This window comes from Mesorhizobium waitakense (genome assembly GCF_056431085.1).
This window is the reverse complement of record NZ_JBWKME010000016.1, coordinates 172084-228306: the sequence shown is the minus strand read 5'-3', so window position 1 is coordinate 228306 and position 56223 is coordinate 172084. Positions and strand designations below refer to the sequence as shown.

The window sequence follows — 56223 nt, the reverse complement described above, 5'->3', positions numbered from 1 at the left end:
ACCGATGGCGATCGACCTGATGCGCCGGGTGAAGGCTGCCTTCGACCCAGCCGGCATCATGAATCCGGGTAAGGTTATCTGATCCTTTCGGCGTCTTGTGGCTGGTGGCATTCCGATAACCATCCCGCAGATCAGCAAAATTTAACCGACTTTCTTAAGCGGGGCGGTAAGGAGCCCGCGCTACTGTCTGCTCACAAACGAGGCTGGAAAAACCGGCCCGGAGAGAACCGGACACCGGCTCTCAGGAGACAGACAGGAAGGGACTCTATGAACACCGGACTGAAGCCAGTCTGGGCCGGACGCAACATGCGTCTCGACCCATTCCGCCTGCCGCAAGTGGTCAGCTACGCCACACGCGACGACTACGGCGACGTGACCTTTACCATCGACAAGCGGGGCGCAGTGATCCGCCGCATGCTCGAGATGAGCGGTTTGCCGGCGATCATCGCGCTGCCAGCCAATGCGTTTCGCGGCGTCGCCGCCCGTGCGATGGAGGATCCGGACGGCAATGTTACGGTGACGCTGGAGCTCCTGCACAACGATCCGATGCTGTCGGTGCCGTTGCTGGTGGCCGATGATCTCGAAGATGTCGCCGCCGACTGGCGCGCCTGGGCCGATGCCTACCGTCTGCCGATGCTTTTGATCGAATCGGACGGCGTCGCCCGTACCCTGGAAGAGTCGCTCGGCGCCGCCATCAAGACGCTGCCGCCGCAGGATCGGCGCAAGGGCCGCGTTTCGAACATGCGCCGCCCGCGCTTCCTCGCCCGCCGCAGAGCCGGCGATCTCGGTCTCAGGCTGGTCATCGACGGCCAGGAGATCATTTCGCGCGAATAGGAAGAGCTTGGCGCGTTCTTCCTTCTCCCACGGGGAGAAGGAAAAAGCCGCTAAACCAGCGGCTTCAGCGCCACCCACACAGCGCCGCCGATCAGGCCAAGGAAGATCAGCCAGCCGACCTGGTTGTTCGAACGGAACAGCCGCAGGCACTGGTCCGGATTGTCGATATCCAGCACGGCGATCTGCCGGGCCATATGCGCGCCGGCGGCGATCAGCCCGGCCAGCGCCACCACCGGAGCCTGTGCCGACGCGAAGGCGATGGCGAAGCAGACCAGCGTGCCGCCATAGAGCCCGACAAGCCATGATTTGGTGTTGTCGCCGAACAGGCGTGCCGTCGAGCGCACGCCGACAATCGCGTCATCTTCCTTGTCCTGATGCGCATAGATCGTGTCGTAGCCGATCACCCACAGGATCGAGCCGATATAGAGCATGATGGCAGGCCCATCGAGATCGCCGAACTCGACCGCCCATCCCATCAGTGCACCCCAGGAAAAGGCAAGGCCGAGAACCAGTTGCGGCCAGTTGGTTATCCGCTTCATGAACGGATAGACGGCCACGATGGCCAGCGAGCAGATGCCGAGCAGAATGGCGAAACTGTTGAACTGGGTGAGCACCACCAGGCCGACCAGCGCCTGCAGGACAAGAAACACCCATGCCCGCCGGCGCGTGGTCTTGCCCGACGGCAGCGGCCGCGACCGGGTCCGCTCGACCTTGTTGTCGATGTCCTCGTCGACGAGGTCGTTGTAGGTGCAGCCGGCGCCGCGCATGGCGATGGCGCCGATCAGGAAAAGCACGAGATACAATGGCGCCGGCAGCAGCGAGAGCAGCGGATCACCGGGACGCGGATAGGCGCTCGCCGCAAGTGCCGCCGACCACCAGCACGGCCACAAAAGCAATTGCCAGCCGATCGGCCTGTCCCACCGGGCAAGCTGCGCATAGGGCCATATCGAGCGCGGCAGCACGCGATAGACCCAATGGCCGTTCGGTGCATCGGCGACACGGCCCTGGGTCGCTTTCGACTGGATCGGTTCCATGCTGCTGGATTGGCAGCAGACTGGAAGGCCGTCAAGCAGTCTCGCTTGCGGACGCGAAGATGTCATGAGAGGCGAACCAATCCTTCGCGACCTCGATGAACGCCAGCGCCGCATTCGAGACGCGCTGGTGCGTGTCATAGGTGAGCAGGATCCGCTGCATGGGCAGCGGATCGGACAGCGGCTTGCAGATCAGCGGCAGGCCGTCATAGCTGCGGTCGCCATGCGGGCGGGTGTAACTGACGGCGACGCCGAAGCCATTGGCGACCATGCTGCGCTGGAGTTCGAACGAACTCGTCGTTGTGTCCGCGACCGGGGAGAGGCCACGGCTGCGGAACAGGTCGAGCATGTGCTGCCAGCTGTGCGGCTGGTCTGTCGTGATCAGCGGATAGGCGGCCAGATCCGCAAGGCTGACCTCGGAACGATCCGCCAGGGCATGGCGTGCCGGCAACAGCGCATGCGGCCGAAGCTCGCGTAGCAGGATGCGGGCAAAATGTGTCGGCAGGCTGAGATCATAGGTGAGACCGAGATCGATGGCTGCATCGCTAAGCCGCCGCCCGAGCGTCTCGAACGTCTCGTCGCCAACGACGATTTTCACGGCCGGATAGCGTTCGGAGAAGGCGCGGATAAGAGTCGGCGCGAAGAAAGGCGCCAGGTCCTCGAAACATCCCAGCACCAGTTCACCGCCGACGGCCGATTTGCCTGAACCAAGGCCGACGAGTTCGTCCGTTTCGGTGAGAACCTGTCTTGCCTTCGCCACGACAGCCCGACCGAACGATGTCGGCGAAACGCCGCTGCCCCGCTGGCGGACGAACAGCTTCTGGCCGAAATTCTTTTCGACGGCGTCGATGGCCACCGAAATCGAAGGCTGCGAAACGTTCAGCATTTTCGCGGCGCCGGTGACGCTGCCATGACGCGCAACGGCGACCAGATAACGCAGCTGCGTGAGGGTCACATTCATAGGTCTGTTCTATGTACCAAATGAGAAGTTATTATTTTACTGAATGAAAGCGGGTTGCGATAGTCGGTCATTCCAAGAGGAGAACGCCATGGCTTCCCAGACCCAGACAATCGACACACAGACGATCGACGCAAGGACAATTGCCGACTACCAGCGCGACGGTGCGGTTTGCATCCGCGGTGCTTTCAAGGGTTGGGTCGACACAATTGCCGCCGGCATAGAGCGCAACATGCAGAACCGCAGCGCCACCGCGTCCGATATCGCCAATGGCTGCGGCAGTTTCTTCGATGACTATTGCAACTGGGAGCGCATTCCCGAATTCGTCAGCGTGGTGCGGGATTCGCCCGCCGCCGAACTGGCAGCCGCGGTAATGCAGTCGCGCACCGCGCAGTTCTTCCACGATCACGTTCTGGTCAAGGAACCCGGCACGCAGAAGCCGACGCCCTGGCACCAGGACATCCCCTACTACTTCGTCGATGGCGGGCAGACGGTGAGCTTCTGGATTCCCATCGATCCGGTGAAGGAGGCGACGCTGCGCTTGATCGCCGGCTCGCACAAATGGGACAAGATGATCCTGCCGGTGCGCTGGCTCGACGACAGCAATTTCTATGCCGGCGAAGGCGACTATCTGCCGGTGCCGGACCCGGACAATGACCCGTCGATGAAGGTGCTCGAATGGGAAATGGAGCCGGGCGACGCCATCCTGTTCGACTTCAGGACCGCGCATGGCGCGCGTGGCAACATGACCTCGGCACGGCGCCGGGCGCTGTCGTTGCGCTGGGTCGGCGACGATGCGCGTTATGTCGAGCGGCCGGGACGCACCTCGCCCCCCTACCACGGCCATGGCATGCAGCCGGGACAGAGGCTGCGCGAGGACTGGTTCCCGGTCATCTTCCAGGGCTGAAGGGGATTGCCAGAAAATCGGCGGCGGTGTCCGCCGCTGATTTTCGGCAGGGGTAACGTTCCCGTGCGCAATTCCGATCAAAGCACCCTGATGCCTTGACCCATCGTGCAGAGAGCAATAGCGGGTGCTCTAAGAGACTGTTTCGAAATTCGCTCTGGCGAGTCATATGGTGGTGGTTTCGAGAACCGGAGCGCGGCGGACGTTTGGTCCGTGAGCAACGGAAGCGCAGAAAGCGCCATCAGATGGCCGCCAAAGTAGAATTTCCAAACAGTCTCTATGGGATTGTCGGCATCACGAGGTGGCCATGAACGTTCTTCTTCTCGGCTCCGGCGGCCGCGAACATGCGCTCGCCTGGAAGATCGCCGCGTCCCCGCTGCTGACAAAGCTCTACGCGGCTCCCGGCAATCCGGGCATCGGCGGCGAGGCCGAGTTGGTGAAGCTGGACATTTCCGATCACGCAGCCGTTGCCGCCTTCTGCAAGAACAAGAAGATCGACCTCGTCGTGGTTGGCCCGGAAGGGCCGTTGGTCGCCGGCATCGCCGACGATCTGCGTGCGCAAGGCATTCGCGTCTTCGGACCCTCCAAGGCCGCCGCTCGGCTGGAGGGCTCGAAGGGGTTCACCAAGGATCTCTGCGCCAGATACGACATCCCCACCGCCGCCTATGGCCGTTTTGGCGATCTGGCGTCCGCCAAGGCCTATGTCGAGAAGACCGGCGCACCGATCGTCATCAAGGCCGATGGCCTGGCGGCAGGCAAAGGCGTCACCGTCGCCATGACGCTGGGCGAAGCACTGGCGGCGCTCGATGCCTGTTTCGACGGGTCCTTCGGCGCCGCAGGCGCGGAAGTGGTGGTCGAGGAATTCATGACCGGCGAGGAGGCAAGTTTCTTCTGCCTCTGCGACGGCACCACAGCGCTGCCCTTCGGCACCGCGCAGGACCATAAGCGCGTCGGCGACGGCGATGTCGGCCCCAACACCGGCGGCATGGGAGCCTATTCACCGGCCCCGGTGATGACGCCGCAGATGATCGAACGCACCATGCGCGAGATCATCGAGCCAACAATGCGCGGCATGGCCGAACTGGGCGCGCCCTTCGCCGGCATTCTCTTCGCCGGGCTGATGATCACTGACAAGGGGCCGAAGCTGATCGAATACAACACCCGTTTCGGCGACCCGGAATGCCAGGTGCTGATGATGCGGCTGAAGGACGATCTGCTGGTCCTGCTCAATGCGGCAACCGACGGCCAGCTTGCACACACCTCGGTGCGCTGGCGTGACGGGGCCGCACTGACCGTGGTCATGGCGGCCAGGGGCTATCCAGGCACGCCGGAAAAGGGATCGGTCATCCGCGGCGTCGAAGACGCGGCGGCCGACGGCGTCCAGATATTCCACGCCGGCACGGCCATAAACGGCGGCGCGCTGGTTGCCAATGGCGGCCGCGTCCTCAACGTCACGGCATCAGGCGCAACGGTCGGCGAGGCGCAGAAACGCGCCTACGCCGCGCTCGACCGGATCGATTGGCCGGATGGATTCTGTCGCCGCGACATTGGCTGGCAGGCCGTGGCACGCGAGCAGGCAGACTAAAGTTCTGCGACGGTAGCTTATCGCAAACCGCGATCGATCTCGGTCGAGGCGGTGCTGAGCGGATCGGCGGCGGCAAAGGCGGCGTCGAGTTGCAACGGCGAACGCTGTTCGGTCCGCTTCCAGGCGACATATTGGACAATGCCGAAAGTCGGCCGCCGCGGCACGGTCTTCACGACAGGCATGCGGAATCCGTCGCGGAACTTCGTCCAGCGCGTGCCCAGCGCTGCGACCATATCCTCGAAGGTCGGCGGCGCCGCCACCGAGGCGTAGGTGATCGTGACATTACCGGCGAGGCCGGCTTCGCGTGACACCGGCAACGGTATCGAGGCGAGATAGTCAGGCGGCACGTCGATGAGACCACCGAAAGGCCATTGCGCGCGCAGCGTGGCCGCGTCCGTCGGCGCGACATTGACGTCGATGTCCTTAGGCGTGCCGGCGACCCTGTAAGGGCAGCGGAGCCGGCCGCAATTGGCTTGCGCCGAAAACTGCCACAGCGCGTAGCCCTGCCAGTTGCCCATCGGAAAATGCACGTCGATGTCGGGCTTGTAACGGGCATACCAGAGCGGCAGCCGCGACAAGAGCCGGTACCTGTAGCTGTTGTCGGCAATGTACTGGGCCGTCTTGCCATTGGAGTAGAGCACCGGGAAGCGGCCGATGCGCCGATGCACCTGGCGCACGAACTCCTCGGCATCTTCGAGCGACATCCACTGCGAAGGATCATTGCCCTCGATGTCGAGAGCCAGCAGGTCGTCAGGCGCGGGTTCGGCGAAATCGAGGAAATTATTGGCCTGTTCGACCGGATTGCCGGGGCGGGCGAGGTGATAGGCTCCCCATTTCAGGCCGAGCGCTTTGGCGACCACCTTGCGTGTCTGGAACAGTTCGCGCGTCACCGCGTGGCGTTTCCACAGCGCCTTGCAGAGCTTCACCTCGGTGTCGTCGCCGAAACAGAAATAGGGTGGTGGCATGCCGTCGGATGCCTTGTTGATGAAGCCGACGATCCGCTTGTCGGTGGCAAGTTGGGCCCAGTCAATGGAATTGTACTCGTAGGCGTCGACGACCAGGGCGCGGTCAGCGTTCTTCCACGGCTCGGAAAAATCCGAGGCTTTTGCCGCTGATATCAGCGCCATCATCGCCGCGAGAGCGATCGCTGAGCGGCGTAGAAGATGCGCCGGCGTTTTCAAACAGGGAATCCCCGTTAACCAAAGACAAATCCTGGACCGCTATGGTTAAGGAAATGCTTCCGCAGGGCTGGCGCCGGCAAAGCTATCGTCTGATGAGTGGCTGAAATTCAAACGGGTCTGGCGCCGGCTCTTGCGGCAGCGTGCCCTCGGCGGCGCGTTTGCGGTGGTGTGCGAGGGAGCATTGCGGCGAGCATAATATGCCGCGATCCGACCAGTAGGCGGCGCCGTTTTCCAGTCTGCCCTGATGGTACGAGAACCCTGCCGCGCGATAGGGCAGGCCGCATTCGATGCAGCGATAGGCATCAGGTCTGGCAAGCATGGGTGGTTCCGGTCTGTTGGTTCGGGTCTGTCGCCGGTCGACTTGATCCGGCGTCTATTGAACTTAATACGTGTCGGCGCGATTGCAAAATCCACGTGACAAAGTTTGACGTTTACGTAAAAAGAAGATGGGAGGCCGCCGCCCAAAGGCGGATGGTTTTGCGGCGGTGCGGGTCCTAGGATCGGCGGACCGATGGTTCAGGAGGAGGGAGCGGCATGTATCGGGCACCGGTCGAGGATATCGCTTTCACGCTCAAGCACGTGGCTGGTCTCAAGTCCGCCCTTGATGCCGGCATGTTCGGCGATCTCGGCGAGGATCTGGTCGATGCCGTTCTTGGCGAGGCCGGCCGCTTCGCCACCGACGAAGTCGCGCCACTCTACAAGATCGGCGATGAGCAAGGTGCGGTGCTGAAGGACGCTATCGTCACCACGCCGCGCGGCTGGAAGGAACTCTATCGCCGCTGGATCGACGGCGGCTGGAATGCGCTGTCCGGACCCGAGGAGTATGGCGGCCAGGCGTTGCCGACCATGCTTGGCGTCGCCGCGCTCGAAATGTGGAACTCAGCCGCCATGGCCTTCGGCATCGGCCCGACGCTGACCATGGGCGCGGTCGAGGCGCTCGACAAGCACGCCTCTGAGGCACTCAAGTCGAAATATCTCGAAAAGCTCGTCTCCGGCGAATGGATGGGCACGATGAACCTGACCGAGCCGCAGGCCGGCTCGGATCTCGCTGCCTTGCGCGCCCGCGCCGAGCCGGTGGGTGATGGCACCTACCGCATCTTCGGCCAGAAAATCTTCATCACCTATGGCGAGCACGACTTTACCGACAACATCATCCATCTGGTTTTGGCGCGGCTGCCCGATGCCCCGGCCGGCACGCGCGGCATATCGCTGTTCCTGGTGCCGAAATTCCTGGTCGGCGACGATGGATCGCTGGGCACGCGCAACGACGTCTTCTGCTCCGGCCTGGAGCACAAGCTCGGCATCCACGCCTCGCCGACCTGCACCATGATCTATGGCGATGGCTTCGGGGGCGCTGCGCCTGGCGCCATCGGCTGGCTGATCGGCGAGGAGAACAAGGGCCTGGCCTGCATGTTCACCATGATGAACAACGCTCGCCTTTCCGTCGGCATGCAGGGCGTCGCGGTCGCGGAAGCCGCCACGCAGAAGGCGATCGCCTATGCCAATGAGCGCCGGCAAGGCAAGGCGGCAAGCTACGCCGGCGCCGGCATGGCGCCGATCGTCCATCATCCCGATGTGCAGCGCACTCTCCTGACCATGAAGGCGCTGACGCAGACGGCCCGCGCCATCAGCTACTGCTGCGCCCATGCCATCGACCTGGCGCGCGTATCGGCCGGCGATGAGGCGGCGCATTGGCGCGACCGTGCCAATCTGTTGACCCCGCTGGCCAAGGCTTTTTCGACCGATGTCGGCGTCGAGGTCGCCTCGCTCGGCCTCCAGGTGCATGGCGGCATGGGCTTCATCGAGGAGACCGGCGCGGCAGCATTCTATCGCGATGCGCGCATCGCACCGATCTATGAGGGCACCAACGGCATCCAGGCGATCGATCTGGTCATGCGCAAGCTGCCGCTCGGCGGCGGCGAACACGTCCATGGCTTCATCGACGAACTGGCGGCGGTCGCCAATGCCGTGCGGACATCGAATCTCGAGGGTTTCGGCCGCACCGCCGAGGCTCTCGACAAGGCGCTCGGCGAACTCAGCGAAACGACTCGCTTCCTGCAAAGACTGTCGGCCGACGGCCGGGCGGACGAGGCGCTGGCGGGTGCTACACCCTATCTCAAGCTGATCTCGCTGGCTGCCGGCGGGGCCTATCTGGCGCAGGGCGCGCTTGCCGATCAGGGCCGTATCGCGCTTTGTCGCTTCTTCGCCGAAAACCTGCTCGGCGAGGTCAGTGCCCTGAAGGACCGCGTTGTCGATGGCGCCGAAAGCCTCGCCGCTGCCGGCAAGGCGCTCATCTCTGCCTAACGTTCACAAGGAAAAACCCGTGACAGACCATATCCTCGTCGAGCGCCAGGGCGCCATCCAGATCATCCGCATGAACCGCCCGGACAAGAAGAACGCACTGACGCGAGCCATGTATGCGAAAATGTCGGCTGCTCTGGCCGAAGGCGACGCCGACCCGGCGATCCGCGTCCATGTCTTCCTGGGCGTGCCCGGCGCCTTCTCCTCCGGCAACGATCTTGCCGATTTCATGGTCGTCGCCACCGGCGGCGACGGCGGCACCGAGGTCTGGGACTTCCTGATGGCGCTGGCCAGGGTCGAGAAACCCATTGTTTCCGGGGTCGACGGCATCGCGGTCGGCATCGGCACGACGCTCAACCTGCATTGCGACCTGACCTTCGCCACGCCGCGCACCGTGTTCAGGACCCCTTTCGTCGATCTCGGACTGGTGCCCGAGGCCGGCTCCAGCCTGTTGGCGCCGCGGATCCTGGGGCAGCAGGGTGCTTTCGCGCTGCTCGGCCTCGGCGAGGGCTTTTCGGCCGAACGCGCGAAAGCCGCCGGCCTGATCTACGATGTGGTCGAGGAAGACGCGCTGGAGGCCTCGGTGCTGGCGGCGGCCGGCCAGATCGCCGCCAAGCCACCGCAGGCCTTGCAAATTGCGCGCGACCTGATGCGCGGCTCGCGCGACGACCTCGTCGCCCGCATCAGCGAGGAAAGCGAACATTTTCGCACGCGGCTGAAATCGGACGAGGCGCGCGCCGCGCTCACGGCGTTCATGACCAGGAAGAACGCCTGAACCTCCCTTTTAGGGATAAAGCCGCGTCTTGTTCCAGCCGCCATTGGCGTCTCGGGAAAAGGCGACCCGGTCGTGCAGTCGGAACGGCCTATCATGCCAGAACTCGATGGCCTGCGGCACGATGCGGAAACCCGACCAATGCTTTGGCCGTGGGATTTCGCCGATCGGATAGCGCGCCGTGTATTCGGCCACCGCCTTTTCCAGTGCAAAGCGGCTTTCCAGCGGCCGCGACTGTTTCGAGGCCCAGGCGCCGATACGGCTGCCACGCGGTCGCGTCGCGTAGTAGGCGTCGGCTTCGGCGTCGCTGACGATCTCCACCGGACCGCGAATGCGCACCTGGCGGCGCAGCGATTTCCAATGGAAGCACATCGCCGCCTTCATGCTGCCAAGAATCTCCTGGCCCTTGGCGCTCTCGAAATTCGTGTAGAACACAAACCCGCCGTCATCGAACCCCTTGAGCAGAACCATTCGCACATCCGGCATGCCGTCGGCATCGACGGTCGCCAGCGCCACGCCGTTTGGATCGTTCATTTCGCTCTTCGTGGCGTCCTCCAGCCATGCGGCAAAGAGGCGAAACGGCTCCGCCGCCTCGGTAAAGTCACGGCTTGTTAACTCTGTGTCACTCATAGTTTTTCTCAAATCGTTACGAGGCGGGGGAGGTTGCCGATTGTTGCGTATCGCGCAAGCTTTTGACAGCAGGCAAAGCGGCCTAATTGCTTCAGCCAGCGCCAAAGCCGCGATCGTGATGATCGCTCTGCAGCTTGCCGCCTGCGGCGCGGGTGGCTTCAGCCCGGAAAAGGCCGAAGTCGACCGCTCGATCCTGACCAGCAGCACGTCCGCCCCATCCGCTCCGGTCGGTTCGGATCGCGACTCCGACCAGACGACGATCGGCAATGCGGTGTCCTCAGCCGACATCGAGCAACTCCGCGGGCAGGCCGTGCCGTGGGCGAATGCCGGCACCGGGTCACGCGGCTCCATCACCGAACTGGCGGAATTGAAGGACAAGGGCCAGACATGCCGCCGTTTCAGGGTCTCGCGCGAAAGCTTTGATGGCGTTGCCATGTTCGAAGGCGAACTCTGCCTGGCCAGCGCCGGCGGCTGGCACATGCAGGACTTCAAGGCGCTCTGATTTTCCGCTTTTGATATGCTGCCCGACCACTGGAATTTCTTCCTATGCGAGCGCATATAGGAGGCAACCAGAGACTCAACTCCTTCTCCAGGGCAGTAAGCATGCGCGACCCCTATGAGGTGCTGGGCGTTGCCAAGAACGCACCGGCCAAGGACATAAAATCGGCGTACCGGAAACTCGCCAAGAAGCATCATCCGGACCAGAATCCGAATGATCCCAAGGCGAAGGACCGTTTTGCCGCGGCCAACCAGGCCTACGAGATCGTCGGTGACGAGAAGAATCGTGCCGCGTTCGATCGCGGCGAGATCGATGCCGACGGCAAGCCGCGTTTCCAGGGTTTTGAAGGCGCCGCTGGTGGCGGTGATCCCTTTGGCGGGTTTCGCCGGCAGCAAGGGGCCGGCGGTTCGCGCTTCGAATTCCGCTCGGGCCGTCCGGGCGGTGATCCGTTCGACGGTAACAGCGATATTTTCAGCCAGATTTTCGGCGACGCCTTTTCGGGCGCGCGCGGCCCCGGCGCGGGCGACCGCCGCCAGCCGGCGACCGCCGCCGACCTGAACGTGACGCTCGACGTCACCATCGAGGAAGCGGCGACCGCCGAAAAGGTGACGGCGATGTTCCCCGACGGCCGCAAGGTGGCGGTCAAGCTGCCGGCCTATGTCGAGGATGGCCAGACCATCCGGCTGAAGGGGCAAGGCGAGCAAGGGCCGGGCCAGCCGGGCGATGCGCTGGTCAAGATTCATCTGCGCCGGCATCCGCGCTACCGCATCGAGGGCCGCGACCTGCATGCCGATCTGCCGGTGTCGCTAGTGGATGCGGTGCTCGGCGCCAAGGTGCCCGTCGAGACGCCGACCGGCAAGCTCGCGGTCAACGTTCCCGCCTGGTCGAACTCGGACAAGGTGCTGCGGCTGAAGGGCAGGGGCCTGCCGGAGAAAGCCGGCGGCCATGGCGATCTCTACGCCCATGTGCGGATCATGCTGCCGGAAGGCGGCGATAGCGCGCTCGAAGCGCTGCTGCACAGCCAAAAAGGCTGATTGGCGGCTTTTGTCCCCCGAACTGTCCGGTTTGAACGCTTGAAGGGGCAGTGTGCCTGTGCGATAGGGCACTCCACAAAGCTGAAAAATCTTGCGGAGAGCGCTGACATGGCGGGTGGACAGGGCCTTATGGCCGGCAAGCGCGGCCTTATTCTTGGCGTCGCCAACAACAGATCGATCGCCTATGGCATCGCCAAGGCCTGTGTCGATCATGGTGCCGAGATCGCGCTCACCTATCAGGGCGAGGCGTTCAAGAAGCGCGTCGAGCCGCTGGCGGTGGAACTCGGCGCATTTGTCGCCGGCCATTGCGACGTCACCGATCCGGCGAGCCTGGACGAGGTTTTCGCCAAGGTCGCCAAGCATTGGGGCAAGCTCGATTTTCTCGTCCACGCCATCGCCTTTTCCGACAAGGACGAGCTGACCGGCCGTTACGTCGAGACGACGCGCGACAATTTCCTGCGCACCATGGACATTTCGGTCTATTCCTTCACCACCATCGCCAAGCGCGCCGAGGCGCTGATGAGCAATGGTGGCTCGCTGCTGACGCTGACCTATTATGGTGCCGAAAAGGTCATGCCGCACTACAACGTCATGGGTGTCGCCAAGGCGGCGCTCGAGGCCAGCGTGCGTTATCTCGCGGTCGACCTCGGCGCCAAGAAGATCCGCGTCAACGCCATCTCGGCTGGCCCGATCAAGACGCTTGCCGCATCCGGCATTGGCGACTTCCGCTACATCCTGAAGTGGAACGAATACAATTCGCCGCTGAAGCAGACGGTGACGCAGGAGGAAGTCGGCGATTCCGGCGTCTATTTCCTGTCCGATCTGTCGCGTGGGGTCACCGGTGAAGTGCATCACGTCGATTCAGGCTACCACGTCGTCGGTATGAAGGCGGTCGACGCGCCGGATATTTCGACGGTCAAGGATTAACATCCGCCAACCGTCGTCCGTCCCGACCCCGTACCGGAAGACCTGATGTACCCGCTGGTTTATATCGTGCGCCACGGCCAGACCGCGTGGAACGCCGAATCCCGGCTTCAGGGGCAGGCCGACACTGACCTCAATGCGCTTGGCCGCGAGCAGGCGACCGGAAACGGTCATCGGCTGGCCGAATTGGTGCAAAATCCCGCGGATTTCGATTTCGTTGCCAGCCCAATGAAGCGGACGCGCGAGACGATGCAGCGCATCCGCGCCGCGATGAAGCTCGATCCGGCTGCCTATCGAACCGATCCTCGCCTGGTGGAAGTCAATTTCGGCGATTGGCAGGGTTTTACCTATGCCGAGCTCAAGACGCGGTATCCAGGCGCGCGCCGGACACGCGCGCTGGACAAATGGAACTTCCAGCCGCCCGGCGAAGGCGCGGAGAGTTACCAGATGCTGCTCGAACGGGTGAAACCCTGGTTCGACGCGATCCAACGCCAGACGATCTGCGTGACGCATGGCGGGGTCATGCGGGCTCTGTTTCGCTTCGTGCTTGGGGTGGCGGAGGACGAGTCAGCGAACCTGGAGATACCACAGGACCGCGTGCTCAGGCTGCAGGGTGACCGCCTTGAGTGGCTGTCGCAGTCCTAGCCAGGACGCTTGCCTAGCCAGGACGCTTGTTCATCCCAGGGTTTGGAAGGCTCCCAACTCTTGACCCGGTCGTTCCGATGAACGTGTCATTCGATGTAGGTCACCACACCCGTTTCAAGATCATAGATTGCCGCGACGATCTTCAGCTTCCCGGCCCCGGTGAGATCGGCCAGGAGCTTGCTTGAAGTAGCCAGGCGCCGCACAGTCCTGCGCGCGCTCTCCCTGGCGGTGTTGTCGACGAAATCGCCTGCCTCGCTCCGCGCCGCGATCGCCGCAGGCAGGATCGGTTCGATCATCGGGCCGATCGCGCCCGGATAGGTCGCGTTCTTGGTGACTACGTCGCAAGCCGCCTTGACGGCACCGCAGCTTGTGTGGGCGAGGACGACGATCAATGGCGAGCCAAGCACCGCCGCGCCGTATTCGACCGTGCCGAGCGTCGCGGTGTCGACGAGGTTGCCGGCATTCCGGGCGACGAATAGCTCTCCAACGCCTTGGCCGCCGAAGATCAACTCGGGCGGAACGCGACTGTCGGCGCAACTGATGATGGTAGCCCAAGGCGCCTGATGCCCGGCGACAGCCTTCCGCTGCGCGGCAAGGTCGATCGAGCACAGTTCCGGGTGGCTGACATAGCGCTCGTTGCCGGATTTCAGCGCGGCGAGCGCTGCATCAGACAATGCCGGCGCAGCACTCTCTGCCGCACGCGCGGACCACGAAGCTCCACCAAGACCGATCGCAACGAACCCCGCCGCGCCGACCTTGAGGAAATCCCTGCGGTCGAGCCCTTCGCCTTCGCAGTCGCTGCACATTGTTCGGTCCCCGCTCGCATCTTCCACTTGATGGCTGGATCTGCGCGCTGAGATTGCTACCAACGGACGGCGTTGGCAAGCGCGCCGCGCGGGGCCGGAAGGCGCTTATTCGGTATCGGGCAATTGCATGTCGGTGACGATGTTTTCGCCATTGGTCTCATCGTAGGCGATAACGACATCCATGCCCGGCTTCAGCGAGTCGAGGTCTGTCTCGGCATTCAGCTTGTAGGACTTGCCGTCATCCAGCGTCAGCGTCGCCGTGTCCTTGTCGATCTTCTTGATCAGGCCTTCGGTCTGTCCGGCGAAAGCGGCGGTGGAAAGCAGCAGCGTGGCGGCTACGGCGCCAATCAGGGTACGCATAATCGTTCCTCGTTATCATTGCACCGGCATGGGCGGCGGCAGGCGATGGAAGAGAGCAGAAACCAACCGAATGTGTCAAAACTAAATCCGCCAGATCACAGTTTGACCACTGTGAAAAACGCCAATAGAAGGCAGGCCACGGCGCCGAGCGTCCTCCTGGGGGCGCGGAGGACGCTGTGGCACTTTTTGATTTGCGTATGATCCCTTGCGAGAACGGCTTCGTTTTTCGGGTCATGTGCTAAGCTGGCTCCGATGCCGGGCAGGGTCATTTCATGTCTCACAACACGTTCGGCCACCTTTTCCGCGTCACCACCTGGGGCGAAAGCCACGGCGCCGCACTCGGCTGTGTGGTCGACGGCTGTCCGCCCGGCATCCGCTTCACTCTGCGAGACATCCAGGCCGAGCTCGACAAGCGCCGGCCGGGCCAGTCACGCTTTGTCACCCAGCGCCGCGAACCCGACGAAGTGAAAGTGCTGTCGGGCTTCATACTCGACGAGGACGGTGAGACGATGATCACCACCGGCACGCCCGTCTCGATGCTGATCGAGAACGTCGACCAGCGCTCGAAGGACTATGGCGAAATCGCCCGCCAATACCGGCCGGGCCATGCCGACTACACCTATGACGTCAAATATGGCTTGCGCGACTATCGCGGTGGCGGCCGCTCCTCGGCTCGCGAGACGGCGGCACGCGTCGCGGCCGGGGCACTCGCCCGCAAGGTGGTGCCTGGCATGGTGGTGCGCGGCGCGCTGGTGTCGATGGGCGAAAAATCCATCGACCGCGCCAATTGGAACTGGAATTTCATCGGCGACGCGGAAAATCCGTTCTTCACCCCAGATCCGGCTTCCGTTCCCGTCTTTACCCGGTATCTCGACGGCATCCGTAAGGCGGGGTCCTCGGTCGGCGCGGTGATCGAGATCGTTGCCGACGGCGTTCCCGCCGGCCTCGGCGCGCCGATCTACGCCAAGCTTGATCAGGACATTGCCTCCGGCCTGATGTCGATCAACGCGGTCAAGGGCGTCGAGATCGGCAACGGTTTCGAGGCCGCCCGCATCACCGGCGAGCAGAATGCCGACGAGATGCGCATGGGCAATGACGGCAAACCGGTGTTCCTGTCCAACAATGCCGGCGGTATTCTCGGCGGCATCTCGACCGGCCAGGCGATCATCGCCCGTTTCGCCGTCAAGCCGACCTCGTCGATCCTGACGCCGCGAAAGTCGATCGACAGGGACGGCAACGACGTCGAGATCATGACCAAGGGCCGTCACGATCCCTGCGTCGGTATCCGCGCCGTGCCGATCGGCGAGGCGATGGTTGCCTGCGCCATTGCCGATCATTATCTGCGTCATCGGGGACAGACAGGTAGGGGAGTAGGGCAGTAGGGGAATATGTTACGCTACCCACCCGAGACAGCCATTTTTTCCTTTTCCCTACTCCCGTACTGCCCTACTCCCTTATTCCCCTGCGAGTGAAACGAGCGCCTATGCCTTACGACCAGAAGAAAATCGTCGAAGCCCTGCGCGCTTTCGAGCGCGGCGAGATCGTCGTTGTCATGGACGATGATGGACGCGAGAACGAGGGTGACCTGATCGTCGCCGCCGTCCATTGCACGCCGGAGAAGATGGCGTTCATCATTCGTCACACCTCCGGCATCGTCTGCACGCCGATGCCGCGCGAGGAGGCCAAGCGGCTCAACCTGGCGCCGATGGTGGCCGACAATGATTCCGCCCACACCACCGCCTTCACCGTCAGCGTCGATTTCAAGCACGGCACGACAACAGGCATTTCGGCCGAGGACCGCACGCTCACCGTGCGCAATCTCGCCAACGGCAATGTCGGCGGCTCGGATTTCGTCCGCCCCGGCCACATCTTTCCGCTGATCGCGCGAGAGGGCGGCGTGCTGATGCGGTCGGGTCATACCGAAGCCGCGGTCGATCTGTGCAAGCTCGCCGGTCTGGCGCCGGTCGGCGTCATTTCGGAACTGGTCAATGACGACGGCACTGTCAAGCGTGGCCCGCAGGTTTCGGCCTTTGCTGAAGAGCATGGTCTCAAACAGGTTTCGGTCGCCGACCTCATTGCCTACCGGCAACGCAAGGAAACGCTGGTCGAACGCGTGGCTTGCTCCGAAATCGACACGCTCGGCGGCAAGGCTCAGGTCTTCACCTACACGCTGCCCTGGGACCCCATGCATCACGTCGCTATTGTCTTCGGCGACATCCGCGACGGCGAGGAGGTGCCGGTGCGCCTGCATTCCGAGGATGTGGTGACCGATGTGTTCGGCACCAGCCACCGGCTCGACGGCATCATGAAGGCGATGGGCGAGCGCAGGCGTGGCGTCATCGTCTATCTGCGCGAGGGCTCGGTCGGCGTCGCCCACCAGGAGCGCAAGCGGCCGGCGAGCGGCGACCGCGAGGATCACGAAGAGGCGCGCCGCCGTGAGAACGAATGGCGCGAAATCGGCCTCGGCGCGCAGATCCTCAAGGATCTCGGCATTTCCTCGATCAATCTGATCGCTTCGCGCGAACGCCACTATGTCGGTCTCGAGGGCTTTGGCATCCATATCGCCAAGACCGAGATTCTCTGAGGGGCAACCAGCGGGGATAGCGCCCGGTCTGTTTGAAACCGGGCCCTTCGGGGGATCATTCGGCGGGAACGGCGCCTGCTTCACATCCTTCCAGGTCGCATTCAGGCGTGGCCAGGCTGCGCTGACCAAGCAACACGGTGACCAGTGCGATCGTGCCGGCCGCAACCGACACCCAGAATCCGTTCTGGGCGCCGAATGCATCCACCACCGAGCCGGCGGCGAACGAGCCCAGCGCCATGCCGATGCCGATCCCGGTGGTCACCCAGGTGATGCCCTCGGTCAGCATCGCCTCCGGCACATGCCGTTCGATCAGGCCGAACGCCGTGATGAAGGTCGGCGAGATCGCCACGCCGCTGACGAACACGGTCAACGCCAGCAGCGGCACCGTGCCGGCGGTGAGCGGCAGCAAGGTGCTGAGCGCGATGATGGCGATTGCGATGGCAAGCTGGCGTTGCAGCGGTGCTTTCAGGTTGAGCGCGCCGACGATGATGCCGAGCACGAACGATCCCAGCGCGTAGACACCGATGACGAGGCTTGCGGCGCCAGGCTGGCCAAGTTCCTTGGTGATCGCCACGGTGCTCACTTCCGTCGTCGCGAAGGTCGCGCCGATAAAGATCAGTGCAAAGGTGATGATCTGTACCGGCCGCAGTCGGATTGCCGAGCCGCGCGAGCCGTGTTCCACCGGCCGCACTTGTGGCTCGGTCGAACGCTGCAGGATGAACGCCGTCGAGCCGAAGGCAAGAAACAGCGTGCTCGCCAGCATTCCGGCTTCCGGGAATAGGGCGGCACTCAGGCCGACCGACAGCGATGCGCCGGCGATGTAGACCAGCTCGTCCGCCGCCGACTCGAAGGCGAATGCGGTGTTCATCTCGGGCCGTCCCCTGAAAATCTCGGTCCAACGTGCGCGCACCATTGCCGGGATGCTGGGCATCGCCGCCGCCAGCAGCGCCGACACGAACAGCGTCCATACCGGCCAGTCCTGATTGGCCGCAGCAATCAGGACGGCGAAAGCGAGCACCGAGATGATCGTGGTGGGCACGACGATCCGCGTCTGGCCAAGGCGGTCGACAAGCCTTGATATTTGCGGCGCCATGAAAGCGTTGGCCAGTGCGAATGTCGCGGAGACGGCGCCGGCCAGCCAGTATTCGCCACGCGTCTGCGACAGCATCGCCACGATGCCGATTGGCGCCATCGCGATCGGCAGGCGCGCCATGAAGCCAGCGGCTGCAAAGCCCTTGGCGCCGGGGGCGCGAAAGATCTCCGAATAGGGATTTTGCATGGTCCGGTTCCTCGACAAAGACGGATTCGACAATTACATACGATGCGTATGATTGTTAGATAGATCATACGCCACGTATGTCAATTGGCATACGAGGCGTATGTTAGTAGGTCCAGAAGCCATGCACAAACCTCGCAAGGAGATGATCGCCGAGACGCGCGCCAAGCTGATCGCGGCCGCCCGCCATGCCTTCGGCACGATCGGCTATGCCCAGGCCTCTATGGATGATTTCACCGCATCGGCCGGGCTGACGCGCGGCGCACTCTATCATCACTTCGGCGACAAGAAGGGCTTGCTGCAGGCGGTTATCGCCGAAATCGACGGTGAGATGGCGGCGCGCGTGAACGAAGTGGCGTCGAGAGCACCGACCCGCTGGCAGCATTTCGTCGACGAATGCACGACCTATATCGAAATGGCGTTGGAGCCGGAAATCCAGCGCATCATGTTCCGGGATGGCCCGGCCGTGCTGGGGGATCCTGCACAATGGCCGAATGCCAATGCTTGTGTCGGTTCAATGACCGATCATCTGACCAGGCTGCAGGAGGAGGGCGTGGTCGTTCCTAGTGTCGACCCCGAGACCGCCGCACGGCTGATCAACGGCGCCAGCAGCCAGGCAGCGCAGCGGATCGCCAATTCGAACGACCCCGAAGCGACGTCGAAGTCCGTGGTGGCGGCTTTCAAACAGCTGCTTGAGGGCCTGCTCAAAAAACCGGATCCGCAGCCGAACTGAATCCCCATTGCTGGTCTGGCGCCACTGCCCATGATTGACAACAGCCGGTTTCAGCGCATCCTCTCGCGCCATCTCTGAGCGGAGATTCGGGGGCATGTGGGATTTCAATATCGGCAGGTCGGTGTCCATCATGATGCGGACCTGGCCCTTCATTGTCTTTCGCATGATCGTCTATTTCGGCATTACGCTGGCCTACATCGTGGCGACCGGCACGGGCGCCTCCGTTGGCTACGGCGTTGGCCATATCTCCACCGATCCCGACGGGCCGCTGTCCTTTGCCTTGTGGGGCGGGGTGGTCGGCTTTGGCGTCGTCTCGATCGCCGTCTACTGGATTCGCGAATACATCCTCTACGTCGTCAAAGCCGGCCATATCGCCGTCATGGTCCATCTGATCGACGGCCGCGACATTCCCGACGGCCAGAACCAGATTGCCTACGCCAAGGACATCGTGACCCAGCGTTTTGCCGAGGCCAACATCCTTTTCGTCGTCGACCAGCTGGTCAAGGGAGCCATTCGCGCCATCACCGGGCTGCTCGGCGGCATCGCCGCCTTCCTGCCGATCCCAGGCTTGAGCGGCCTGGTCAGCTTCGTCAACACGGTGATCCGCCTGTCGTTGACCTATGTCGACGAGATCATCCTCGGCTACAACATCCGCATCAATTCAGCCTCGCCGTTCGAGACTGCCCGCCAAGGCGTCGTGCTCTATGCCCAGAACGGCAAGATCATGGTCAAGAACGCCGTTTGGCTGGCGGTCATCATGTGGGGCGTCTCGTTCGTTATCTTCCTGCTGATGCTGGCGCCTGCCGGCGCCATTCTTTTCCTCATGCCCGGGCAGCTTGCCGGCTGGGCTTTCGTGCTCGCCATCGTCTTCGCCTGGGCCTTCAAGGCGGCGTTCATCGAACCCTTCGCCATCGCCTGCCTGATGCAGGTCTATTTCAGGACCATTGAGGGCCAGGTGCCCGATCCCGCCTGGGACGCCCGGCTGGCCGAGGCGTCGTCGAAGTTCAGGGAACTCAAGGACAAGGCGATGGCCTCCTTCGGCGGTTCGCGCTGGGGCACGGCTGGCGCGACCCGCTGATCGGCAGTGGTCGCCGGCGCGGCATCGACCCCGCTGAGGCGCGCCACGGTCGATTTGAGCAGCACTTCACCTTGCCCGCAAAAGGTCTCGCTCATGATCAGTTCCGGCAGCGGCAAGCGGCGGCCCCAGCCATGTGCTTCGAGGTCCGGCTTTGGCGCGAACTCGGAAACACGGCCGACGCAGAGATAGGCGACCGGCGTAACATGCTCGGGAATTGACAGCAGGCTTTTCAATGCCTGCGCCTCGATGATGCTGACCCAGCCGACCCCGACACCCTCGGCGCGCGCCGCCAGCCAGAAATTCTGCACTGCGCAAACCGTGCTGTAGAGGTCCATCTCCGGATTGTGCCAGCGCCCCAGTGGCGAACCCTTCGAGCGCTGCCGGTCGCAGGTGATGCAGATGTTGAGCGCGCTTTCGCAGATGCCTTCCAGCTTGAGCTTGCGGTAGAGCGCCTGTCGCTCTTCCGCGATGGCCGGCAGTTCCTGCTCTCGCGCCGCCAGGAACAGGTCACGCACTTTTTCCCGTCGCTCGGCATCGCGAATGACGATGAAATTCCAAGGCTGCATGAAGCCGACCGACGGCGCATGGTGAGCGGCAAGCAGCAGCCGCGCCAGCACCTCATCGTCGAGCGCGGTTGGCAGGAAATGGCTGCGCACGTCGCGCCGCGTGAACATGGCGCGATAGACCGCATCGCGCGCACTCTGGTCAAATCCGTCGCCAACAGAGGCGGTCATGTGTTCCGGCATCGCGTGTCCCCTTGCGATTGCTTTAGATGTCATCCGCCTGACCATGCGGATGACGATGCCTGCCAGGCCGGTCTTCTGGCTCGGGATCAACCCGCGTCCGGTGCCTTCCCGTCATCGACAGTGGCACTTACCGGCGCGGTCCCCCTTACAGCGTTGGGCACGCCACGGAGTTCAACCGTGTTCCCGATTCTCCCGCTTGCGGCGGGCACCAGGCAGTGGCAGCGACCTTACGCCGAAGCGCTGACGACGCCAATGCCTCCAGCGACACCAATGGACGCATGTGTGATTTTCCCCAGCCATCAGGCCACAACGCATGGCCATCGCGACGTCGGGGCACTAGATAGGGAGGATGGCCACACGTCTCTATACCCATCCGATCTTCCTTGAGCACATCACGCCGCCCGGTCACCCTGAGCGGCCGGATCGCTTGCGCGCCATCGAGCGGGTGCTTGACGATGAAGCTTTTGTCGCGCTCGATCGCATCAAGGCGCCGGAAGGCGACGAGGCCACCATTCTCTACGCGCATCCCGCCGATTTCGTCGCCCGCGTCCGCGCCGCCATTCCCGACGAGGGCATCGCCCGCATCGACGCCGACACCACCGCTAGCCCGAAGAGCTGGCAAGCGGCGATCACCGCGATCGGCGCCGCCAATGCGGCCGTCGACGATGTCTTTGCGGGCCGCGCCGACAACGTCTTCGTCGCCGCGCGGCCGCCCGGCCACCATGCTGAAAAAACCACGGCCATGGGCTTCTGCCTCTTCAACACGGCGGCGATCGCCGCGCGTTATGCGCAGAAGAAACATGGCGTCGAGCGCGTTGCGGTCGTCGACTGGGACGTGCATCACGGCAACGGCACGCAAGATATTTTCTGGGACGATCCGTCGGTGCTCTATTGCTCGACGCACCAGATGCCGCTTTATCCCGGCACCGGGGCGAAGAGCGAGACCGGCGCCGGCAACATCGTCAACGCGCCGCTGGCGCCGCAGACCGGCAGCGAGGTTTTCCGCGATGCCTTGCTGTCGCGTGTCCTGCCGGCGCTCGACAATTTCGCGCCCGACCTGATCATCATTTCGGCCGGTTTCGACGCGCATCATCGCGATCCGCTGGCCGAAATCAACCTGACAGAGGATGATTTCGACTGGGCGACCGGCCAGCTTATGCAGCGCGCCACGCGCCACAGCGGCAACCGGCTCGTCAGCCTGCTAGAGGGTGGCTACGATCTGCAGGGACTGGCATTTTCGGTCGCCGCCCATGTCGGGCGACTGATGAAAGGATGAATGATGGCTGGTGAGACCAACGAAGACGTCAAGGCGATGAGCTTCGAGCAGGCACTCGACGCGCTGGAAAAGATCGTCGATGATCTGGAACGTGGCGATGTGCCGCTCGACCAGTCGATCAGGATCTATGAGCGCGGCGAAGCGCTGAAGGCGCATTGCGACCGGCTGCTGAAGGCCGCCGAGGACAAGGTCGAGAAGATCAGGCTGTCGCGCGACGGTAAGCCGGTTGGAACGGAGCCGCTCGACGCCGACTGAGTCATGCTTCCCGAATGATGGTCTTGCCTCACTGGCTTTTGGACATGATCATGGTCGAGGATAGTAGCCGTCCCGATTGAAACGGCTTCAGGACAAGAGGAGGTTCGGAAACGATGTGCAGAAACATCAAGACCCTGTTCAATTTTGATCCGCCGGCAACCAATGACGAGGTGCGCGACGCCGCACTTCAGTTTGTCCGTAAATTGAGCGGAACGACGCGACCTTCGAAACTGAACCAGCACGCCTTCGATCATGCGGTCGAAGCCATCGCGGCAGCGGCGCGTGAGCTTCTCGATTCCCTCGAAACCCATCAGCATCCTCGCAATCGCGAAGAGGTGGCCGCCAAGGCGCGGGCAAAATCGGCGGTCCGTTTTGCCTGATGCGACAACCAGCGACGGCCGCTGACAAGGAGAGTCCATGAGCTTCTTCCCCGGGAAAGACCCTGAAGTCGGCGACGCCTTTGCCAGCGACCAGATCGAGCTGATGGTCATTCCGAACGCCAAGGACATTGGCGGTTTCCAGGTACGCCGCGCATTGCCGACCGCCAAAAGACGGCTCGTCGGGCCTTTCATCTTCTTCGACCGCATGGGCCCGGCGATCCTGCGCGCGGGCCAGGCGCTCGATGTCCGTCCGCATCCGCATATCGGGCTGTCAACGGTGACCTATCTGTTCGACGGCAAGATCCGGCATCGCGATTCACTCGGCACCGAAATGGTCATCCAGCCCGGCGACGTGAATTTGATGACCGCTGGCCGCGGCATCGTCCATTCCGAGCGCACGCCGGAGGAATTGCGTGGCGCGCCGATGTCTGTTTCCGGCCTGCAGACATGGCTGGCACTCCCGGACGGCAAGGAGGAAGTGGCTCCGGTTTTCGAGAACACCGCTGCCTTGCGGCTCCCCGAGATCGATGCCGAAGGCGTCGGCGGTCGCGTCGTCATCGGCGACTTTCAGGGGCTACGGTCCCCGGTGAGAGCTCACTCCGAGACGCTTTATGCCGACCTTAGGCTGGCGCCGGGCGCCAGCGTGAAAATCCCGGCCGATGCGGAAGAGCGCGCCATCTACACGCTGGAGGGCGACGTTTCGATTTCAGGCGATGTTTTTCCAGCCGAGCGACTGCTGGTGTTTCGGCCCGGCGACGAGATCGTCGTATCGTCGGAAGGCGGCGCCCATTTCATGCTGTTCGGCGGCGCCTCGCTCGGCTCGAAGCGTTACATCTGGTGGAATTTCGTCTCGTCCTCCAAGGAGCGCATCGAACAGGCCAAGCAAGAATGGAAGACGGGCCGCTTCGATATCGTTCCTGGCGATGAGGAAGAATTCATCCCGCTGCCGGAAAGCTGATGCATGTCGCCCAAAAGTGGCCCAGTTTTGGGAGAACGACATGCATAAGGCAAAGACCTAAAGCCTGATCCGCGTCACTGACACGCATTTACTTTCGCCGGCCGCCGGCCTATCTCGCCCATGAACAGAAAGCCTGAGTAGGCCTACCCTTGAACGCAACGCCGCATACGCCCCTTCTCGACAAGGTCCGCATCCCGGCCGACCTGCGCACGCTTGCCGAGAGTGAATTGCCGCAACTGGCATCTGAGCTTCGTGCCGAACTGATCGACGCGGTGTCCCACACCGGCGGCCATCTTGGCGCCGGCCTTGGCGTGGTCGAGCTGACAGTCGCGCTGCATTATGTCTTCAACACCCCGGATGACCGGCTGATCTGGGATGTCGGCCACCAGGCCTATCCGCACAAGATTCTGACCGGCCGTCGCGACCGTATCCGCACCTTGCGCCAGGAAGGAGGCCTGTCCGGCTTCACCCGCCGCGCCGAGAGCGAATACGATCCCTTCGGTGCCGCTCACTCCTCGACATCGATATCGGCCGGCCTCGGCATGGCCGCCGCCCGCGATCTCTCCGGCGGCCGCAACAACGTCATCGCCGTCATCGGCGATGGTGCCATGTCGGCCGGCATGGCATACGAGGCGATGAACAATGCCGGCGCGCTCGATGCCCGGCTGATCGTCATCCTCAACGACAACGACATGTCGATTGCGCCGCCGACCGGCGCGATGAGCGCCTATCTGGCGCGTCTGGCCTCGGGCAAGACCTATGTCGGCCTGCGCGACTTCGGCAAGAAACTGACCTCTTATCTCGGCAAGCGTGCCGACCGTGCGATCACCCGGGCGGTCGAGCATGCACGCGGCTACGTCACCGGCGGCACGCTGTTCGAGGAGCTCGGCTTCTATCACATCGGCCCGATCGACGGTCACAATCTCGAGCATCTGATCCCGGTCCTGAAGAACGTCCGCGACAATGGCGAAGGCCCGGTGCTGATCCATGTCGTCACCCAGAAGGGCAAGGGCTACGCGCCGGCCGAAGCCGCCGCCGACAAGTATCACGGTGTCAACAAATTCGATGTCATCACCGGTGCGCAGGCCAAGGCGCCGGCCAACGCGCCGGCCTACACCAAGGTGTTCGCCGAGAGCCTGGTTAGGGAAGGCCGCGAGGACGACCGCATCGTCGCCGTCACCGCCGCCATGCCGAGCGGCACCGGCCTTGACCTGTTCGGTGAAGCATTTCCCTCGCGGATCTTCGATGTCGGCATCGCCGAACAGCACGCGGTGACCTTCGCCGCCGGCCTCGCCACCGAAGGCTACAAGCCGTTCGCCGCGATCTATTCGACCTTCCTGCAGCGCGCCTACGACCAGGTCGTTCACGACGTCGCCATCCAGAAATTGCCGGTGCGCTTTCCCATCGACCGCGCCGGCTTCGTCGGTGCCGATGGCGCCACCCATTGCGGCGCCTTCGACACCACATTCCTGGCGACATTGCCGGGTTTCGTGGTGATGGCAGCAGCAGACGAGGCGGAACTGCGCCACATGGTGCGCACCGCGGCAAGCTACGATGACGGTCCGATCGCCTTCCGCTATCCGCGCGGCAACGGCGTTGGCGTCGACATGCCGGAGCGCGGCGCGGTGCTCGAAATCGGCAAGGGCCGTATCGTCAGGGAAGGCACCAAGGTCGCACTCCTGTCCTTCGGCACGCGGCTACAGGATTGCCTGATCGCCGCCGAGGAGCTTGGCGCGGCCGGGCTTTCCACCACGGTCGCCGATGCCCGTTTCGCCAAGCCGCTCGATGAGGATCTGATCCGCCGGCTGGCCCGCTCGCACGAGGTTCTGGTGACAGTGGAAGAGGGCGCCGTCGGCGGCTTCGCCAGCCATGTGCTGCAGTTCCTGGCCCATGAGGGCTTGCTGGAAAGTGGCCTGAAGGTGCGCCCGCTGGTGCTGCCCGACGCGTTCACCGATCACGCAAAGCCGGAAAAGATGTATGCCGATGCCGGGCTGGATGCCGCCGGCATCGTACGCACCGTGTTCATTGCCCTCGGCCATACAGCCCGCGCCCAGCGCGCCTGAATCAAAATCTCAAGGGCTTGAATCAGTTTGCCGGCTTGATGCCTTAACGCATTGTTAACGCTACCGTTTGGCGCTTTGCTTACCGTGTCTCTTGGCCGTTTTTCAACGGCGCCCTGCTAGATCGTGACCAGGCAGGGAGACAAAAACAATGAGAACGCTTCTATGCGGCGTGGCGCTTTCAGCGGTCATCGTCGCGCCGGTCGCCGCCGAAACGCGCTATGATCGCAGCCTTGAAAAGGCGGCCATGGGCATCATCGCTGGCAAGATGGGCGATATCCGCGGCGGCTTTTCCTACAAGCAGGTGCCGCAGCTGGTTGTCCTGCCGGACCCTGTGCCTGCGCCTGCGCCTGCGACCGAGCATCCGGGTGAGCAGGCTTCGGGAAATCGGGATGACGGTTTGTCTCCGGCCGTCGATCGCCGGGTTTCGCGAACCATTTTCTAGAGCATGCCGCCGTCCAATCGTGGCGCGCTTTAGAACCACATGTCGCGCACGCAGCGGCCATCGCGCGGCAGGTCGTCGTAAGTGTCGAGGCCATCGAAATGGTCGATCGGCAAGTCGGCGACGGCCTCCGGCGGCGCAAGCCTTACATTGACGGCGATTCGAGTTTGGCCGGTGGCGCTGGAGCGCAAGCCACGCCAGGCGAGCACGCAAGCGCAATTGGGACAAAACAGGATCTCAAGCGAGGGCGCATCCTTTCCGGTGCGCGTGTAGCTTTTCATCGGTCCCGCGACGCGGATGCGTTCGTCGACATAGTCGTAAGCCCAGAGCGCGCCATAGCGACGGCAAAGCGTGCAACTGCACGCGGTGACCGGACCGGGATCACCCTCCAGGGTCCAGTGGGTCGCACCACAGTGGCAGGTTCCTGTCAGCATTCGTCCTTCCTCGTTCGGACAGTACGGCGCTCCTGCTTGGTATTGTGCCGGGCCGATGCGATGCTCGCAAGCGGCGCAGCGGCTTGAAGTGTTCGCATGCTTTCGAACGATGTTCCTTGTCCCGCCCCAATATCCTTGCCTTCGCGACCGGCTTTCGCCATGAAGGCCAATGAACTCGCCTCTGCCAGCCAGCCCCCGCCAGCGGCTCGACGACCTGCTCGTCCAGCGGGGCCTTTTTGCCAGCCGTTCGCGCGCCCGCGACGCGGTCGAGCGTGGCACGGTGATGGTGGACGGCGTCATAGCCCGCAAGCCCGGCCAGAACGTTTCGCCGCAATGCCTGATCGCCATCGATGATCCGGCGCAGGGCTATGTGTCGCGTGCGGCGCTGAAACTGATCGGTGGGCTCGACCATTTCGGCCTCGATCCCGCCGGCCGCGAGGCGCTCGACATCGGCGCCTCGACCGGCGGCTTCACCCAGGTGCTGCTCGAGCGCGGCGCGGCCCACGTCACCGCCATCGATGTCGGGCATGGCCAGATGCATGCCGATATCGGCGGCGATCCGCGCGTAACTGTCATCGAGGGCCTGAACGCGCGCGATCTCACAGCCGATGATCTGGCCGGCCGGATCCCGGATTTCGTCGTTTCCGACGTCAGTTTCATTTCGCTGAAACTGGCGCTGCCGCCGGCGCTTGGCCTTGCGAAGGCTGGTGCCGGTGCCATGTTTCTGGTCAAGCCGCAATTCGAGGCCGGCCGCGAAGCGATCGGCAAGGGCGGCCTGTTGAAGGATCCCTACGACGCCGCCCGTGTCGCCGGCCTGCTGCAGGATTGGCTGGACACTGTTCCAGGCTGGCGTTCGCTGGGCCTGCATTTGTCGCCGATCGAAGGCGGCGACGGTAATCGCGAATTCCTGCTCGGTGGGATCAAGGATCGATGAGCGCGCGATTCAGCATCAGGAAACTTGGCGCCCAGGGCGACGGCATCGCCGAGACCGAGAGCGGCGATCTGTTCATTCCCTTCACACTACCCGGCGAGGTCGTCACCGCCGCGCGCGAAAAAGACCGCGCCACGCTGATGGCAGTGCTGGAGGCTTCGCCGCTGCGCATCGATCCCGCCTGCCGCCATTTCACCGAATGCGGCGGTTGCGCGCTCCAGCATTTCGAAGCCGCAGCCTATCGCCAATGGAAACGCGAAAAGGTGGTGCACGCGCTGAAGGGCAAGGGCATCGATTGCGACATCGGCGAACTGGTCGCCTGCGCGCCGCACACGCGCCGCCGCGTCGTGCTCGCCGCGCGGCGCACCGATACTGGCATGCTGCTCGGCTTCAATCGCCATCTGTCGCCGGAAATCATCTCGATATCGGAATGCCCGATCTCGCTGCCCGAGATCGTCAGCGCGTTCGATCGGCTGAAGGCGCTCGCCGAACTGGTGTGCGCCACCACCAAATCGTTCCGGCTGGCGGTCACCGTGACCGGGTCGGGCCTTGACGTCGCAGTCTACGAGTCCGGCAACCTGGGCGAACACCAGCGTCGGATCGCCTCCAACTTCGTATTGGCTCAGGGATTTGCCAGGCTGTCCATCGATGACGAGATCATCATCGAGCCAAGGAAGCCTGTGGTCATGTTCGGCAATGTCGCCGTCGCCGTGCCGCCGGGCGCCTTCCTGCAAGCGACCGAGGCCGCCGAACAGACCATGGCCGATATCGTCGGCGGACATCTGAAGCGCGCCAAGAAGGTCGCCGATCTGTTCGCCGGTTGCGGCAGCTTTGCCTTGCGGCTGGCAGCGAAGTCGGAAGTCCATGCGGTCGAAGGCGATGCGGCAGCCCTTTCGGCGCTTGACCGGGGCTCGCGCTTCGCGACCGGCCTGAAGCGGGTGACGGGCGAGCGCCGCGACCTGTTCCGCCGGCCGCTGACCTTCAAGGAATTGAATGGCTTCGACGGCCTGATGTTCGACCCGCCCCGCGCCGGCGCCGAGGACCAGTCGAAGCAGATCGCACGCTCGGACGTTCCGTTTGTCGCGGCCGTATCCTGCAATCCGGTCACGCTGGCTCGCGACCTGCGAATCCTGCTCGACGGCGGCTACACCTTGAAAAGCGTGACGCCGATCGACCAGTTCCTGTGGTCGCCGCATGTCGAGGCGGTGGCGCTACTGGAGAAGCCGAAACGAAGGCGGTAGCGCTGTTCGCATTTCCCTCGGCTCACGCGCGAACCAAAATGATCACATTTTCTTGAGGTTTCCGCGTCGGGCGGGTTTGCCGAAATCGCGCCGCGAAGCCGCCTCTTTGCGCCCGTCTATTTTGGAAATCACTGGACGAAGGAACCATCCTGCTCCATCACCGTTTCCATACTTGGTGGCCAGAAATGCGGACGCTCCAGAAATTCCTAGGCTTCTTCCTCCTCTTCATTTTCGTGGCCGCTTCGGTGACCGGTGCCCTCGCGCAGAGCGAAAAACGCCTCGCTTTCGTCATCGGCAATGCGGCCTATCCGTCTAGTGCGCTGGCGACGCCCGCCAATGATGCCGGGCTGATCGGCCAGACCTTGCAGGCAGCAGGGTTCGATGTTGTCGGTGCCCGCGACGTCGACCAGGAATCGCTGCGCGGCGCGCTACGCGATTTCCTTGGCAAGGTTTCTGCTGCCGGTCCCGACGCGGTGGTCTTCATCTATCTCGCCGGCCATGGCGTACAGTTCGAAGGCGAGAATTACTTCTTGCCTGTCGATGCCCAGATCGCCAATCCAACCGACGTCCCGCTTCAGGGGATGCGGCTCTCCGATGTCACCAAGTCGTTGGCTGGACTGCCGACGAAGGTCAATATCGTCGTGCTCGATGCGGGGCGGCCGAATGCATTCCAGCAGACGAACCAGCCGCTGGCCGGAGGTCTTGCACTGGTCGATCCCGATCCGAACATGCTTGTTGCGTTCAATGCCGCCCCGGGTACGGTCGCGCCTGAAGGCAAAGGTCCATACGGTGCCTATGCCCAGGCGCTGGCGGAGATGATGCGCGAAGGCGGCCTGCCGCTTGACGATGTCTTCGATCGCACGCGCCTGCGCGTCAACGAGGTGACCCAGGGCGCGGAAGTTCCGTGGAGCGCCTCAAAGATCACGGCGCCCTTCGTCTTCTTCGACCGGGCTCCGGACGCGCCCGCGCCCAGGGTCTCGGAGGCTGAGTCCCAAGCCAACCGGACCAGAGAGATCCGCGACTTCGACGCCCGCGACGCCTATGTCGCGGCCCTCGACCGCGACACGCTCAGCGGTTACGAGGATTTCGTCGGCGCCTACCCGCGCGATCCAATGGCCAAGCGCGTGCGTGCCATCATCGCTGCTCGGCGCGAAGCAATCACTTGGCGCGAAACCTGGCTCCGGGACATCCCGGAAGCCTACTGGTCCTACCTCGATCGCTATCCGCACGGCCCGCATGCCTGGGATGCCCGCCGCCGGCTGGAGCATTTCGATGCAGCGCTGGAGCCGCCGGAGGATTTTGCCGTCTATGACTACGACGTGCCGCCGCCGCCACCGGAAGAGATCATCTATGTCGACCGGCCCGTGCTCTATTTCGACGATCCCGATTTCGACTTTGAGCCACCACCGCCTGTCGCGGTGATCTTCCTGCCGCCGCCTCCGCCGGATTTTGTCGTGTTGGCGCCGCCGCGGCCGGCAGTCGATGTCTTTGTCCTGCCGGTGCCGGTCTTCGTGCCGGTGCCGGTGTGGGTCAACCCGCCGCACAACATTGCGCCGCCGCCCGACAACGTCATCTTCAACAACATCCACAACACGACCGTCATCAACAACACGACGATCAATACCGAGAACAATCAGGCAGGGCAGGGCGGCGGCGGCCTCACCACCGGCCAGAAGCTGACCGGCGCCGCGGTTGGACTGGGCTCGGCAGCGCTTGCGACCAAGGTGGCGCTGCCGCCGCTGCTGCATAAGAAGGCCGTGCTCTCTAACCAGAACCCTGCCGCTCCGGGCAAACTCGGCCAGGGTGTGACGCAAGGCCGGCAGCCCCCCGACGCAAAGCCGGTCTCGAAGACGCTCTCAACTGATCACACCCTGCCGGGAGCGAACGGCAAGACGCTGCCACTCGTCAACGGCAAACCGCCGGTGCTCAACGGCCAGAATTTGCCAAACAACAAGTCCAAGAAGCTGCTTGGCAAGCAAGGCACCTCGGGCGGCAACCAGCAGGCTACGGGAAATGCCGGCGCTGCCGTTACCGGACAGGGCAATGGCCAGCAGAACGGAGCCGGCAATGGGCAGGGCAAGAACGGCAAGCTCAACAAGCTGCCGACCGTCAACGGTGCACCGGCCGGGCAGCGCCCGAACGTGCAGGAGAGGATCAAGAAGAACAGTCCAGCCGTCTTTTCCGACCAGGGTGGCGGCAAGCCGAAGAAGCTGACGCGCAAGGATCTGTCCGCCGGCCAGGCCGTTGTCGTCGGACCGAGCGATCAGGCTCCGGGAAACGGGAACAAGAAGTTCCGCAAGCCGCAGAACGGCGGTGGAGGCTCCGCCGGCCCGCAAGTCAACGTCCAGCGGAATTTCAAGGTCAACAAGCCGAACGAGAATCCGCAGCGCCAACTCAAGCTGCAGGAGAAGCCGAACGTGAAGGTGTTCTCCAAGCCGCAGAAGCCGGAGTTCCACGCTCAGCCCAGGCCCCAGGTCCAGGAGCGGCGTCCGCCGCAACAGCCCAATCAGCAGCCGCCGCGAGGCAACAAGAAGCCTGCCTGCGGACACCCGGGCGAGCCTCCATGCAAGCAGTAGGCAGGAGTGAGCCAGGGGTTGCCCGCCGGTCGCCGGGCACCGAACCTTCAAAAAGCTGAAGCGCTCTGGTCTGGCAGGCCGCTCAGTCTACGAGCTTGGAAACATTCGTAAGGGTTTTCGACGTGCCGCCCCGTTGGTTGATCGACACCCATGTGTTCGGGTTCTGCTGGGACTGGCGTTTGAGGAAGTAATAGCCCGTCGCATTCCAAGGCCTGATCTCATCGACCAGATTGTCCAGCACAAGATCGCCCTTGTCGGTTTTCACCGTCAGGATGGTGTGGCCTTCATTGTCTAGGTCGCGCACCACGGTCATCAGCAGCGCCTGCCGGGGGAATCCCGCCTCCAGAAGAAGCTTGCGCTTGTAGAGGGCGTAGATCTTGCAGTCGCCCTTGCCGTCCACGGGGTAATCCCAGTGGTCCTCCATCGTGCCCCAGTGGTCGAAATTGCTGACGGGTTTGATGGAGTTGTTCGCCTTCTGATTTATCCGCTCGAGGATGCGCAGGTTCTGCGCTGTAAGCTTGACATTCGCGGCCGGCAGAGCGGGCACCTTGCACTCTTTTGGTCGGCGATGGCAGAAATCGACCCAACCGTAGGGGACACTGGTGCTTGCACCGACGTTGGCAGAGCGCAGCCCTTGCAGGGAAGATTGCGTCGATCGCGACTTGAACAATGTCGACTGTGCTTCTGCCGGGCTGGCTTGCAGCGATGTCGCACCGATCAACGAAACCAAGCCAAGCAGGAAAGACGAAGTCAGGACGCCGGAGACATGCCGCATTGCCGAAACACCACCGCAACAAGGAAGCTGGTGCTGCGTTCGTGCGCAAAAGGCAGCCCAGGCAGTTAGAGACTTAATAATCTCCTAACGTGGATTGTGTTCGCTTCAAAGGTGCCGAAAGGGATTCGGGTGGAAAGCGTCGTCTCTGGCCCAGACCTCCACAGAGTCGAGCAACGATGCGGCACCTGATTACGCCGAAATGCCGGCGCCTGTCAGGATGAAGATTTTGGCTCTGGGGCATGGTCGGCTGCACCCCGGAAAACATCGCTTGGACGGCGATGTTTCTGGGATATGCCGATCATTCAAACCCGCGTGCCGCCCACGGTCATCTGGTTCATCCTGAGATGCGGCTGTCCGACGCCGACCGGGACGCCCTGACCGGCCTTGCCGCACATGCCGATGCCGGTATCGAGCTTCATGTCGTTGCCGATCATGGAAACGCGGTGCATGGCGTCCGGCCCGTTGCCGATCAGCATCGCGCCCTTGATCGGCTGCGTCACCTTGCCGTTCTCGATCATGTAGGCCTCGGTGCAGCCGAACACGAACTTGCCCGAGGTGATGTCGACCTGACCGCCGCCGAAGGAGACGGCATAAATACCGTTCTTGACCGAGGCGATGATTTCGTCCGGCTCCATGTCACCCGCCGTCATGAAGGTGTTGGTCATGCGCGGCATCGGCTGGTGGGCATAGCCTTCGCGCCGGCCGTTGCCGGTGGCATTCATGCCCATCAACCGGGCGTTCTGGCGATCCTGCATGTAGCCGACCAGTTTGCCGTCCTCGATCAACACGTTGCGCGCCGTCGGGGTCCCTTCATCGTCGACGGTGAGCGACCCGCGCCGCTCCGGCATCGTGCCGTCGTCGACGACTGTCACTCCCTTGGCGGCGACCTGCTGGCCCATCAGGCCGGCGAAAGCCGAGGTCTTCTTGCGGTTGAAGTCACCTTCGAGCCCATGGCCGACGGCCTCGTGCAGCATGACGCCTGGCCAGCCGCTGGACAGGACGATGTCGAAGGTGCCGGCCGGCGCCGGTATGGCCTCGAGATTGACCAGCGCTTGCCTCAGCGCCTCCTTGGCGGCGTGCTTCCAGCTGTCCTCGACAAGGAAATCGCCGAAGGCCTTGCGTCCGCCCATGCCGTAGGAGCCGCTCTCCTGGCGGTCGCCATCGCCGACGACGACAGAGACGTGGACACGGACCTGCGGGCGGATATCGCGCACCACCTGGCCATCGGCGCGCACGATCTCGACATGCTGCCAGGATGAGGACAGCGAGGCCGAAACCTGGCGCACGCGCGCATCCTCGGCGCGCAACCAGGCGTCGATTTCCTGCAGCAGCTTTGCCTTGACCTCGAAGGAGGGCGAAGGGATCGGATTCTCCTCGCCATAGAGATGGCGGTTGGTGCGGGCCGGCGCCGCGGCCAGCGTGCCGGAATAGCCGCCCTTGACGGTTGAAACAGCGTCGGCGGCGCGCAGCAGCGAGGCCTCGGAAAGGTCGCTGGAATGGGCATAGCCGCTGGCTTCGCCGGCGACGGCGCGCAGGCCAAACCCCTGGTCGGTGTTGAAGTTGGCCGTCTTTAGCCGACCGTTGTCGAACATCAGCGCTTCGCTCTCGCTGTATTCGAGAAACAGTTCGCCGTCGTCGGCGCCACTGATGGTCTCAGTGACGATCTGCTTGATGCGATCGTCTGAAATGTCGAATTGGCCGATCAGGCTGTTCATGGCGCGTCCGTTCACAGGAGGAATGCTTCTTTGCCACGATGTAGGCGCGAAGAGGCGCCGAGACAATCGCCCCGCCGCATTGTGAAGACAAATGCGATCGTCGTCGACAGCCCGTCAGGATGGATGTCAGCTTCCTTGGCGGCATCACCACGGCCAACCTTGAGGAACATTTCTCGAACTGGGGTTCAATGGCCAGTGACATCGACGACTTCATCAACCAAAAGTGACGTCGACGTTGGATCCGTCGCAAGTGCCGAGCTCTCAGGGCAGGGCGGCGAAACCGTCGGCGAAACCCTTGAGGTCGACGGGGATGCCGATGCCTTCTTCCGGGGTCTGGAAGACGATGAAGGTGGCCGACGTGCCGGTCTTCAGCGTGTCGAGCAGCGGCTTTTCGAGAATGACTTCGGCATAGCAGCCATCCTGGAAGCAGCGCACGAAATAGGCGCGCCCGATGTCCTTGCCGTCGACGTTGAGGCCGAGCCCGTTGGGCAAAAGCACGCCGAGCGGCGCCAGCACGCGCAGGATCTCAGCCTTGTTGTCAGCGGTGCGCAGCACGACCACCGACAGCCCCATCTCGGGACGGTCCTCGGCGACGACGTTCTGCATCATCACGCACTGCTCGGAGGTGGCGCCGGCCGGCGTGTCGCAGATGATCGACCACGCGCCATGCGTCGAGCGGACGGTGCCGCTCGGCTGCGCGGCATTGGCCTGGCTGGACAAGCCGACAACGGGCTGGCCGATAACGGACGGGCCGATTGCGGACAACGCGGCGAGAAAGATGACCTTCGCCAAGATTCTCGAAAGCGCCAAGATTCTTGAAAGCGCCAAGATTCCCAAAAGCGCAAGTCTCGAAAGCCAAGAGTTCATGACGGCTCCATTGCGAATCACGGCACTTTAAGCCGCGCCAAAGCCAAGTAAAGGACGAGACCGCAACCGGTCTGCCCCGAAACAGCCAATACGGCGCTTTTCTTAGCCAATTTCGCCCGAATTGCGACGGTCGGCACGCCCGGCCCGCAGGAATGTGGCCATGGCCGATCATATGCGATTCGGGACCGTTGCCGCTGCCTTGAAAGGCACATCCGGGCTTGCGCGCAAAAATGCCGCACGGTTTCGCCCGCTCCTTTCTTGCGGAGGGAAAAAGAGTATGGTTTGAACCACCTTGAGACTGTTGGGATTCCCGTCCCGGCATTGTTCGATATTCTCGTGGGCACAGCCTCGAGGAACTGGGAGACGATGAGGGCGATGAGAAAATTCCTAGCAGGCGCAAGTGCCGCTGCCACGTTTTTCGCCGGCGCATCCGCCCATGCCGATCAGCCCAGGGACTGGGAGACCGGCTTCCAGGCGCCGGCGACCGATATGATGCGGCAGATCGAGTGGTTCGGGAACTACACGATGTGGTTCATCGTCCCGATCACCATACTGGTGCTGTGTCTGCTCGCCTATTGCATCTTCAAATTCCGGGCGAGCGTGAACCCGGTTCCTTCCAAGACCAGCCACAACACGCTGATCGAGGTGATCTGGACCGTCGGCCCGGTCGTTATCCTGCTCTGCATCGCCATTCCTTCGTTCCAGTTGCTGACCGCGCAATACACGCCGCCGGAAGACGCAAAGCTGACCGTCAAGGCGACCGGCAACCAGTGGAACTGGGACTACGAATACCAGACCGAGAACACGATTTCCTTCAACTCCGCGATCCTGCAGGAAGGCGACCGGGCAGGTGCCGGCAAGGAAGATCGCAAGATCTATCCACGCCTGCTCGCCGTCGACAACGAGATGGTCGTGCCGGTCAACACCATGACCCGCGTCCTGGTGACCGCCACGGACGTGATCCACTCGTTCGCCATGCCGTCCTTCGGCATCAAGATTGACGCGGTTCCCGGTCGCATCAACGAGACCTGGTTCAAGGCCGACAAGGAAGGCCTCTACTACGGCCAGTGCTCGCAGCTCTGCGGCAAGGATCACGCTTTCATGCCGATCGCCATCCGCGTCGTCTCCGACGCGCAATTCAAAAGCTGGCTGGCGGAAGCCAAGACAAACCTGCCCGGGGCCAACAAGGCGCTGATGGCTGAGGTCGACGGCCAGAACAAGGTAGCGGCCGCCGGCAACTGATGCCGCGGCCAATAAAAGATCAGGGAACGGAGCGGAACATGGCAGGCGCTGCAGCTCACGACGACCACGACCACAAGCCGTATCACGGCTGGGTCCGGTGGGTGTACTCCACCAACCACAAGGACATCGGCACGCTCTATCTGATATTTGCCATCTTCGCCGGCATCGTCGGCGGTGCCTTGTCGGTCGCCATTCGCATGGAGTTGCAGGAGCCGGGGATCCAGATTTTCAGCGGCCTCGCGCAGATGGTCTACGGCATGAACGGTGACGCCGCGATCGACGGCGGCAAGAGCATGTACAATGCCTTCGCCACCGCGCACGCGCTGATCATGATCTTCTTCATGGTCATGCCGGCCCTGATCGGCGGTTTTGCCAACTGGATGGTGCCGATCATGATCGGTGCGCCTGACATGGCCTTCCCGCGCATGAACAACATCTCTTTCTGGCTGCTGCCGCCGGCCTTTCTGCTTCTGATCGCCTCGGCCTTCATGCCGAGCGCGCCTGGCGCCTATGGCGTCGGTGGCGGCTGGACGCTTTATCCGCCGCTGTCGACTTCGGGCCAGCCCGGGCCGGCGATGGATCTGGCGATCCTGTCGATCCATATTGCCGGTGCCTCGTCGATCCTTGGCGCCATCAATTTCATTACCACCATCTTCAACATGCGCGCGCCCGGCATGACGATGCACAAGATGCCGCTGTTCGCCTGGTCGGTGCTGGTCACCGCCTTCCTGCTGCTGTTGTCGCTCCCGGTGCTTGCCGGCGGCATCACCATGCTTCTGACGGACCGCAACTTCGGCACGACGTTCTTCGCGCCCGACGGCGGCGGCGATCCGATCCTGTTCCAGCACCTGTTCTGGTTCTTCGGCCATCCCGAAGTCTACATCCTGATCCTGCCGGGCTTCGGCATCATCAGCCACATCGTCTCGACCTTCTCGAAGAAGCCGGTGTTCGGCTACCTCGGCATGGCCTACGCGATGGTCGCCATCGGTGCGGTCGGCTTCATCGTCTGGGCCCACCACATGTACACGACCGGCCTGTCGCTCGACACGCAGCGCTATTTCGTCTTCGCCACGATGGTCATCGCGGTGCCGACGGGCGTGAAGATCTTCTCCTGGATCGCCACGATGTGGGGTGGATCGATTTCGCTGAAGCCGCCGATGCTGTGGGCCCTGGGCTTCATCTTCCTGTTCACGATTGGCGGCGTCACCGGCGTCCAGCTGGCCAATGCGGGTCTCGACCGCTCGCTGCACGACACCTATTTCGTGATCGCGCACTTCCACTACGTGCTGTCGCTGGGCGCGGTCTTCGCCATCTTCGCCGGCTGGTACTACTGGTTCCCGAAGATGACCGGCTACATGTATTCCTTCGCCATCGCCAACACCCATTTCTGGGTCACCTTCGTCGGCGTCAACCTGATCTTCTTTCCGCAGCATTTCCTCGGCCTTGCCGGCATGCCGCGCCGCACCATCGACTATCCCGACGCGTTTGCCGGCTGGAACATGGTGTCGTCCTACGGCTCGTATATCTCGGCCGTCGGCGTGGCGATCTTCCTCTACGGCGTGTTCGAGGCTTTCCAGAAGAAGCGGGTCGCCGGTGCCAATCCGTGGGGCGAAGGCGCCACGACACTGGAATGGCAGCTGCCTTCGCCGCCGCCCTTCCACCAGTGGGAGCAGCTGCCGAAGATCAAGTAAGGCGGCAGCCTCCATGGAATCGAAACCGTCGGCCTGCCGGCGGTTTTGGCCAAACGGAACGATGGACTTGAGTACGCATGGCCCTAGTCGACGAAACCAGCATTGACGAAGCGGGCTTCCGCATGTCGGAAGCGACGGCGGGCGATTTCTTCGCCCTACTGAAGCCGCGCGTCATGTCGCTGGTGGTGTTTACCGCCTTCGTCGGATTGGTCGCGGCTCCGGTGACCATCAATCCGTTGTTGGCGGTGATCGCCATCCTGTCGATCGCCATCGGCGCCGGGGCGTCCGGCGCGCTCAACATGTGGTACGATGCCGACATCGACGCTGTGATGACGCGCACCGCCTCTCGTCCGGTGCCGGCCGGCCGCATCCGGCCGGGCGAAGCGCTGAGTTTCGGGCTGGTGCTGTCGGTGCTGTCGGTGATGACGCTGGGCGTGCTGGTCAACTGGCTGTCGGCGACGCTGCTGGCCTTCACGATCTTCTTCTATGCCGTCGTCTATACGATGTGGCTCAAGCGCTGGACGCCGCAGAACATCGTCATCGGCGGCGCCGCCGGTGCCATTCCGCCTGTTATCGGCTGGGCCGCGGTAACCGGAAGCGTCAGCCTGGAAAGCTTTGTCCTGTTCCTGATCATCTTCCTGTGGACTCCGCCGCATTTCTGGGCGCTGGCGCTGTTCAAGTCCGAAGACTATGCCCGCGCCGGCATTCCGATGATGCCGAACGTCGCCGGCCAGGCTTCGACCCGTCGCCAGATCTTCGTCTATGCGCTGCTGCTGGCGCCGGTCGGCGTGCTGCCATGGATCCTGGGCTACACCACGCCGGTCTATGGTGTGGCCGCCGTGCTGCTTGGGTTGGGTTTTGTCTGGTACGCGTGGAAAGTGCTCGGCATGACCAACGATGACCGCGTGATGAAGCCGGCCAAGGCCTTGTTCGCCTATTCGCTGCTCTATCTCTTCGCCATTTTCGCCGCCTATCTCGCCGACAGCGTCGTCGAGCGCGCGCTTGCCATGGGTGGAGCATGACCATGATCGAAGAAAAGCTCGAGCTGGTCACGCTGACCGAGCGGCAGAGGAAAGCCAGACGCAATCGTTCTGTCGCCATAGGCCTGGCGCTGGCGGTGCTGGTGATCATTTTCTACATCGCGACGATCGTGAAATTCGGTCATCACCCCGGCTCGATGTGAGAACACAATGAGCCAGGTGACCGCCAGCAGGAAGAACACCAACCGCGTCGTCGCGTTTGTCTGCCTTGCCTTCTTCGGCGGCATGATCGGCATGGCCTATGCCGCAGTGCCGCTCTACAAGATGTTCTGCCAGGCGACGGGCTATGGCGGCACCACGCGGCGCGCCACGCAGCAATACGCGAACCGGGTGCTCGACCGCGACATCGTTGTCCGTTTCGACGCCAACATCGCTGGCGTGCCCTGGGATTTCCAGCCGGTCGATCGTTCGATGACGATGAAGATCGGCGAGACCGTGCAGGCGCACTATCAGGCCACCAACAAGTTCGATCGCCCCGTTACCGGCCGCGCCACCTTCAATGTGCAGCCGGAACTGGCGGGGCCCTACTTCAACAAGGTCGAGTGTTTCTGCTTCACCGATACGACTTTGAAGCCCGGCGAGACGCTGGACATGCCGGTCGTGTTCTATGTGGATCCCGATATCGTAAATGTACCGGAACTGAAGGACGTGAAGACAATCACCCTGTCCTATACGATGTTCCCGGTCGAGAAGAGCAAGCCGGTCGCGTCATCAGTGCCGGTCCAAGGCAGCAGCAAGACAATTTCGAATACCGAAGCAAATCTCGGGGGTTGATATGGCAGACGCGCACGCAAAACCACACCATGACTACCATCTCGTCGACCCGAGCCCGTGGCCGTTCCTGGGGTCCATCGGCGCGCTGGTGACCGCAATCGGCGGTGTCTGCCTGATGCAGTATCTCAAGGCCGGCGACTTCCCGATCTTCGGCTTCAACATCGCCAATCCGTGGCTGTTCTTCATCGGCCTGGCGATCGTCCTCTACACCATGTTCGCCTGGTGGTCGGACACGATCAAGGAAGCGCATGAGGGCCATCACACGCGTGTCGTGTCGCTGCATCTGCGCTATGGCATGATCATGTTCATCGCCTCCGAGGTGATGTTCTTCGTCGCCTGGTTCTGGGCCTACTTCGACGCCAGCCTGTTTCCGGGCGAGGTGCAGCAATACGCCCGCACCGCGTTTACCGGCGGTGTCTGGCCGCCGAAGGGCATGGAGGTTCTCGATCCCTTCCACCTGCCGCTCTACAACACCATCATCCTGCTGCTGTCGGGCACCACGGTCACCTGGGCGCACCATTCGCTCATCCACGGCAATCGCAAGGGGCTGATCAACGGCCTGGTGCTGACCGTCGGCCTCGGCATGCTGTTCACCATGGTGCAGGCCTACGAGTACATTCATGCTCCGTTCGCCTTCAAGGATTCCATCTACGGCGCTACCTTCTTCATGGCGACCGGCTTCCATGGCTTCCACGTCATCATCGGCACCATCTTCCTCTTGGTCTGCCTGCTCAGGGCGATGAAGGGTGATTTCACCCCCAAGCAGCATTTCGGCTTCGAGGCGGCCGCCTGGTATTGGCACTTCGTCGACGTTGTCTGGCTGTTCCTGTTCTCAGCGATCTATGTCTGGGGATCGGCCGGCGCGGTTATCGAAGCCCACTGATTTCGACCTGAGCAAAACAAAGGGATAGAGCCCATCCCGATTCATCGGGATGGAACAGGCTCCAGGGATAAAAGAAGGCGGCCGCGGCGACGTGGCCGCCTTCTTCATTTCGGCGCAATGATCGCCGATCGATGGCCGATGCGGCTAACTCTTCTCTGTGCCATTTACGCGTGCATGATCGCCACAGCGCCGGCCCTTGCTGGCGAGAAAGTCGATCTGGTGCGTGTCGGCAAGTCGGACCGGCGGCTGGAACTGATTGGCGGCGGCAAGGTCCTGCGAAGCTACAGCATCGCGCTCGGCGGCGATCCGCTTGGCCACAAGCACCAGGAGGGCGATCAACGCACACCGGAGGGGCGCTATGTCCTCGACTGGCGCAACCCGAACAGCATCGCTCACAAGTCGATCCATATTTCCTATCCCAATGCCGACGATCTGGCCGCCGCGAAGACACGCAGTGTCGATGCGGGAGGCATGATCATGATCCACCGCCAGCCAAACGGTTTCGGCTGGTGGGGCTGGCTGCTTCAATTGGTCGACTGGACCGACGGCTGCATTGCGGTTACGGACTCCGACATGGACGAAATCTGGGCAATGGTGGCCGATGGGACGCCGATCGAGATCGAGCGGTAAGCAATGAGCGACGACAAGGCGATCTGGCCGCCCATCGATCCGATCTCGGCCGGCTTGCACGGCCGCTGCCCTCGCTGCGGCGAGGGGCAGCTGTTTTCCGGCTTCCTCACCGTTGGCAAGCGCTGCACCAATTGCGGCCTCGACTATTCCTACGCCGATGCCGGCGACGGACCGGCGGTCTTCGTCATCCTGATCATCGGTTTCATCATCGTCGGCCTGGCGCTCTGGGTCGAAGTGACGCTCAGCCCGCCGCTCTGGCTGCATCTGCTGCTCTGGATTCCTCTGGCTGTTGCGCTGTGCCTGACGGCGCTTCGGCTGATCAAGGGCGTGCTGCTCACACTGCAATACCGCAACAAGGCGGCCGAGGGCCGGCTGGATCGCGGCGAATGAGCGAGGCATCCGTTAGAGCTGGAGGCCGCTCGCGGCCAAGGACGGCATTGCTGCTTGGCCTTGGCCTGGTGCTGTTTTTGATCCTGCTGGCGCTCGGCACCTGGCAGGTCCAGCGTCTGCACTGGAAGGAAGGTCTGCTGCAGACCATCGATCAGCGTACGCACTCGGCACCGCAGCCGCTCGCCGAGGTCGAAAGGGAATTCGCCTCGACCGGGGACGTCGACTATACGCCGGTGACCGTCAGCGGCACCTTCCTGCATTCCGGCGAACGGCATTTCTATGCCACCTGGGAAGGCGACGCCGGCTTCAATGTCTACACGCCGCTGGCCCTCGACGATGGCCGCTTCGTGCTGATCAATCGCGGCTTTGTACCCTACGATCTCAAGGATGTCGGCAAGCGCGCCAAGGGGCAGGTGACGGGCAAGGTGACGGTCACCGGCCTCGCCCGCAATCCGCTGCCGGCAAAACCGTCGATGATGCTTCCCGACAACGACGTGGCGAAGAACATCTTCTACTGGAAGGACCGCGACGCGATGGCGGCGAGCGCCGGGCTGCCGGCGGGCGCCACGCTGGTGCCGATCTTCATCGACGCTGACAAGACGCCAAATCCGGGCGGCTTGCCGGTCGGCGGCGTCACCATCATCGACCTGCCGAACAGCCATCTGCAATATGCGATGACTTGGTATGGCCTCGCCGCCGCACTCGCCGCAGTGCTCATTCTGCGGCTTCGCCGCCCCTTGAAAGAGGAATGAAGGCGACCGCCGTCCCCTTGCACTTGACAGGGCAGGGGTAGGCACCTCATTTCGGCTTTGATCAACCGGCCAGGATTTAATGCTTCAGACAACCACCAAGCCCCCCCTGACGATCCGGCTCTGCCAGCCGCGCGGCTTTTGCGCCGGCGTCGACCGCGCCATCCAGATCGTCGTGCTGGCGCTGAAGAAATATGGCGCGCCGGTCTATGTTCGCCATGAGATCGTGCACAATCGCTACGTCGTCGAGGGACTGCAAAGCCTTGGTGCCGTCTTCATCGAAGAGCTCTCCGAGATTCCCGCCGAACATCGGCAGTCGCCGGTCGTGTTCTCGGCGCATGGCGTGCCGAAATCGGTGCCGGCGGACGCGCAGGCGCGCAACCTCTTCTATCTCGACGCCACGTGCCCGCTGGTCTCGAAGGTCCACAAGCAGGCGATGCGCCACCAGCGACTTGGCCGCCATGTGCTGCTGATCGGCCATGCCGGACACCCGGAGGTGATCGGCACCATGGGCCAGCTGCCGGACGGCACGGTGACGCTGATCGAGACCGAGGCTGATGCCGCCAAGCTTTCGCCTGCCGATCCGCAGGCGCTTGGCTTCGTTACCCAGACCACGCTGTCGGTCGAAGACACCGCCGGCATCATCCGCGCCTTGCAGGATCGTTTTCCGCAATTGCATGCCCCGGCGGCGGAATCGATCTGCTATGCCACCACCAACCGCCAGGAGGCGGTCAAGGAGACCGCGGCCGGCGCTGATCTCTACCTGATCGTCGGCGCGCCCAATTCCTCCAATTCACGGCGTCTTGTGGAAGTGGCGGAGCGTGCCGGCGCCTCGATGTCGCTTCTCGTGCAGCGCGCCGCCGAGATTCCGTGGAATGACATCGCCGGCATCTCGACGCTTGGCCTGTCGGCTGGAGCGTCGGCGCCGGAGATCATTGTCGACGAGATCATCGACGCGTTCCGCCAGCGCTTCGACGTCACGATCGACCTGGCCGTCACGGCCACGGAAACGGAGGATTTTCCGGTCATGCGGGTACTGCGCGATGTCGAACTGACGCGAGCCGACATGGCTTTCGTCAATGGAGCCGCGTAAGGCATATGGCGGTCTACACCGACGTTGCCGAGGGCGAACTCGGCGCATTCCTGAAGCACTATCCGGTCGGTAATCTTCTGTCCTACAAGGGCATCGCCGAAGGCACCGAGAACTCGAACTTCCTGCTGCACACCTCCAGCGGCTCGTACATCCTCACGCTCTATGAAAAGCGCGTCGACAAGGCGGATCTGCCGTTTTTCCTCGGTCTGATGGGCCATCTCGCCAAAAAAGGCGTCACTTGCCCGCTGCCGGTGACCGCGCATGACGGCAGCGTCATCGGCACGCTCGCCGGCCGGCCGGCGGTCATCATCACATTCCTCGAAGGGCTTTCACTGCGGCGGCCGACATCGACGCATTGCGGCGAGGTCGGCAAGGCCCTGGCGGCCCTGCATCTGGCCGGAGCCGATTTCTCGATGACGCGCCCGAACGCGCTCGCCATCGACGGCTGGCGCAAGCTTTGGAACGCCGCCCGCGACCGCGCCAACGAGGTTGAGCCGGGCCTTGCGGCCGAGGTCGATGCCGACTTTGGCGACTTCGAGCGGAACTGGCCGAAGGACCTTCCCCAAGGCATCATCCATGCCGATCTTTTCCCGGACAATGTCTTCTTTCTCGGCGAGAAGCTTTCCGGCCTGATCGACTTCTATTTCGCCTGTGACGACCTCTACGCCTACGATGTCGCCACCTGCCTCAACGCCTGGTGCTTCGAGAAGGATTTTTCCTTCAACCTGACCAAGGGCAAGGCATTGCTGGCCGGCTATCAGAGCGTGCGTCCCCTGAGCGACCAGGAAAAGGCGGCGCTGCCGATGCTGGCGCGCGGCTCGGCGCTACGCTTCATGCTGACCCGGCTCTACGACTGGTTGACCGTTCCCAATGGCGGGCTGGTGATGAAACGCGATCCGACCGAATATATCCGCAGGATGCGATTCCATCGGGCGATCAGGTCTCCTTCGGAATATGGATTGGCATGAGCAAACACGTTGAGATCTTCACCGACGGCGCCTGTTCGGGCAATCCCGGCCCTGGCGGCTGGGGCGCGATCCTGCGCTTCAACGGCACCACCAAGGAGCTTTCCGGCGGCGAGGCGGAGACCACCAACAATCGCATGGAGCTTCTCGCCGCCATCTCGGCGCTGAATGCGTTGAAGGAACCCTGCACGGTCGACCTTCACACCGACAGCAAATACGTCATGGACGGCATTTCCAAGTGGATCCACGGCTGGAAGAAGAACGGCTGGAAGACCGCCGACAAGAAGCCGGTCAAGAACGGTGAGCTCTGGCAAGCGCTGGATGAGGCCAACAGACGTCACAAGGTGACCTGGAACTGGGTCAAGGGCCACGCCGGCCATGCCGAGAACGAGCGCGCCGACGAACTCGCGCGTGAAGGCATGGCGCCGTTCAAGAAAGGCCCGGTCAAGCCCGCTGCTGCGCCGAAGCCAGCTGCGCAGGCAAAACAGCCGGTAGCAGCGAAGGCGCGGCGCTCGACCCAGAGTTATTGAACCCCGGGAGCGAGGCGGCTCCTAGGCAGGAAGATGTCTATCGTGCCGATCCTCCACTATGTCACCCATCCCCAGGTTCAGGTCGATGCCAACATTCCCGTGCCGGAATGGGGGCTATCCGACATTGGACGGGCGAGAGCGGTTGCGATGCTCGACCAGCCCTGGGTTGGGTCGATCCGGCGCATCGTGTCGTCGGCTGAACGCAAGGCGCTGGAAACCGCCGAAATCCTTGCGACGCATCTTGGTCTTGCCACCGAGGTGAGGGAAAGGACGCATGAGAATGACCGCTCCGCGACGGGGTTCTTGCCGCCACCGGAGTTCGAAGCGGTCGCGGACCAGTTCTTCGCCAACCCTCATGACAGCATTCGTGGATGGGAGCGGGCCATCGATGCCCAGCATCGCATCGTGAGCGAGGTCGACGCTGTGCTCGGCGCCGCCGACCCGAGCGACATTGCCTTTGTGGGCCATGGCGGCGTCGGAACGCTGCTGCTGCTCGCCCTCAGCGGTCGTCAAATCAGCCGCGAAGCGGATCAGCCGGCGGGCGGCGGCAACCACTTCGCCTACGATGTCGGAGCACACCGCGTTGTCCACGGATGGCAGCCGATCGACGTGCCGGTGCAGCGTCGCGACGATTAACTTCGGTTCAGCGGATCAGCAACGCCGTGCCGTAAAGCCCGAGCGCGAACACCGTGTGCGACACCAGGTTGAGGGCGCGGATCCGCATCGGGTTGGGCCGTTTCGAGGCGGCCCAACCGGCACCCATGCCAGGCGCCAGCAGGAACCAGCCGGCACCGACGGTGACGATGCCGAGGATGAAGGCCGGCAGGAAGGTCGGCGCCGCCAGCCATGCCGTTCCCGCCAGCGCGACCAGGATGATGCCGTAGACGATGCCGACAAGATAATGAAAGGCCCAGCCCAGCGACACTTCCTGCGCGTACGGCTTTGCATCGCCGATATCGTCGTGGAAGACCTTGCCTTCCCTGAGATGCCACACCCAGCGGCCGACCAGGCCCCAGTTCGGTCGTGGCTGGGCAAACACCGTGTTCAGGAAAATCGCCCAGATATCCATCAGCGCCGTGGCGCCGATACCGATCGCGATACTGCGCCAGAAGATGTCAGACATCGTCGCGGTCCCCCCAAAGCTGTCGGGCGAGGCGACCTTGCGGTCCCTGGCCCGACGCTGTCGCCGATATTTTAGAGCTGTCCCAGAATATGAGCCGCGCCGGACTCGTCGACGCCGGGCTTGGTCTCGACGTTGAGCGCGGTGACCTTGCCGTCATCGACGATCATCGAAAACCGCTTCGAGCGCAGTCCCATGCCGGCTGCGGAAAGGTCGTTGTCGAGGCCGACCGCCTTGGCGAAGTCACCGCTGCCGTCGGCGAGGAACAGGATCTTGCCTTCCCCGCCTGTGAAGCGCGCCCAGGCGCCCATGACGTGGACGTCGTTGACCGAAACGACGGCGATGGTATCGACGCCGCGTGCCAGGATGGCGTCATGGTTCTCGAGATAGCCGGGCAAATGGTTGTTGCTGCAGGTCGGCGTGAAGGCGCCCGGAACACCGAAAAGCACAACCTTCTTGCCTGTGAAAATCTCAGCCGACGTGATCGGCTTCGCGCCGTCGGCGGTCATCGTCTTGAAGGTCACATCAGGCAGCTTGTCGCCAACGGAAAGGGTCATGAGTTCCTCGTCTGGGAAAATGGGGGAGGTCGTGTGATTGCGTAGCGAACTCGACGGCCCTCTGCAACCGTCAAGGAGCGGCATCAGTCCATGTCGCCCAAAAGTGCGCAGCGGTTTTGGGACTAAGAGAGGATTTTGAAGCGCGTCGCATGAATCCGTTCAATGCGACGCGCTTTAGGGAAATGGCAGAAGCCCTTCGACGGCGCCGGTCGAACTCGTCAGCGTATAATGAAGCCCGCCATCCGTCGGCGTTGTCGACGGGCGGTCGAGGATCGGCACGGTGAAGATCAGCTTGCCGTCCTTTTCGCTGCGGGCAGGAGTGCCGAACATGTAGTCCCGCTCGCCGGCGACAAAGAAATCCGCCGCCTCCGGATCGCCGGGAAAGCTCGCCTCGACAACCAGCGTCTCGTGGTCGCCCGGCAGCACGTTGATGCCGAAATCGGAGCTTGCGGGTGTGGGCAACGCCGCGAAGCTCGCCTTCACCAGCGCCGTGTCTTCGGCATTGTCCGGATCGGAGCCGGGGTCGACGGTCAGCCGCGTCTGCACCGGAATGCAGATCGTTTCGCAAATGCCGAGAAAGATGTCGGCGTCGATGACGGCTGGATCTTTGGCCGCCGACAGGGTGAAGACGACCGGCAGCGAAACCGGATAGTCGTAGCCTGCCCATTTGCCATAGCCTTCGTCATGACGCTGCGGCGCCGGGAAGGAAAGCTGGGCGTCGGCGATATTCGTGCTGGCTGAAATGTCGAGCTGCGGCGGCACGCCCGCGTCGCCCGGGTCACGCCAGTAGGTCTTCCAGCCGGGCTTGAGCGCTATGTCGAGAACGCCCTGGATGCGGCCGGCGGCATCGGCCTTGCCGCTGGTCACCAGCCGGACCTTGCCGCCTTCGCTGTTGTACCACGACGATGATGAAGCGGCGGCGGGAAGAACGGTTGCCGATCCGATGGCGGCGCCGAGCAGCAGGATTTTCAAGCTTTGCATGGCGGTGATTTGATCGTCCGTTCGTGGCCGCGCAATGTTTTCATGACCTTGCCGGTATCATATTTGCGTGACCTCGAGGGAAGAATGCTCTGCCTGGTCACATAGGCTTTGGTCGAATCCCGCACGGTGCATCTTTTCGGCGCTTTGGAAACGCGTTACCTTTGCTGTCATGGACTTGTTGCGCCACAAGAAGACAGCCGCCAGCCGCGGTTTTCTCGACGATCAGTTCCTGATTGCCATGCCCGGCATGAAGGACGACCGTTTCACGCGCTCGGTCATCTACGTCTGCGCGCACAGCGATGAAGGCGCGATGGGCCTGATCATCAACCAGACACAGCAGATGCTGTTTCCGGATCTGCTCGTGCAACTGGGCATCATGAACGAACAGGAAGCGATCCGCCTGCCGGCGCAGGCCCGCGATTTCGTCGTGCGCAATGGCGGGCCCGTTGATCGCAGCCGCGGCTTTGTCCTGCATTCGGGCGACTACCGGGTGGAATCGTCGCTGACCGTTTCGGACGACATCTGCCTGACCGCGACCGTCGACATATTGCGCGCCATTTCGTCTGGCCGTGGACCCCGTCACGCGCTGATGGCGCTCGGCTATTCGGGCTGGGGCGCCGGCCAGTTGGAGACCGAGATCGCCGAGAATGGCTGGCTGACTTGCCCGGCCAACGCCGAGCTTCTGTTCGACACCGACATTGAGCGCAAGTACGACCGCATCCTCGCCTCAATCGGCATAGACCTCGCCCATCTCAGCCTCGCCGCCGGACACGCCTGAATCTTCATCCCAGAGCCTGTTTCGAAACTCGCTCTGGCGAGTCATATGGTGGTGGTTTCGAGAACCGGAGCGGGGCGGACTTTTGGGTCCATGAGCACCGGAAGCGCAGAAAACATCATCAGATGGCCGTCAGAGTAGAGCTTCCAACAGGCTCTCACGCCTGCGTCAGCGGATACTGCTCTTTCAGCGTCTTCAGCACCTGGTCGCCCGGCATCGGTGCGCCGAACATGAAGCTCTGCACATATTCGCAGCCCATCTGGCGCAACTCCAGCGCGTCGCGTTCGTCCGAAATACCCTCGGCGACCACGGACAGGCCGAGTTCATGCGCCATGTTGACCATGGATTTGAGCAGCACCGCGCGTTTGGGGGTGTTGTCGTCGACAAAGCTCTTGTCGATCTTGATCGTGTCGAAGGGAAAACGCGTCAGATAAGCCAGTGAGGAATAGCCGGTGCCGAAATCGTCAAGCGACAGGCCGATGCCGAGCTGTTTCAGCTTGGTCAGCACATGGGCCGTCTGCTCGGGATTATCCATCACCAGCGATTCGGTGAGCTCGAGCCGGAAGCAGCGCGGCTTCAGATTGGCGCGTGCGATGACCGAGCGGACATCGCTGACCAGGTCGCGGCGGATGAGCTGGCGGCTGGACAGGTTGACCGAGACCGACAGCGGCGCGTCGCCGATCTGCTTTTGCCATCCGGCAAGGTCCTCGGCCGCCTGCTGCATGGCGAACAGGCCGAGCTGCACGATCAGCCCGCAGCTTTCGGCGACCGGGATGAAATCCGCTGGCGGGATCATGCCGCGACGCGGATGGTCCCAGCGCAGCAAGGCCTCGAAGCCGGCGACGCTGCCATCCTCCAGCCGCACGATCGGCTGATAGGCGAGCGTGAATTCGCGCCGCTCGATGGCGCGGCGCAGGTCGGATTCGAACTGCAGCCTGTCGGTGCCGACGGTGCGGAAGGCCGGGCGGAACGGCTCGATCCTGTCGCCGCCGAAGCGCTTGGCCTGATGCATGGCAAGCTCGGCGTCCTTGACCATGTCCTCGGCCGACATCTGCGTCGAGTTCCAGGTGATCAGTCCGATCGATGCGGTCAGTACGATCTCGCGCTTGGCAAAGGTGATCGGGTTGTTGATGGCATGCTTGATGGCGTCGGCGACGGCGGCGATGCGGGACGGATCCTGCTCGGACAACAGCATCAGCGCGAACTGGTCGCCGGCAAAGCGCGACAGCGAATCCTTCGGCTTGAGCAGCCGGTGCAGCCGGCGCGCAATGGTCAAAAGGATGGTGTCGCCGGCCGAGATGCCGAGCCCGTCATTGACCTGCTTGAAACGGTCGATGTCGATGACGAAGACGGTTGGGCGTACTTTCTCCTCGGTGCGGGCGATCGAGATGACCGCTTCCAGCCGGTTCATCAACAGTTCGCGGTTCGGCAGCCCGGTCAAATTGTCGTGCACGGCATCGTGCAGCAGACGCTCCTCGGATTTCTTCTGCTCGGTGACGTCGACCATGGTGCCGACGCAGCGAATGACTTCGCCGTCCGACCCGATCACCGGCCGCGCGCGCAGCGAGAACCAGTGATAGTGGCCGTCGGCGCCGCGCAGGCGGAAGTTCTGCGACACCCGGCCGCGCCGGTGTTCCAGCACCACGTCGAGCGTCGTGCGGAAGGTGTCGCGGTCGTCGGCATGCAGCACCGGCAGCCAGTTGCGCGCGGCACCACCAAGGCTGTTTGGCGCCAGGCCGAGCTGGATGCTGACATCGGGCTTGGTGACGACGCGGTCGCGCAGCACGTCCCAGTCCCACACCGTATCGCCCGATCCGGCCACTGCCAGCGCCTGCCGCTCGAGGTCGGAGAACAGGCCCTGGTGCAGCGCGCCGCCGGCAAAGGCGTGCTGCATGACGGTGAAGCCGATCAGAAGGATGATCAGGATCAGTCCGCCACCCAATGCCGGCTGGGCGATGTCGTTGTCGAGCATGCCGGTGATCGCCATCCACGACCCACACAGCCACAACAGCACCATGACCCAACTGGGCACCAGCATGATGGCGCGGTCGTAGCCGCGTATGCCGAGGAAGATGATCAGGCCGAGCCCGGTCAGCGCGGTTGCGGCGAAGGACAGCCTGGCGATGCCGGCGGCGACCGCCGGATCGACGATGGCGACGCCGGCGATCAGCAGCAGTCCAAGGATCCAGACCAGCGCGCCATAGCTGAAATGGCCGTGCCATCGGTTGAGGTTGAGATAGGCGAACAGGAACACCACGAAGGTTCCCGCCAGTGCCACCTCCGTTCCCGCTCGCCACATCTGCTCGTTGCCGGGCGAGATCTCGATGATCTTGTTGAGGAAGCCGAAATCGACGCAGATATAGGCCAGCACCGCCCAGGCGAGCGCCGCGGTCGCCGGGAACATCGAGGTTCCCTTGACCACGAAAAGGATGGTCAGGAACAGCGCCAGCAGGCCGGCGATGCCGATGACGATGCCGCGAAACAGCGTGTAGGAATTGACCGAGTCCTTGTAGGATTCCGGGTCCCACAAATAGACCTGCGGCAGTTTCGGCGAAGCCAGTTCGGCGATGAAGGTGATCACCGTGCCCGGATTCAGCGTCACGCGGAACACGTCGGCGTCAGGGCTGGTCTGGCGGTCGAGAGCGAAGCCCTCGCTGGGCGTGATGGCGGCGATGCGGGTCGAGCCGAGATCGGGCCAGAAGATGCCGGAATTCACCAGCCGGAAATGCGGCGCGACGATCAGCCGGTCGAGCTGCTGGTCGGTGGTGTTGGCCAGCGCGAAGACCGCCCAGTCGCCGGTCGAGCGCGCATCATTGGCCTCGACCTCGATGCGCCGAACGATGCCGTCCGGTCCGGGAGCGGTCGACACCTGGAAATTCTCGCCCTGGTTCCGGTAGATCTCGACGGCGCCCGAAAGGTCCAGCGCGACGTCGTCGCGGGCAATCTTGATCGGTTCGACGGCGAAGGCCGACGTTGCCGCGCACAGCGTCAGGATTGTCGCGAGGACAAAGGCGAACAGCGGCCCGTTTCGCAGGAAATTCGTCAAAATCAGTCCTTCGTTCCAGCGCCCGGCGGATCGTCCGAGATACGGGCGTAGAGGTAGTGGTCCTGCCAGATGCCGTTGATCCTGAGATAGGATCGCAGAAGTCCTTCGCGCCGGAATCCGGCTTTTTCAAGCACGCGGATCGACCGGGCGTTGTCGGGAATACAGGCCGCTTCGATCCGGTGCAACCTCAGCGTATCGAAGGCGAAGCGCGTCACCACCTTGACCGCGTCGGTCATCAGGCCACGACCGCCAAAGCGCTCGCCGATCCAATAGCCGACATGGCCGCTTTGCGAGACACCATGGCGTATGTTGCCGAGCGTGATGCCGCCCGCCAGCTTGCCGCTGCTCTTTTCGAATATGAAGAAGGCGATTGCAGTTCCCTGCGCATAGTCTTCGCGGTAGCGGCTGATGCGCAGCCGCCAGGCGGTGCGGTCGAGTTCATCGGGAGTCCAGCGTGGCTCCCATGGTTCGAGAAAGGCACGGCTTTCGCCACGCACCGCCGCCCATTCGCGATAGTCATTCGTGAAGGGCACGCGCAGCATGACGTGGTCACCCTTCAGCGCCGGCAGGTCACGGCGAAAGAAAGGGAGCGCGAACACGACGCTTTGAGGGGCTTAGACGGCGAGCTTGCGGGTGGCGGTCTGCGTGCCCGCAAGCGAATCGAGGATCGCCTCGTATGGCGCCAGCGTACCCACAGGCCCGACAGCTGTAAGCGTCGGCTTGGTCGAGAACAGCCGCGACGACAGGTCGGTCAGCCGCTCGATCGTGAGCGCCGACAGCCGTTCCATCAGTTCCTCCTTGGCGATCGGCCGGCCGAACAGAAGCAGCTGCCGTGCGATCTGCGAGGCGCGGCTGGCCGGGCTTTCGGCGGACATGATCAGCCCGGCGCGATATTGTGCGCGCGCCCGGTCGAGCTCTTCCTGCAGGATCTTCTCGCCGGCCTTCTGCAGTTCGTCGATGATGACCGGCACCAGTTCGGCGATATCGCTCTGGCCGGTCGCGGCATGGACACCGAAGACGCCGGTGTCGGAAAAGCCCCAGTGGAAGGCATAGACCGAATAGCACAGGCCGCGCTTTTCGCGGACCTCCTGGAAAAGACGCGACGACATGCCGCCGCCGAGGATCATCGACAGCACCTGCGAGGCATAGAAGTCGCGCACATGATAGGCGCGGCCCTCGAAGCCCAGCACGATCTGCGCGTCCATCAGGTCGCGGTCCTCGCGGAAGTCGCCGCCGACATATTGCGCATATTGCGGGATGGTGCTGTCGGCCTTGCTGCGGAAGCCGCCGAGTTGTTTTTCGACCTCGCGCACGAAATTGTCGTGCTTGATGTCGCCGGCAGCGACGATCACCATGCGCTCGGCGCCATATTGCCGTTCGATGAAATCGTGCAGCTGCTTCGATGTGAAGGATTTGACGGTTTCCGGCGTGCCCAGGATAGAGCGGCCGATCGTCTGGTGGCGGAAGGCCGTCTCGGTGAAACGGTCGAAGACGATGTCGTCGGGCGTGTCGTGTGCTGCGCCGATCTCCTGCAGGATCACGTGCTGCTCGCGTTCGAGCTCCTGCGGGTCGAACTCGGACTCCTGCAGGATGTCGGCAAGAATGTCGACGGCCAGCGGCACGTCGTCGGAGAGCACCCTGGCATAGTAGGAGGTGGTCTCGACGCTGGTGGCGGCGTTGATCTCGCCGCCGACGTCCTCGATCTCCGAGGCGATTTCGAAGGCGCTTCGCCTTTTCGTGCCCTTGAACGCCATGTGCTCGAGCAGATGGGCCATGCCATGCTCTTCGTCACGTTCATTGCGGGCGCCTGACTTGACCCAGGCACCAAGGGCAACCGATTCGATGCTTTGAAGGGTTTCGGTGGCGACTGTCAGGCCGTTCGACAGACGGCTTACCTCAACACCCATATGGCTACTACTCCCTAACGCGCCGCCCGCGCGCGGCGGTCGACGTAATCTTCCACCATTTTTAGGTCGGATGGAAGTACCGTGTATTTTTCCTCCGATGTCATCAACCCACCTAGCCATGCGGGCAGTGCGGGCAAGACGCCGCTGGCGGCTTCGACGGCGGCCGGGAACTTTGCCGGATGGGCGGTGCCAAGCACCACCATCGGCACCGCGCCTGAAGCCTTGCCCGCCGCGACATGCACGGCTGCCGCAGTGTGCGGATCGAGCAGGTAGTTGCTGCCGGCTAGTGTCGAACGGATGGTGGCGGCGACCTCGTCCATGGTCGCTCGGCCGGCATCGAATTCGGACTGCATCCCAGCGATTTGCTGGGTTTCGATGGTGAAAGCGCCGGACTGCTTGAGACTGTCCATGTAGCGCCGCACGGTCGCCGCGTCACGGTCGGAGGCCTCGAATAGCAAGCGTTCGAAATTCGACGACACCTGGATGTCCATTGACGGCGAAGTGGTCGCAAAGACGCCTTTGGTGCGGTATTCGCCGGTTGCGAAAGTACGCGCCAGGATGTCGTTGTCGTTGGTGGCGATGATCAGCCGCTCGATCGGCAGGCCCATCTTCTTGGCGGCATAGCCGGCGAAGATATCGCCGAAATTGCCGGTGGGCACAGTGAAGGAGACTGGCCTGTCCGGCGCGCCCAGCGACAGCGCCGAGGAGAAATAATAGACGATCTGGGCCATGATGCGGGCCCAGTTGATCGAATTGACGCCCGAAAGCGCAACCCGGTCGCGAAAGCCGTGATCGTTGAACATGTCCTTGAGCAAGCCCTGGCAATCGTCGAAATTGCCTTCGATGGCCAGCGCATGAACATTTTGCGCGGTCGACGTCGTCATCTGCCGCTGCTGCACCGGCGAGACGCGGCCATGCGGGAAAAGGATGAAGATGTCGGTGCGGCTGCGTCCGGCAAAGGCATCGATGGCGGCGCCGCCGGTATCGCCCGAGGTGGCGCCGACGATGGTGGCGTGCTGGTCGCGTTCGGCAAGCACATGATCCATCAGCCGGGCCAGAAGCTGCATCGCCACGTCCTTGAAGGCGAGCGTCGGCCCGTGGAAGAGTTCCAGGATGAAAGTGTTGGGGCCGGTCTGCACCAGCGGGCAGACGGCCTCGTGGCGGAAGGTGGCATAGGCTTCGCGGACCAGGCGCTCGAAGACGGGCGCCGGGATCTCGTCGCCAAGGAAGGGCGACAGCACGCGGATCGCAAGATCGGGATAGGCAAGGCCGCGCATGGCGCGGATATCGACAGCGGAAAACTGCGGCCACTCGCGCGGCACGTAGAGCCCGCCGTCGCGCGCCAGGCCAGCCAGCACGGCGTCCGAAAATCCAAGCACGGGCGCTTCCCCGCGGGTACTCACATAGTGCATGTCACAAATCCGTTACCGCTGGGTTTTCCGTTCACCACAAGGTGGTTAATTTCTGCGCTGGCTCAGTCGCATTTTTGCCGCGCGGTTGATATACGTCACCAGCTTTGCGAGAGGGAAGTGCAGTTTCATGGCGTTTCGTACATTCAGTGGCCGCTTTTTGGCGGGTCTTGTGCTCACCGGCTTTATGCTCGCCGCCGCCGGCTGCCAATCGGGCGACAATGGCATCCTGAACCTCGGTTTCGGCAAGAAGGATCCGACAGCGCCGCCGCCGCCACAGGATCCCAAGGTCCTGGCCAGCCAGTTGCAGGCCTATTGTCCCAGAGTGACGGTGCGCGACGGCACGGCCTTCTTCAACACCTATGCCAAGGGCGCCCAGAAGCCCAAGCCGAAGTCCGTGCGCAAGCCGAGGAACCAGGCTGAAGCCGAGCAGCAGGCGCAGGAGGCGCAGGCCGCGGCCGACGCGGCTGCGACCGCGCCGGATGAGTCTGCCAACATCATCTACCAGGCGTCGATCAGCGACGTGACCCGTGATTGCGTGCGCGCCAACGGGCAGTTGACGATGAAGATCGCGGTCGCCGGCAAGGTTGTGCCCGGACCGAAATTTTCTCCCGGCACCATCACCATGCCGATCCGTGTCGCAGTGATGCATGGCACGGATGTTCTCTACTCGCAGATCCATCCGTATCAGATCCAGGTCACCGACCCTTCGGTCGCGACGCAGTTTGTCTTCACGGATTCCAATGTCGTCGTTCCCGAGCCGTCGGCGCAGGACTATCAGGCCTTTGCCGGCTATGATGAAACCGCGCCGAAGGCAACGACGGACAAGCCGAAGAAGAGGAAGAAGGCTGTCGCCACGAACTAGTCTCGCGTCGCGACGCACGTCTCTCAGGCGTCCGCCGACCACTCCGACAGCGCGGCGATCACGCTTTTCAGCTCCGCCCAGCGGCGGATGACCGTCTCGGCGCCGGCTTCCGTCAAGGCGTCGGCATGACCGGGATAGCTGTGGCCTGCGCCGGTGAAGCCGATCACGCGCATGCCGGCCGTTCGCGCGCCGTGGACGCCATGCACGGAATCCTCGATGACGAATGTGTTCGCCGGGTTGGCGTTGAGTTTCTCCGCCGCGAACAGGAACACGTCGGGCGCCGGTTTGGTCTTCTTGCTTGGTATCTCCAGGGCCGAGAAGATCCGGCCGGTGAAAAACGGCAGCAGGTTCACTTTCTCCAGCATGAATTCGATCCGCTCGGAGCGCGAGTTCGAGCAGACGCAGTGCGGCACGGTAACCGCGGCGACCGCCTCGCGCGCGCCGTCGATGGCGCGGACGTCGCTGCGCAATTTGCGATCGACGAGGTCTTCGGCGCGGTCGATCAGCGAGGCCTGGAACGGGATGCTGGATTTCTCCTCGACCCGCATCATGATGTCCTTGAACGTCAGTCCGGCGTAGGTCTCGGCGAGTTCCTCAGCCGATATTTCGTAGCCGGCCAAGGTCAGCAGTTCCGCCTCGACCCGCGCGGCGACGATTTCTGAATCGACGAGGACGCCGTCGCAATCGAATATGACAAGGTCTGGCTGGGGCATGGTGATCCGGACAATGGGAGGATGAAGGGCCTCGGAAGGCTCAGGCGGCGCGGCATACACCAACAGGGCCGC

General features: G+C 63.1%; 58 protein-coding genes, 1 pseudogene and 1 riboswitch (1 of these 60 only partly in view). Of the genes and pseudogenes, 38 read left to right on the top strand and 21 right to left on the bottom strand.

All coding sequences use genetic code 11. The features are described 5' to 3' along the window. Together AC07FD_RS03645 and AC07FD_RS03640 are read left to right on the top strand one after the other, a co-directional pair. A protein-coding gene (locus AC07FD_RS03645; protein WP_478348686.1) for an FAD-binding oxidoreductase crosses the window boundary here: on the top strand, positions 1–82 show its 3' portion. It extends 1349 nt beyond the left edge of the window; only the last 82 of its 1431 coding nucleotides appear in the window; the start codon falls outside the window, past its left edge; it ends in the stop codon at positions 80–82. Between the two features lie 185 nt (positions 83–267). Then, entirely contained in the window at positions 268–834 is a 567-nt protein-coding gene (locus AC07FD_RS03640; RefSeq protein WP_184871430.1) for a DUF6101 family protein, read from the top strand. Between the two features lie 50 nt (positions 835–884). On the opposite strand, the gene ubiA is transcribed toward AC07FD_RS03640, so the two are convergent. Further along, positions 885–1868: a 4-hydroxybenzoate octaprenyltransferase gene (gene ubiA / locus AC07FD_RS03635; protein WP_478348685.1), complete on the bottom strand. Its 984-nt coding sequence runs from the start codon at positions 1866–1868 to the stop codon at positions 885–887. 31 nt (positions 1869–1899) lie between these two features. Beyond that, complete coding sequence (locus AC07FD_RS03630) at positions 1900–2826, bottom strand: LysR family transcriptional regulator (RefSeq protein WP_478348684.1); 927 nt, start codon at positions 2824–2826, stop codon at positions 1900–1902. Positions 2827–2914: 88 nt separating this feature from the next. Between AC07FD_RS03630 and AC07FD_RS03625 the strand changes: the two genes are divergently transcribed. Continuing rightward, positions 2915–3730, top strand: a complete 816-nt coding sequence (locus AC07FD_RS03625; protein WP_478348683.1) for a phytanoyl-CoA dioxygenase family protein — start codon at positions 2915–2917, stop codon at positions 3728–3730. A 304-nt stretch (positions 3731–4034) separates the two neighbouring features. Beyond that, positions 4035–5312 carry a phosphoribosylamine--glycine ligase gene (gene purD, locus AC07FD_RS03620; protein ID WP_478348682.1) on the top strand — a complete coding sequence of 426 codons (1278 nt, stop codon included), beginning with the start codon at positions 4035–4037 and terminating at the stop codon, positions 5310–5312. Between the two features lie 17 nt (positions 5313–5329). On the opposite strand, the gene AC07FD_RS03615 is transcribed toward purD, so the two are convergent. Continuing rightward, positions 5330–6442, bottom strand: coding sequence for a glycoside hydrolase family 25 protein (locus AC07FD_RS03615; RefSeq protein WP_477307432.1), 1113 nt, complete (start codon positions 6440–6442; stop codon positions 5330–5332). 133 nt (positions 6443–6575) lie between these two features. After that, a complete protein-coding gene (locus tag AC07FD_RS03610) occupies positions 6576–6812 on the bottom strand; it encodes a hypothetical protein (protein ID WP_457151481.1) in 237 nt (78 codons plus the stop codon). Between the two features lie 215 nt (positions 6813–7027). Here AC07FD_RS03610 and AC07FD_RS03605 point away from each other — a divergent pair, with 215 nt between their 5' ends. Next, complete coding sequence (locus AC07FD_RS03605) at positions 7028–8797, top strand: acyl-CoA dehydrogenase (protein WP_478348681.1); 1770 nt, start codon at positions 7028–7030, stop codon at positions 8795–8797. 19 nt (positions 8798–8816) lie between these two features. Further along, the gene (locus AC07FD_RS03600; RefSeq protein WP_478348680.1) at positions 8817–9569 is read left to right on the top strand and encodes a crotonase/enoyl-CoA hydratase family protein; all 753 of its coding nucleotides are present in this window, start codon (positions 8817–8819) and stop codon (positions 9567–9569) included. Between the two features lie 9 nt (positions 9570–9578). On the opposite strand, the gene pdxH is transcribed toward AC07FD_RS03600, so the two are convergent. Next, complete coding sequence (pdxH, locus tag AC07FD_RS03595; protein WP_478348679.1) at positions 9579–10196, bottom strand: pyridoxamine 5'-phosphate oxidase; 618 nt, start codon at positions 10194–10196, stop codon at positions 9579–9581. Between the two features lie 40 nt (positions 10197–10236). Here pdxH and AC07FD_RS03590 point away from each other — a divergent pair, with 40 nt between their 5' ends. The 4 genes from AC07FD_RS03590 (at position 10237) to AC07FD_RS03575 (ending at position 13298) form a co-directional block, all read left to right on the top strand. Beyond that, positions 10237–10698 (top strand): RT0821/Lpp0805 family surface protein, encoded by a 462-nt coding sequence (locus tag AC07FD_RS03590; protein WP_478348678.1) that lies wholly within the window; start codon positions 10237–10239, stop codon positions 10696–10698. 101 nt (positions 10699–10799) lie between these two features. Next, the gene (locus tag AC07FD_RS03585; protein ID WP_478348677.1) at positions 10800–11729 is read left to right on the top strand and encodes a DnaJ C-terminal domain-containing protein; all 930 of its coding nucleotides are present in this window, start codon (positions 10800–10802) and stop codon (positions 11727–11729) included. A gap of 108 nt (positions 11730–11837) precedes the next feature. Next, a complete protein-coding gene (gene fabI / locus AC07FD_RS03580) occupies positions 11838–12656 on the top strand; it encodes an enoyl-ACP reductase FabI (protein ID WP_478348676.1) in 819 nt (272 codons plus the stop codon). Between the two features lie 45 nt (positions 12657–12701). Continuing rightward, positions 12702–13298 carry a histidine phosphatase family protein gene (locus AC07FD_RS03575; RefSeq protein WP_478348675.1) on the top strand — a complete coding sequence of 199 codons (597 nt, stop codon included), beginning with the start codon at positions 12702–12704 and terminating at the stop codon, positions 13296–13298. Positions 13299–13384: 86 nt separating this feature from the next. On the opposite strand, the gene AC07FD_RS03570 is transcribed toward AC07FD_RS03575, so the two are convergent. Further along, the gene (locus AC07FD_RS03570; protein WP_478348674.1) at positions 13385–14104 is read right to left on the bottom strand and encodes a carbonic anhydrase; all 720 of its coding nucleotides are present in this window, start codon (positions 14102–14104) and stop codon (positions 13385–13387) included. A gap of 105 nt (positions 14105–14209) precedes the next feature. Further along, positions 14210–14464, bottom strand: a complete 255-nt coding sequence (locus AC07FD_RS03565) for a DUF1344 domain-containing protein (RefSeq protein ID WP_095091917.1) — start codon at positions 14462–14464, stop codon at positions 14210–14212. Positions 14465–14736: 272 nt separating this feature from the next. Between AC07FD_RS03565 and aroC the strand changes: the two genes are divergently transcribed. Beyond that, entirely contained in the window at positions 14737–15846 is a 1110-nt protein-coding gene (gene aroC, locus AC07FD_RS03560) for a chorismate synthase (protein ID WP_478348673.1), read from the top strand. Between the two features lie 101 nt (positions 15847–15947). Beyond that, positions 15948–17048, top strand: coding sequence for a 3,4-dihydroxy-2-butanone-4-phosphate synthase (gene ribB, locus AC07FD_RS03555; protein ID WP_095091919.1), 1101 nt, complete (start codon positions 15948–15950; stop codon positions 17046–17048). A gap of 55 nt (positions 17049–17103) precedes the next feature. Here ribB and AC07FD_RS03550 read toward each other — a convergent pair whose 3' ends face one another. Further along, a complete protein-coding gene (locus tag AC07FD_RS03550; protein ID WP_478348672.1) occupies positions 17104–18327 on the bottom strand; it encodes an MFS transporter in 1224 nt (407 codons plus the stop codon). Between the two features lie 121 nt (positions 18328–18448). Between AC07FD_RS03550 and AC07FD_RS03545 the strand changes: the two genes are divergently transcribed. Both AC07FD_RS03545 and AC07FD_RS03540 read left to right on the top strand, forming a co-directional pair. Continuing rightward, positions 18449–19057 (top strand): TetR/AcrR family transcriptional regulator, encoded by a 609-nt coding sequence (locus tag AC07FD_RS03545; protein ID WP_478348671.1) that lies wholly within the window; start codon positions 18449–18451, stop codon positions 19055–19057. 94 nt (positions 19058–19151) lie between these two features. Beyond that, positions 19152–20135, top strand: a complete 984-nt coding sequence (locus tag AC07FD_RS03540; RefSeq protein WP_478348670.1) for a hypothetical protein — start codon at positions 19152–19154, stop codon at positions 20133–20135. Positions 20136–20251: 116 nt separating this feature from the next. Here AC07FD_RS03540 and bluB read toward each other — a convergent pair. Further along, a pseudogene (gene bluB / locus AC07FD_RS03535) lies at positions 20252–20869 on the bottom strand (5,6-dimethylbenzimidazole synthase); the annotation flags it as partial. Between the two features lie 60 nt (positions 20870–20929). After that, a riboswitch (cobalamin riboswitch) is annotated at positions 20930–21109 on the bottom strand. 121 nt (positions 21110–21230) lie between these two features. Between bluB and AC07FD_RS03530 the strand changes: the two are divergent. From AC07FD_RS03530 to AC07FD_RS03505, 6 genes are all read left to right on the top strand, one after another. After that, positions 21231–22157, top strand: a complete 927-nt coding sequence (locus tag AC07FD_RS03530; RefSeq protein WP_478348669.1) for a histone deacetylase family protein — start codon at positions 21231–21233, stop codon at positions 22155–22157. A gap of 3 nt (positions 22158–22160) precedes the next feature. Then, positions 22161–22412, top strand: a complete 252-nt coding sequence (locus AC07FD_RS03525) for an exodeoxyribonuclease VII small subunit (protein WP_013532792.1) — start codon at positions 22161–22163, stop codon at positions 22410–22412. Positions 22413–22525: 113 nt separating this feature from the next. After that, positions 22526–22792, top strand: a complete 267-nt coding sequence (locus AC07FD_RS03520) for a DUF2277 domain-containing protein (protein ID WP_478348668.1) — start codon at positions 22526–22528, stop codon at positions 22790–22792. Between the two features lie 37 nt (positions 22793–22829). After that, positions 22830–23750, top strand: coding sequence for a pirin family protein (locus AC07FD_RS03515; protein WP_478348667.1), 921 nt, complete (start codon positions 22830–22832; stop codon positions 23748–23750). Positions 23751–23899: 149 nt separating this feature from the next. Then, positions 23900–25813, top strand: coding sequence for a 1-deoxy-D-xylulose-5-phosphate synthase (gene dxs / locus AC07FD_RS03510; protein ID WP_478348666.1), 1914 nt, complete (start codon positions 23900–23902; stop codon positions 25811–25813). A gap of 148 nt (positions 25814–25961) precedes the next feature. Beyond that, positions 25962–26255 (top strand): hypothetical protein, encoded by a 294-nt coding sequence (locus AC07FD_RS03505; RefSeq protein WP_478348665.1) that lies wholly within the window; start codon positions 25962–25964, stop codon positions 26253–26255. A 29-nt stretch (positions 26256–26284) separates the two neighbouring features. On the opposite strand, the gene AC07FD_RS03500 is transcribed toward AC07FD_RS03505, so the two are convergent. Continuing rightward, positions 26285–26686 carry a GFA family protein gene (locus AC07FD_RS03500; RefSeq protein WP_478348664.1) on the bottom strand — a complete coding sequence of 134 codons (402 nt, stop codon included), beginning with the start codon at positions 26684–26686 and terminating at the stop codon, positions 26285–26287. Between the two features lie 169 nt (positions 26687–26855). On the opposite strand from AC07FD_RS03500, the gene AC07FD_RS03495 reads away from it, so the two are divergent. The 3 genes from AC07FD_RS03495 (at position 26856) to AC07FD_RS03485 (ending at position 31434) form a co-directional block, all read left to right on the top strand. Further along, positions 26856–27620 (top strand): TlyA family RNA methyltransferase, encoded by a 765-nt coding sequence (locus AC07FD_RS03495; protein WP_478348663.1) that lies wholly within the window; start codon positions 26856–26858, stop codon positions 27618–27620. After that, positions 27617–28858, top strand: coding sequence for a class I SAM-dependent RNA methyltransferase (locus AC07FD_RS03490; protein WP_478348662.1), 1242 nt, complete (start codon positions 27617–27619; stop codon positions 28856–28858). Before AC07FD_RS03495 ends, AC07FD_RS03490 begins: the two co-directional genes overlap by 4 nt. A 185-nt stretch (positions 28859–29043) precedes the next feature. After that, on the top strand, positions 29044–31434 hold the full coding sequence (locus tag AC07FD_RS03485; protein ID WP_478348661.1) for a caspase family protein: 2391 nt from the start codon (positions 29044–29046) through the stop codon (positions 31432–31434). Between the two features lie 82 nt (positions 31435–31516). On the opposite strand, the gene AC07FD_RS03480 is transcribed toward AC07FD_RS03485, so the two are convergent. The 3 genes from AC07FD_RS03480 to AC07FD_RS03470 all read right to left on the bottom strand — a co-directional run bounded on the left by AC07FD_RS03480 (position 31517) and on the right by AC07FD_RS03470 (position 34791). Next, positions 31517–32209, bottom strand: coding sequence for a transglutaminase-like cysteine peptidase (locus AC07FD_RS03480; protein WP_478348660.1), 693 nt, complete (start codon positions 32207–32209; stop codon positions 31517–31519). Between the two features lie 302 nt (positions 32210–32511). Further along, entirely contained in the window at positions 32512–33924 is a 1413-nt protein-coding gene (gene tldD, locus AC07FD_RS03475) for a metalloprotease TldD (RefSeq protein WP_478348659.1), read from the bottom strand. A gap of 261 nt (positions 33925–34185) precedes the next feature. Next, positions 34186–34791, bottom strand: a complete 606-nt coding sequence (locus AC07FD_RS03470; protein WP_477307372.1) for an invasion associated locus B family protein — start codon at positions 34789–34791, stop codon at positions 34186–34188. Positions 34792–35166: 375 nt separating this feature from the next. Here AC07FD_RS03470 and coxB point away from each other — a divergent pair, with 375 nt between their 5' ends. The 13 genes from coxB to AC07FD_RS03405 all read left to right on the top strand — a co-directional run bounded on the left by coxB (position 35167) and on the right by AC07FD_RS03405 (position 45414). Then, a complete protein-coding gene (gene coxB, locus AC07FD_RS03465) occupies positions 35167–36033 on the top strand; it encodes a cytochrome c oxidase subunit II (RefSeq protein ID WP_478348658.1) in 867 nt (288 codons plus the stop codon). A 38-nt stretch (positions 36034–36071) separates the two neighbouring features. Further along, positions 36072–37724: a cytochrome c oxidase subunit I gene (gene ctaD, locus AC07FD_RS03460; protein WP_111546010.1), complete on the top strand. Its 1653-nt coding sequence runs from the start codon at positions 36072–36074 to the stop codon at positions 37722–37724. A gap of 77 nt (positions 37725–37801) precedes the next feature. Continuing rightward, positions 37802–38746: a heme o synthase gene (locus AC07FD_RS03455; protein ID WP_478348657.1), complete on the top strand. Its 945-nt coding sequence runs from the start codon at positions 37802–37804 to the stop codon at positions 38744–38746. A 2-nt stretch (positions 38747–38748) separates the two neighbouring features. Then, positions 38749–38907: a hypothetical protein gene (locus tag AC07FD_RS03450; RefSeq protein WP_095091991.1), complete on the top strand. Its 159-nt coding sequence runs from the start codon at positions 38749–38751 to the stop codon at positions 38905–38907. Between the two features lie 7 nt (positions 38908–38914). After that, positions 38915–39538 (top strand): cytochrome c oxidase assembly protein, encoded by a 624-nt coding sequence (locus AC07FD_RS03445; RefSeq protein WP_095091934.1) that lies wholly within the window; start codon positions 38915–38917, stop codon positions 39536–39538. 1 nt (position 39539) lies between these two features. After that, a complete protein-coding gene (locus AC07FD_RS03440) occupies positions 39540–40421 on the top strand; it encodes a cytochrome c oxidase subunit 3 (protein WP_478348656.1) in 882 nt (293 codons plus the stop codon). Between the two features lie 138 nt (positions 40422–40559). Then, on the top strand, positions 40560–41051 hold the full coding sequence (locus AC07FD_RS03435) for a L,D-transpeptidase family protein (RefSeq protein WP_478348655.1): 492 nt from the start codon (positions 40560–40562) through the stop codon (positions 41049–41051). A 3-nt stretch (positions 41052–41054) separates the two neighbouring features. Next, on the top strand, positions 41055–41441 hold the full coding sequence (locus tag AC07FD_RS03430) for a DUF983 domain-containing protein (RefSeq protein ID WP_095091936.1): 387 nt from the start codon (positions 41055–41057) through the stop codon (positions 41439–41441). Then, positions 41438–42193, top strand: a complete 756-nt coding sequence (locus AC07FD_RS03425) for an SURF1 family protein (RefSeq protein WP_478348654.1) — start codon at positions 41438–41440, stop codon at positions 42191–42193. Before AC07FD_RS03430 ends, AC07FD_RS03425 begins: the two co-directional genes overlap by 4 nt. Before the next feature lie 79 nt (positions 42194–42272). Beyond that, positions 42273–43283 carry a 4-hydroxy-3-methylbut-2-enyl diphosphate reductase gene (gene ispH / locus AC07FD_RS03420; RefSeq protein WP_478348653.1) on the top strand — a complete coding sequence of 337 codons (1011 nt, stop codon included), beginning with the start codon at positions 42273–42275 and terminating at the stop codon, positions 43281–43283. Positions 43284–43288: 5 nt separating this feature from the next. Then, on the top strand, positions 43289–44251 hold the full coding sequence (locus AC07FD_RS03415; RefSeq protein ID WP_478348652.1) for a homoserine kinase: 963 nt from the start codon (positions 43289–43291) through the stop codon (positions 44249–44251). Then, a complete protein-coding gene (rnhA, locus tag AC07FD_RS03410; RefSeq protein ID WP_478348651.1) occupies positions 44248–44778 on the top strand; it encodes a ribonuclease HI in 531 nt (176 codons plus the stop codon). Before AC07FD_RS03415 ends, rnhA begins: the two co-directional genes overlap by 4 nt. A gap of 33 nt (positions 44779–44811) precedes the next feature. Further along, the gene (locus AC07FD_RS03405; protein ID WP_478348650.1) at positions 44812–45414 is read left to right on the top strand and encodes a histidine phosphatase family protein; all 603 of its coding nucleotides are present in this window, start codon (positions 44812–44814) and stop codon (positions 45412–45414) included. Positions 45415–45421: 7 nt separating this feature from the next. Here AC07FD_RS03405 and AC07FD_RS03400 read toward each other — a convergent pair whose 3' ends face one another. The 3 genes from AC07FD_RS03400 to AC07FD_RS03390 form a co-directional block, all read right to left on the bottom strand. After that, positions 45422–45901, bottom strand: coding sequence for a DUF2938 domain-containing protein (locus AC07FD_RS03400; RefSeq protein ID WP_478348649.1), 480 nt, complete (start codon positions 45899–45901; stop codon positions 45422–45424). 71 nt (positions 45902–45972) lie between these two features. After that, positions 45973–46455, bottom strand: a complete 483-nt coding sequence (locus AC07FD_RS03395; protein ID WP_478348648.1) for a redoxin family protein — start codon at positions 46453–46455, stop codon at positions 45973–45975. A gap of 174 nt (positions 46456–46629) precedes the next feature. After that, the gene (locus AC07FD_RS03390) at positions 46630–47436 is read right to left on the bottom strand and encodes a protein-disulfide reductase DsbD domain-containing protein (RefSeq protein ID WP_478348647.1); all 807 of its coding nucleotides are present in this window, start codon (positions 47434–47436) and stop codon (positions 46630–46632) included. Between the two features lie 169 nt (positions 47437–47605). On the opposite strand from AC07FD_RS03390, the gene AC07FD_RS03385 reads away from it, so the two are divergent. Beyond that, positions 47606–48214 carry a YqgE/AlgH family protein gene (locus tag AC07FD_RS03385; protein WP_091576862.1) on the top strand — a complete coding sequence of 203 codons (609 nt, stop codon included), beginning with the start codon at positions 47606–47608 and terminating at the stop codon, positions 48212–48214. Between the two features lie 154 nt (positions 48215–48368). On the opposite strand, the gene AC07FD_RS03380 is transcribed toward AC07FD_RS03385, so the two are convergent. The 4 genes from AC07FD_RS03380 to thrC are packed head-to-tail and all read right to left on the bottom strand — an operon-like array spanning position 48369 to position 54576. Next, positions 48369–51257: an EAL domain-containing protein gene (locus AC07FD_RS03380; protein WP_478348646.1), complete on the bottom strand. Its 2889-nt coding sequence runs from the start codon at positions 51255–51257 to the stop codon at positions 48369–48371. A 2-nt stretch (positions 51258–51259) separates the two neighbouring features. Next, complete coding sequence (locus tag AC07FD_RS03375; RefSeq protein ID WP_095091947.1) at positions 51260–51856, bottom strand: GNAT family N-acetyltransferase; 597 nt, start codon at positions 51854–51856, stop codon at positions 51260–51262. Positions 51857–51871: 15 nt separating this feature from the next. Continuing rightward, complete coding sequence (locus tag AC07FD_RS03370; protein ID WP_095091948.1) at positions 51872–53164, bottom strand: M16 family metallopeptidase; 1293 nt, start codon at positions 53162–53164, stop codon at positions 51872–51874. Positions 53165–53178: 14 nt separating this feature from the next. Further along, on the bottom strand, positions 53179–54576 hold the full coding sequence (thrC, locus tag AC07FD_RS03365) for a threonine synthase (RefSeq protein ID WP_478348645.1): 1398 nt from the start codon (positions 54574–54576) through the stop codon (positions 53179–53181). Positions 54577–54703: 127 nt separating this feature from the next. Here thrC and AC07FD_RS03360 point away from each other — a divergent pair, with 127 nt between their 5' ends. Next, on the top strand, positions 54704–55438 hold the full coding sequence (locus AC07FD_RS03360) for a hypothetical protein (RefSeq protein ID WP_478348644.1): 735 nt from the start codon (positions 54704–54706) through the stop codon (positions 55436–55438). Between the two features lie 23 nt (positions 55439–55461). Here AC07FD_RS03360 and AC07FD_RS03355 read toward each other — a convergent pair whose 3' ends face one another. Then, complete coding sequence (locus AC07FD_RS03355; protein ID WP_478348643.1) at positions 55462–56151, bottom strand: HAD family hydrolase; 690 nt, start codon at positions 56149–56151, stop codon at positions 55462–55464. Positions 56152–56223 lie beyond the last annotated feature (72 nt).

Coding starts and splice junctions, on each gene's coding strand:
- purD (WP_478348682.1), top strand. CDS start 4,035: ATGAACGTTCTTCTTCTCGGCTCCGGCGGCCGCGAACATGCGCTCGCC.
- AC07FD_RS03550 (WP_478348672.1), bottom strand. CDS start 18,327: ATGCAAAATCCCTATTCGGAGATCTTTCGCGCCCCCGGCGCCAAGGGC.
- AC07FD_RS03435 (WP_478348655.1), top strand. CDS start 40,560: ATGCGGCTAACTCTTCTCTGTGCCATTTACGCGTGCATGATCGCCACA.
- AC07FD_RS03395 (WP_478348648.1), bottom strand. CDS start 46,455: ATGACCCTTTCCGTTGGCGACAAGCTGCCTGATGTGACCTTCAAGACG.
- AC07FD_RS03470 (WP_477307372.1), bottom strand. CDS start 34,791: ATGAACTCTTGGCTTTCGAGACTTGCGCTTTTGGGAATCTTGGCGCTT.
- thrC (WP_478348645.1), bottom strand. CDS start 54,576: ATGCACTATGTGAGTACCCGCGGGGAAGCGCCCGTGCTTGGATTTTCG.
- AC07FD_RS03385 (WP_091576862.1), top strand. CDS start 47,606: ATGGACTTGTTGCGCCACAAGAAGACAGCCGCCAGCCGCGGTTTTCTC.
- AC07FD_RS03445 (WP_095091934.1), top strand. CDS start 38,915: ATGAGCCAGGTGACCGCCAGCAGGAAGAACACCAACCGCGTCGTCGCG.
- AC07FD_RS03415 (WP_478348652.1), top strand. CDS start 43,289: ATGGCGGTCTACACCGACGTTGCCGAGGGCGAACTCGGCGCATTCCTG.
- ubiA (WP_478348685.1), bottom strand. CDS start 1,868: ATGGAACCGATCCAGTCGAAAGCGACCCAGGGCCGTGTCGCCGATGCA.
- AC07FD_RS03605 (WP_478348681.1), top strand. CDS start 7,028: ATGTATCGGGCACCGGTCGAGGATATCGCTTTCACGCTCAAGCACGTG.
- fabI (WP_478348676.1), top strand. CDS start 11,838: ATGGCGGGTGGACAGGGCCTTATGGCCGGCAAGCGCGGCCTTATTCTT.
- AC07FD_RS03440 (WP_478348656.1), top strand. CDS start 39,540: ATGGCAGACGCGCACGCAAAACCACACCATGACTACCATCTCGTCGAC.
- rnhA (WP_478348651.1), top strand. CDS start 44,248: ATGAGCAAACACGTTGAGATCTTCACCGACGGCGCCTGTTCGGGCAAT.
- AC07FD_RS03400 (WP_478348649.1), bottom strand. CDS start 45,901: ATGTCTGACATCTTCTGGCGCAGTATCGCGATCGGTATCGGCGCCACG.
- coxB (WP_478348658.1), top strand. CDS start 35,167: ATGAGAAAATTCCTAGCAGGCGCAAGTGCCGCTGCCACGTTTTTCGCC.
- AC07FD_RS03495 (WP_478348663.1), top strand. CDS start 26,856: ATGAACTCGCCTCTGCCAGCCAGCCCCCGCCAGCGGCTCGACGACCTG.
- AC07FD_RS03515 (WP_478348667.1), top strand. CDS start 22,830: ATGAGCTTCTTCCCCGGGAAAGACCCTGAAGTCGGCGACGCCTTTGCC.
- AC07FD_RS03505 (WP_478348665.1), top strand. CDS start 25,962: ATGAGAACGCTTCTATGCGGCGTGGCGCTTTCAGCGGTCATCGTCGCG.
- pdxH (WP_478348679.1), bottom strand. CDS start 10,196: ATGAGTGACACAGAGTTAACAAGCCGTGACTTTACCGAGGCGGCGGAG.
- AC07FD_RS03485 (WP_478348661.1), top strand. CDS start 29,044: ATGCGGACGCTCCAGAAATTCCTAGGCTTCTTCCTCCTCTTCATTTTC.
- AC07FD_RS03455 (WP_478348657.1), top strand. CDS start 37,802: ATGGCCCTAGTCGACGAAACCAGCATTGACGAAGCGGGCTTCCGCATG.
- AC07FD_RS03500 (WP_478348664.1), bottom strand. CDS start 26,686: ATGCTGACAGGAACCTGCCACTGTGGTGCGACCCACTGGACCCTGGAG.
- AC07FD_RS03610 (WP_457151481.1), bottom strand. CDS start 6,812: ATGCTTGCCAGACCTGATGCCTATCGCTGCATCGAATGCGGCCTGCCC.
- AC07FD_RS03575 (WP_478348675.1), top strand. CDS start 12,702: ATGTACCCGCTGGTTTATATCGTGCGCCACGGCCAGACCGCGTGGAAC.
- AC07FD_RS03490 (WP_478348662.1), top strand. CDS start 27,617: ATGAGCGCGCGATTCAGCATCAGGAAACTTGGCGCCCAGGGCGACGGC.
- AC07FD_RS03630 (WP_478348684.1), bottom strand. CDS start 2,826: ATGAATGTGACCCTCACGCAGCTGCGTTATCTGGTCGCCGTTGCGCGT.
- AC07FD_RS03360 (WP_478348644.1), top strand. CDS start 54,704: ATGGCGTTTCGTACATTCAGTGGCCGCTTTTTGGCGGGTCTTGTGCTC.
- ribB (WP_095091919.1), top strand. CDS start 15,948: ATGCCTTACGACCAGAAGAAAATCGTCGAAGCCCTGCGCGCTTTCGAG.
- AC07FD_RS03640 (WP_184871430.1), top strand. CDS start 268: ATGAACACCGGACTGAAGCCAGTCTGGGCCGGACGCAACATGCGTCTC.
- tldD (WP_478348659.1), bottom strand. CDS start 33,924: ATGAACAGCCTGATCGGCCAATTCGACATTTCAGACGATCGCATCAAG.
- AC07FD_RS03565 (WP_095091917.1), bottom strand. CDS start 14,464: ATGCGTACCCTGATTGGCGCCGTAGCCGCCACGCTGCTGCTTTCCACC.
- AC07FD_RS03405 (WP_478348650.1), top strand. CDS start 44,812: ATGTCTATCGTGCCGATCCTCCACTATGTCACCCATCCCCAGGTTCAG.
- AC07FD_RS03570 (WP_478348674.1), bottom strand. CDS start 14,104: ATGTGCAGCGACTGCGAAGGCGAAGGGCTCGACCGCAGGGATTTCCTC.
- AC07FD_RS03530 (WP_478348669.1), top strand. CDS start 21,231: ATGGCCACACGTCTCTATACCCATCCGATCTTCCTTGAGCACATCACG.
- AC07FD_RS03585 (WP_478348677.1), top strand. CDS start 10,800: ATGCGCGACCCCTATGAGGTGCTGGGCGTTGCCAAGAACGCACCGGCC.
- ctaD (WP_111546010.1), top strand. CDS start 36,072: ATGGCAGGCGCTGCAGCTCACGACGACCACGACCACAAGCCGTATCAC.
- AC07FD_RS03615 (WP_477307432.1), bottom strand. CDS start 6,442: ATGATGGCGCTGATATCAGCGGCAAAAGCCTCGGATTTTTCCGAGCCG.
- AC07FD_RS03625 (WP_478348683.1), top strand. CDS start 2,915: ATGGCTTCCCAGACCCAGACAATCGACACACAGACGATCGACGCAAGG.
- aroC (WP_478348673.1), top strand. CDS start 14,737: ATGTCTCACAACACGTTCGGCCACCTTTTCCGCGTCACCACCTGGGGC.
- AC07FD_RS03425 (WP_478348654.1), top strand. CDS start 41,438: ATGAGCGAGGCATCCGTTAGAGCTGGAGGCCGCTCGCGGCCAAGGACG.
- AC07FD_RS03520 (WP_478348668.1), top strand. CDS start 22,526: ATGTGCAGAAACATCAAGACCCTGTTCAATTTTGATCCGCCGGCAACC.
- ispH (WP_478348653.1), top strand. CDS start 42,273: ATGCTTCAGACAACCACCAAGCCCCCCCTGACGATCCGGCTCTGCCAG.
- AC07FD_RS03450 (WP_095091991.1), top strand. CDS start 38,749: ATGATCGAAGAAAAGCTCGAGCTGGTCACGCTGACCGAGCGGCAGAGG.
- AC07FD_RS03370 (WP_095091948.1), bottom strand. CDS start 53,164: ATGGGTGTTGAGGTAAGCCGTCTGTCGAACGGCCTGACAGTCGCCACC.
- AC07FD_RS03525 (WP_013532792.1), top strand. CDS start 22,161: ATGGCTGGTGAGACCAACGAAGACGTCAAGGCGATGAGCTTCGAGCAG.
- AC07FD_RS03540 (WP_478348670.1), top strand. CDS start 19,152: ATGTGGGATTTCAATATCGGCAGGTCGGTGTCCATCATGATGCGGACC.
- AC07FD_RS03545 (WP_478348671.1), top strand. CDS start 18,449: ATGCACAAACCTCGCAAGGAGATGATCGCCGAGACGCGCGCCAAGCTG.
- AC07FD_RS03480 (WP_478348660.1), bottom strand. CDS start 32,209: ATGCGGCATGTCTCCGGCGTCCTGACTTCGTCTTTCCTGCTTGGCTTG.
- AC07FD_RS03430 (WP_095091936.1), top strand. CDS start 41,055: ATGAGCGACGACAAGGCGATCTGGCCGCCCATCGATCCGATCTCGGCC.
- AC07FD_RS03355 (WP_478348643.1), bottom strand. CDS start 56,151: ATGCCCCAGCCAGACCTTGTCATATTCGATTGCGACGGCGTCCTCGTC.
- AC07FD_RS03390 (WP_478348647.1), bottom strand. CDS start 47,436: ATGCAAAGCTTGAAAATCCTGCTGCTCGGCGCCGCCATCGGATCGGCA.